This window comes from Pseudomonas sp. GW821-FHT07G10 (assembly GCF_059418545.1).
The window spans coordinates 56510-114180 of sequence record NZ_JBWKQB010000013.1; the positions used below are offsets into that span (position 1 = coordinate 56510).

A 57671-nucleotide genomic window follows, 5' to 3' on the forward strand; every position below is an offset into this window, starting at 1 on the left:
GCCGGAAATCGAGCGATCAACGTGGGATTCGGCCGCCAGGTGCATGATCGTATCGGGCTGGTGCTCGCGCAGGACGCGATCCACCTGATCCCGGTCGCAGATATCCACGCGCTCGAACACATAGCGCTCACTCTGAGCCGCTTGCGCCACAGACTCAAGGTTGCCAGCGTAAGTCAGCTTATCGAGGTTTACTACGGAGTCAGTAGTATTGGAAATGATATGACGAATGACTGCAGAGCCGATAAACCCGGCGCCGCCGGTTACTAGAATTTTCACGCGGAAACCATACCCTTGAGTTGCTGACAAAGCTGCACACTGAGCGCTGTCTAATCCATGAATGCAAAAGCTATCGTATTAGCCGTAGCCTCTGACGAGTGATCCATCCGTGCCAATGCCGAGATCCCTATGGAATCTCCAACTATTCAGACAGACGTAGCATTTTACAGTTTAAAGGAGGATTTACTAACGGATATAGACAGACAACGCGTGAAAAGTTCGATGCCCCTCCCCCCGACCCGCGCCTTAATCAGACCAAGCGCTTGCGCCGCGCTCTTGCGGTGCGACCGACAAACCAGCCGATAAGAGGCCCAATCAGCATCCCTATCAACAACGCCAACACCGTTATGACTGAGATTGGCAGTTGCGGCCCGGCCCAGCCAAGGAACAGCAAGGAAACTGATTGCTGGTTCTCTAGCACAAAAGCCAGAATCGCCAGCACAAGCAAGAGAACAGCTACCACGAGGAGTACGCGTTTCAAATTACGCATGAGTTACTCCTTGAGCCAACACTATCAAACCCCCTCCTCCTCGTCCTCATTCACCCGATCCCGGAGCTCTTTGCCCGGCTTGAAGTGGGGAACGAATTTACCGTCAAGGCTGACGGATTGACCGGTTTTCGGGTTGCGACCTACACGCGGTGCGCGGTAGTGCAAGGAGAAGCTGCCAAAGCCACGGATCTCGATGCGATCACCGGTAGCGAGGCACTGGGACATTTGCTCAAGCATGGTCTTGATGGCCAGCTCGACATCCTTGGATGAGAGCAGCCCTTGATGGGTGACAATTCGTTCGATCAACTCCGACTTCGTCATATTTTTCCCTTCTTTTTCAAGCAGCTAGATCAGCGCTTCAAAGGTTTTAGCACGCCCGGAGGATTTTGAACAGCCCGCGTATTGACTTATCTGCACGACGCCAGAGATGCCGTACACGGACCAAGAACCACGGCATTTACCGAAGCCAAAAGCCCGGACCTTATACCCGGGCAGTACGTAACTTGCGCTGCTCATCGACAGATAGCCGGCAGCGTACAACGCAAGTTGCGGGTCAAATCGCAGACACAAAAAAGGGCGACCGAAGTCGCCCTTTTTAATGGTCTGACAGAACTTAGTTCTGTTTTTCCATTTGTGCACGCAACAGGTCGCCCAGAGTGGTAGGACCAGCAGCGATGCTATCCGAAGGCTTGTCTTTCAAGCTCTGGATGGCTTCTTTCTCGTCTTCAACGTCTTTCGACTTGATCGAGAGCTGGATTACGCGGCTCTTGCGGTCAACGCTGATGATCTTGGCTTCTACTTCTTCGCCTTCTTTCAGAACGTTGCGCGCGTCTTCAACGCGGTCACGGCTGATTTCGGAGGCTTTCAGAGTAGCTTCGATATCGGTAGCGAGAGTGATGATGGCGCCTTTGGCGTCAACTTCTTTCACGATACCCTTAACGATTGCGCCTTTGTCGTTCTCTTGAACGTACTCGGAGAACGGATCGCTTTCCAGCTGCTTGATACCCAGGGAGATGCGCTCACGCTCTGGATCAACAGACAGGATGACGGTGTCGAGCTCGTCGCCCTTCTTGAAGCGACGTACGGCTTCTTCGCCCACTTCGTTCCAGGAGATGTCGGACAGGTGAACCAGGCCGTCAATGCCGCCGTCCAGACCAATGAAGATACCGAAATCGGTGATCGACTTGATGGTGCCGGAGATTTTATCGCCCTTGTTGAACTGGCCAGAGAAATCTTCCCATGGGTTAGATTTGCACTGCTTGATGCCGAGGGAGATACGACGACGCTCTTCGTCGATGTCCAGAACCATAACTTCCACTTCGTCGCCGACTTGTACGACTTTCGAAGGGTGGATGTTCTTGTTGGTCCAGTCCATTTCGGAAACGTGTACCAGGCCTTCCACGCCTTCTTCCAGCTCAGCGAAGCAGCCGTAGTCGGTCAGGTTGGTTACACGCGCGGTAACGCGAGTGCTTTCCGGGTAACGTGCCTTGATAGCAACCCATGGGTCTTCGCCCAGTTGCTTGAGGCCCAGGGAAACACGATTGCGCTCGCGATCGTACTTCAGAACCTTGACATCGATCTCGTCGCCAACGTTGACGATTTCGGAAGGATGCTTGATACGCTTCCAGGCCATGTCGGTAATGTGCAGAAGGCCATCGACGCCACCCAGATCGACGAATGCGCCGTAATCGGTGAGGTTTTTGACGATACCTTTGACTTGCTGACCTTCTTGCAAGGATTCCAGCAGAGCTTCGCGCTCAGCGGAGTTCTCGGCTTCGAGGACGCTACGACGGGAAACGACAACGTTGTTGCGTTTCTGGTCGAGTTTGATGACCTTGAATTCGAGCTCTTTGCCTTCCAGGTGCGTGGTGTCGCGCACTGGACGGACGTCAACCAGAGAACCTGGCAGGAACGCACGGATGCCGTTAACGTCGACAGTGAAGCCGCCTTTAACCTTACCGTTGATAACGCCCTTGACCACTTCTTCAGCTGCGAAGGCTGCTTCCAGAACAATCCAGCATTCAGCGCGCTTGGCTTTTTCACGGGACAGTTTGGTTTCGCCAAAGCCGTCTTCGACCGCGTCCAGCGCAACGTGAACTTCATCACCAATGTTGATGTTCAGTTCACCAGCATCGTTGTGGAACTGTTCCAGCGGAATGAGGCCTTCGGACTTCAGACCAGCGTGAACGGTTACCCAACCAGCTTGGTAATCGATATCGACGATGATAGCGGTGATGATCGAGCCAGCCTGAAGGTTCAGGGTTTTTAGGCTTTCTTCAAAGAGTTCTGCAAAGCTTTCGCTCATTTTAATTCCTGTTGATAAGGGCGAAGAATACGCCCATCTGCCACATCCCAGACGATGTGGGTTACGTTCATATAAAAGAAAAACCGCAGGACTATGCCTGGTGTCCCCTGCGGAGTTTCCTGGTCACCCGGCGATATCGCGAATGGCGATCTCGCTCATGATGCGTTCCAGCACCTGCTCGATGGACAATTCCGTGGAATCCAGCTGTATGGCGTCAGCCGCCGGTTTGAGCGGGGCTACCGCTCGCTGGGTGTCACGCTCATCACGTACACGTATCTCATCTAGCAGACTCGACAGACTAACATCATCACCTTTGGCCTTCAACTGCAAGTAACGGCGACGTGCACGCTCCTCGGCGCTGGCGGTCAGAAAAATCTTCAGCGGCGCATCGGGGAAAACCACCGTCCCCATGTCCCGACCATCAGCCACCAGTCCCGGAGGTTCCTGGAACGCCCGCTGGCGTTGCAGCAAAGCGTCCCGCACCGCCGGCAGCGCGGCTACCTGGGAAGCCCAGGCGCCGACCTGTTCGTTGCGCAAGTCATCAGTGACATCATCACCCTCGAGAATGATCCGCTGCGGCTGACCTTCGGTCGCCCCGACGAACTGCACGTCAAGATGCGCCGCCAGCAACTTCAGCGATTCTTCGTTGGTCAGGTCGACCCCGTGATTGCGCGCAGCAAATGCCAGCAAGCGGTACAACGCCCCCGAATCCAGCAGGCACCACTCCAGACGTTTGGCCAGAATACCGGCGATGGTGCCTTTGCCCGAACCGCTCGGCCCATCAATGGTAATTACAGGCGCCTTGATCATCACGATTGAGCCTCTTGCGCAACGCGGATACCGACCTGCGCGCACAACGCGAGGAAGTTGGGGAACGACGTAGCAACGTTGGCGCAGTCATGGATACGGATTGGAGCGCTTGCCCGCAGCGACGCCACACTGAACGCCATGGCAATGCGGTGATCGCCATGACCATGCACCTCACCGCCCCCGATCTGGCCGCCGTCGATGATGATGCCGTCCGGGGTTGGCTCGCATTTGACGCCCAGCGCCAACAAACCATCCGCCATCACCTGAATGCGATCCGACTCCTTGACTCGCAGCTCTTCTGCGCCACGCAGCACCGTGCGCCCGTGGGCACAGGCGGCAGCCACGAACAGTACCGGGAACTCATCAATGGCCAACGGAACCAGCTCTTCCGGGATATCGATACCCTTCAGTTTAGCCGCACGTACACGCAGATCAGCCACTGGCTCGCCGCCGACTTCACGCTGGTTTTCCAGAGTGATATCAGCCCCCATCAGACGCAGGATATCGATAACACCGGTACGGGTCGGGTTGATACCGACATGCTCAAGCACCAGCTCAGAGCCTTCGGCTATCGATGCTGCGACCAGGAAGAACGCCGAGGAAGAAATATCCCCCGGAACCTCGATGTGCGTCGCTGTCAGTTTGTGCCCGGACTCGACCGAAGCCGTAGCGCCATTCACGGTCACCGGATAGCCGAAACCACGCAACATACGCTCGGTATGGTCGCGAGTCGGAGCGGGCTCGGTTACGGTAGTTTTGCCATCAGCGTACAAACCAGCCAGCAGCAGGCAGGATTTAACCTGGGCACTGGCCATCGGCATGGTGTAGGTCAGGCCTTTGAGCTTGTTACCACCACGAATGGTCATCGGCGGACGACCATCTTCAGCGGTCTCGATGACCGCCCCCATTTCACGCAGCGGATTGGCCACACGGTTCATCGGCCGCTTGGACAACGACGCATCACCGGTCAAGGTGCTGTCGAAGCTCTGCGCCGCCAGCAACCCCGACAACAGTCGCATCGACGTACCGGAATTACCCAGATATATCGGCCCGGGGGCCGGCTTCAAGCCGTGCAGGCCGACGCCGTGAATGGTCACACGGCCATGGTGCGGACCTTCGATCACTACCCCCATGTCACGGAAAGCCTGCAGCGTCGCCAGGGCGTCTTCGCCCTCGAGGAAACCTTCGACTTCGGTAGTGCCTTCGGCAAGAGAGCCGAGCATGATCGAACGGTGGGAAATCGATTTATCGCCTGGTACACGAATCCGCCCAGTCAGGCGGCCACCAGGATTAGCCAGGAAAATCAGGTCGTTGGAGTTCATAGCGTCCACATAGGCCCGGCGGGCCAGGATTTTACTGAAATGCTCGCGGGCAACCCGGGCGCGCGTGAAAACGCCCAACAGCTGGTGCCCGTCCCCTGCATCGACCGCGTCGCGCAAGGCGTCGAGATCACTGCGAAATGTATCGAGTGTGCGCAGGACAGCTTCTCGATTGGCGAGAAAGATGTCGTGCCACATGACCGGGTCGCTACCGGCGATTCTCGTGAAATCGCGGAAACCGCCCGCAGCGTAACGAAAGATCTCAAGATTTTCACTGCGCTTGGCCAATGAATCGACCAAACCGAATGCCAGCAAGTGCGGCAAGTGGCTCGTAGCCGCCAGCACTTCATCATGACGCTCGACCTGCATGTGCTCAACATCCGCACCCAACTCGCGCCAAAGCCTGTCAACCATTGCCAGCGCTGCGGGATCGGTCTGTTCCAGCGGTGTCAGAATCACTTTGTGTCGACGGAACAACTGCGCATTGGAGGCTTCTACCCCGCTTTGCTCGGAGCCGGCAATCGGATGCCCCGGCACAAAACGCGCGGGCATGCCGCCGAACGCTTCGCTCGCAGCACGCACCACATTGCCCTTGGCGCTGCCGACGTCCGTCAGGATTGCTTGCCCCAGGTCCATGCGCGCCAAAACGGCCAGCAATTTCTCCATAGCCAGAATCGGCACCGCCAACTGAATGACATCGGCACCGCTACAAGCCAGAGCAAGGTCTTCTTCGCAGCGATCCACCACACCAAGCTCAACCGCCAGCTTGCGCGACTGCGGATCAAGATCGACACCCACGACCTCGCGACACAGGCCGCTTTCGCGCAGGCCCTTGGCGAAGGAACCACCGATCAGCCCGAGACCGACCACCACCAGGCGATCGATCATAGGCACAGCAGGTTGCACTGCAATGACATCAACCACGAGCCATAACCTTGGCCAGCGCCTCGAGGAAGCGGCTGTTTTCAGCCGGCAAACCAATGGTGATGCGCAGATGGTTCGGCATGCCATAGTTGGCCACCGGACGCACGATCACACCTTCACGCAGCAAACCCTGGAACACCGGTGCCGCGACGCGCCCCAGATCGACCGCAATGAAGTTGCCTTTGGACGCAATCCAGCTCAGGCCCAGCTCGCGAAAGCCCGCTTCCAGCTGCTGCATACCGGACTCGTTCAAGCGACGGCTTTCAGCCAGATATTCTTCGTCCTGCAGCGCCGCACAAGCCGCGGCCAGGGCCAGGCTGTTGACGTTGAATGGCTGGCGCACGCGGTTCAGGACATCAGCGACGATCGCCGTAGACAGGCCATAACCGACACGCAACGCGGCCAGACCATAAGCCTTGGAGAAGGTCCGCGAGACCAGCAGATTCGGGTAAGCCGCGAGGAAGTCCAGACCATCCGGAAGATCGCTACCTTCGGCATATTCGATATAGGCCTCGTCGAGCACCACCAGCACGTGCTCAGGCACGTCCTGAAGGAACTCATCCAGCGCCTCCGCACCGAACCAGGTGCCGGTCGGATTGTTTGGATTGGCAATGAAGACCACGCGAGTATTGCTGTCGATGGCTTTGAGCATCGCCGGCAAATCGTGCCCCCAGTCTTTGGCTGGAATCACGCGCGCCTGCGCACCTACGGCCTGAGTGACGATCGGATAGACCGCGAACGCATGCTCGCTGAACACCGCATTCAGACCGGGCGCCAGATAGGCACGAGCCACCAGCTCCAGAATGTCATTGGAACCGTTACCCAGGGTCACCTGATCGAGCTGCACACGGCACTGCCCGGCCAGCAAACTCTTGAGAGCGAAGCCGTTGCCATCCGGATAACGAGTCAGCTCGGCCAGCTCTTCGCGAATCGCCGCCAAGGCTTTAGGGCTGGCGCCCAGCGGGTTTTCATTACTCGCCAGTTTGACGATTTTTGCCGGATCGATATCCAGCTCGCGAGCCAGTTCATCCACAGGTTTACCCGGGACGTAAGGCGAAAGTTGTTGCACACCCGGCTGCGCCAGAGCGAGGAAGTCACCACTCATTGTTAAAGCCTCAGAGAACCGCTTTCGGGTAGGAACCCAGCACTTTGAGTGCTACTGCTTCCTGACTGATCTTCTCCAGCACAGCCTTGATCAGCGGATCACGGTGATGGCCAACGAAGTCAATGAAGAACACATAGGTCCATTTGCCACTACGCGAAGGCCGGGTTTCGATCCGCGTCAGGTCGATACCATTGTCGTGGAATGGCACCAGCAACTCGTGTAGCGCGCCAGGCTTGTTGCTCATGGAGACGATGATCGAGGTCTTGTCGTCGCCGGTCGGCGGCACTTCCTGACTGCCAATCATCAAGAAGCGCGTGGAGTTGTCCGGACGGTCCTCGATTTTTTCGGCCAGACGAGTCAGGCCGTACAAGCCTGCCGCCATGTCGCCGGCAATGGCTGCCGAGTTCCATTCACCCTTGACCCGCTTGGCCGCTTCGGCGTTGCTGGAAACCGCCACGCGCTCGACATTCGGGTAATGGGCGTCCAGCCACTTGCGGCACTGAGCCAGAGACTGGGCATGGGAGTAGATACGGCTAATGCTGTCGGTTTTGGTGTTTTCACCGACCAACAGGTGATGGTGGATACGCAGCTCGACTTCGCCACAGATCACCATATCGTGCTCGAGGAAGCTGTCGAGGGTGTGGTTGACCGCGCCCTCGGTGGAGTTTTCCACAGGCACCACGCCAAAATTCACCGCTCCGGCTGCCACTTCACGGAACACTTCATCAATTGCAGCCATAGGCTTGCTGATCACCGCATGACCGAAGTGTTTCAGGGCCGCCGCTTGAGTGAAGGTACCTTCGGGGCCTAGATAAGCCACTTTCAGTGGCTGCTCCAGCGCCAGGCACGAAGACATGATTTCACGAAACAGACGCGCCATTTCTTCGTTGCCCAACGGACCTTTATTGCGCTCCATGACCTTCTTGAGCACCTGAGCTTCGCGCTCAGGACGATAGAACACCGGCACTTCGCCTTCGGCCAATGAAGCCATCTTGACTCGCGCGACTTCCTGGGCGCAGCGCGCACGCTCACTGATCAGCTCCAGGATTTTATCGTCCAGGCTGTCAATGCGCAGGCGCAGTGCCTTGAGTTCTTGCTCAGACATTAGCCGTGTTCCTTCTCGAACTCTGCCATGTACGCCACCAGCGCGTTGACCGCATTGATGTCGACGGCGTTGTAGATAGAGGCGCGCATGCCACCCACGGAACGGTGACCCTTGAGGTTCAACAGACCGCGCTCCTCGGCACCCGCCAGGAACGGCTTGTCGAGGCGATCATCCGCCAGACGGAATGGCACGTTCATCCATGAGCGGTCGGACTTGTTGATCGGGTTGCTGTACAGCCCACTGGCGTCGATGAAGCCATACAGCGTGCGCTGCTTGACGTCATTGAGCTTGCCGATGGCTTCTACGCCGCCCTGCTCCTTCAGCCATTCAAAGACCAGACCGGAAAGGTACCAGGCCAGGGTTGGCGGGGTGTTGTACATGGAGCCGTTGTCGGCCGCGACCTTGTAGTCGAGCATGGTCGGGCAGATTGAACGGGCGCGACCCAGCAGGTCTTCGCGAACGATGTTGACGACGATACCGCTCGGGCCGATGTTCTTCTGTGCGCCGGCGTAGATCATGCCGAAACGGGAGATATCCACAGGACGGGACAGGATGTCCGAAGACATGTCCGCAACCAGTGGCACATCACCGGTTTCCGGGATCCAGCTGAACTCCAGGCCGCCGATGGTTTCGTTCGGCGCGTAGTGCACGTAGGCCGCGTCTTGCGACAGCTTCCATTCGTTCTGGCCGGGAATTGCGAAATAGTCATAAGGCTTGGCCGTCGCCGCCACATTGACGGTGCCGAAGCGCGAGGCTTCTTCAATGGCTTTCTGCGACCAGATACCGGTGTCGATATAGTCAGCCTTGCCGGTTTCCGGCAACAGGTTCAGAGGAATCTGAGCAAATTGCTGGCTGGCGCCGCCTTGCAGAAACAGCACTTTATAGTTCGAGGGGATATCCAGCAGATCACGCAGATCCTGCTCGGCCTTGGTCGCGATGGAGACGAACTCATCACTGCGATGGCTCATTTCCATGACCGACAGGCCCTTGCCATGCCAGTCCAGTAACTCGGACTGGGCACGCAACAGGACAGCTTCAGGTAGCGCAGCAGGACCCGCGCAGAAGTTATAGGCTCGTTTGCTCACATCCACTCTCGCTATGCATTCACGGTAGCGGACAGAGCAAACACCCTGCCCTGCTACGATTTATTTAGTCTTGCGACTCTTCTTCGTCTGCGGCACCGGCCTGCTGGTTTTCGACTGCATCGTCCGGATCGACAACCGCATCCAGCACAACACCTTCGAACTCAGCGCTCTCCTCGCCTTCCAGCTCTTCGCCTTCGACTTCGGATGGCTCTTGAACACGCTCCAGACCGACCAGTGTTTCGTCGCTGGCCAGCTTGATCAGGGTCACGCCCTGAGTGTTACGGCCGAGACTGGAAACTTCGTCGACGCGGGTACGAACCAGTGTGCCCTGATCGGAAATCAGCATGATTTCCTCGCCGTCGAGCACCTGGACTGCACCGACCAGACGGCCGTTACGATCGTTGCTGACCATGGCGATAACGCCCTGACCGCCACGCTTGTACTCAGGGAACTCGCTGATAGCCGTACGCTTTCCGTAACCACGCGCCGAAGCGGTGAGGATCTGGCTGCCTTCTTCCGGGATCAGCATGGAAATCAGCTTCTGACCTTCCGGCAGACGCATGCCACGCACACCGCGAGCGGTACGCCCCATGGCGCGAACGTCGGACTCTTTGAAGCGGGTAACCTTGCCGCCGTCGGAGAACAGCATGACTTCGCGCTCGCCATCAGTGATGGCAGCGGAAATCAATACGTCGCCTTCGTCCAGCTCCAGCGCAATCAAACCAACGCTGCGTTGACGGCTGAATTGCTCCAGCGGCGTCTTCTTCACCGTACCGTCAGCGGTAGCCATGAAGATGTAGTGACCTTCGGTGTATTCCTCGACCGGCAGCATGGTGGTGATGTATTCACCCTCACCCAGCGGTAGCAGATTGACCAATGGACGACCACGGGCAGCGCGTGATGCTTCCGGAATTTCATAGGTTTTCAGCCAGTAAACCTTGCCCTTGCTGGAGAACAGCAACAGCGTGGTGTGACTGTTGGCGACCAGCAGGTGGGCGATGTAGTCCTCATCCTTGACGCCGGTAGCCGACTTGCCTTTACCGCCACGACGCTGAGCCTGATACGCAGCCAATGGCTGGGTCTTGGCATAGCCACCGTGCGAGATGGTCACGACGCGCTCTTCTTCCGGGATCATGTCACCCAGGGTCAAATCGAGACGAGCATCGAGAATCTCGGTGCGACGTACATCGCCGTACTCGGCACGAATGACTTCCAGCTCCTCGCGGATCACTTCCATCAGGCGCACAGCGCTGTTGAGGATGCGGATCAGCTCACCGATCTGGTTGAGGATTTCCTGGTATTCGGCCAGCAGCTTTTCGTGCTCCAGGCCGGTCAGACGGTGCAGACGCAGCTCAAGAATGGCTTGCGCCTGTTCTGGCGAGAGGAAGTATTTGCCTTCGCGCAGACCGTATTGCGGGTCGAGATTTTCCGGACGACAGGAATCAGCACCGGCACGCTCGACCATCGCGACCACTGCGCTGGACTCCCAAGGCGTGCTTATGAGCGCTTCCTTGGCTTCCGACGGAGTTGGCGAAGCCTTGATCAGGGCGATGACCGGGTCGATGTTCGACAGTGCGACAGCCTGACCTTCCAGGATATGGCCACGTTCACGGGCTTTACGCAGTTCGAACACGGTACGACGGGTTACGACTTCGCGACGGTGACGTACGAAGGCTTCCAGCAGATCCTTCAGGTTGAGGATCCGTGGGCGACCGTCAATCAGCGCAACGATGTTGATGCCGAAAACGCTTTGAAGCTGAGTCTGGGCATAGAGGTTGTTGAGGACCACCTCAGGCACTTCACCACGACGCAGTTCGATCACGACGCGCATACCGTCCTTGTCGGACTCGTCGCGCAGCTCGGTGATGCCTTCGAGCTTTTTCTCTTTGACCAGCTCGGCGATCTTCTCGATCAGACGCGCCTTGTTCAACTGGTAAGGCAGTTCGGTAATGACGATCTGCTGACGACCACCGACCTTGTCGATGTCTTCGATGATCGAACGGGCACGCATGTAGATGCGTCCGCGACCGGTACGGTAGGCTTCGATGATGCCGGCGCGACCGTTGATGATCGCGGCAGTCGGAAAGTCCGGGCCGGGGATGAATTGCATCAACTCATCGACGGTCAACTCAGGGTTGTCGATGAGCGCCAGGCAACCGTCGATGACTTCACCAAGGTTGTGCGGCGGGATGTTGGTCGCCATGCCCACGGCGATACCGCTGGAGCCGTTGACCAACAGGTTGGGGATCTTGGTCGGCATGACCGCGGGGATCATTTCGGTGCCGTCGTAGTTCGGCACCCAGTCCACGGTTTCTTTATGCAGGTCGGCCAGCAGCTCGTGCGCCAGCTTGGTCATGCGCACTTCGGTGTATCGCATGGCCGCGGCGTTGTCGCCGTCGACCGAACCGAAGTTACCCTGGCCGTCTACCAGCAGGTAGCGCAGGGAAAAAGGCTGGGCCATACGAACGATGGTGTCATACACCGCAGTATCACCATGGGGGTGATACTTACCGATCACGTCACCGACAACACGGGCAGATTTCTTGTACGGCTTGTTCCAGTCGTTACCCAGCTCGCTCATCGCGAACAGTACGCGCCGGTGCACGGGCTTCAAGCCATCGCGCGCATCAGGCAGTGCCCGCCCGACAATTACGCTCATTGCGTAATCGAGGTAGGACTGCCTCATCTCGTCTTCGATATTGACCGGGATGATTTCTTTGGCCAGTTCGCCCATGAGAAGCCTGATTCCTTTTTCTGGTGAAACTTCGTCGCATCCATATGGGACGAACGAAGCTCGTCGATGCAGGCTTGGTGCCATGCCTCGACTTACGACAAATCAACGAGTTATGCCATGGATCTGCGCAGTAAAGGCAGCCACATCGGGCTACCTTGGAAACCGCCGGATGTTATCACAATCGCCGCCACGCACCTATCCCCCAGACGCGCATGGAGCATAGTTAGTGGACCGGTGACAGCCTGATAGGGGACCAGAGAAGCTTAGAGGTGTTATTGCGCCCGATTCGCAAGCGAAATGCTGCTTCAGGTGCAGCAGACCGCGTCATCGTTCATCGCGGGCAAGCCTCGCTCCTACAGAACATCGGGGACTTGTAGGAGCGAGCTTGCTCGCGATAGCTATCTAACTGGCGCCAAATACCTTCAATGCAGCCGCTTGCGACACATCAACTGAGCCAGTTTCGCGGTATCGGGCCGCTCGACAATGCCTTTTTCGGTGACGATGGCGTCGATCAGGTCCGCCGGGGTGACGTCGAAAACCGGATTGAAAGCGCCCACATCAGCCCCGACGCGCTTGCCGCCGACTTCCAGCAGCTCACTGCCATCACGCTCTTCGATAGGAATATCGTCACCGCTGGCCAAGGTCATGTCGATGGTCGAACTCGGCGCCACCACCATGAAGCGCACCCCGTGGTGCATGGCGCACACCGCCAACTGATAGGTGCCAATCTTGTTCGCCACATCGCCATTGGCGGTAATCCGGTCAGCACCGACGATCACCCAGGTCACGCCCTTGGTTTTCATGATGTGTGCCGCGGCCGAGTCGGCATTCAGCGTGACCGGAATACCTTCGTTGGCCAACTCCCAGGCAGTGAGCCGCGAGCCCTGCAACCAAGGCCGGGTTTCATCGGCGTAGACCCGCTCCACCATACCTTCCAGCCAGGCACCACGAATCACTCCCAGCGCCGTGCCAAAGCCGCCCGTGGCCAAGGCGCCAGTATTGCAATGCGTCAAAATGGCTTGAGCATTGCCCTGATGCTTGCGGATCAGATCGACACCCAATTGCGCCATGGTCAGATTGGCTTCGCGATCGCTTTCATGAATGGCCAAGGCCTCCGCCTCAAGGACCGACAACGGATCGGCATGCCCTTTTAGCCGTTCAAGACGCTCGCGCATGCGGTTCAGCGCCCAGAACAGATTGACCGCCGTCGGCCGCGAATCCGCAAGCAAGGCAAAATCCTCCTCAAGAGCTGCCTGCCAGTCACCACCGGCGGCAAACCGCGTGCGCGCCGCCAGCACTACACCATAGGCCGCACTGATGCCAATGGCCGGGGCACCACGCACAACCATCGAGCGAATGGCTTCGGCCACACCGGCTGCACCGGTGTAGGCAATCCAGCGTTCTTCGAACGGCAAAATGCGCTGATCGAGCAGATAAAGGGCATCATCCCGCCAATCGATGGCCTTTACCTTCTCCGCAGCCAACAGTCGATCGCGCATGCCTCACCCCGTACTCATGTACAAAAGCCGCCGATTATAGCGATCCGCCCGCGAAGACGCTCGGGTATACTTCGCCATCCTTTATAAAGCACTGGAACCCACCCTCGATGCCGAACCCTGCCGCTGCGCTCGACTTATTATTGCTGCCGACCTGGTTGGTACCTGTCGAACCCGCCGGTGTGGTCCTCAAAGAGCATGGCCTGGGCATCCGTGACGGCCGCATTGCGTTCATCGGCCCGCGCGCCGACGCCTTGAAACTCAACGCCACTGAAGTCCGCGAATTGCCGGGCATGCTGCTCAGCCCTGGCCTGATCAATGCTCACGGGCACGCGGCAATGACCCTGTTTCGCGGCCTGGCCGATGACTTGCCGCTGATGACCTGGCTGGAGCAGCACATCTGGCCCGCCGAAGCCAAGTGGGTCAATGAGGACTTTGTTCGCGATGGCACCGATCTGGCCATCGCCGAACAGCTTAAAGGCGGCATCACCTGTTTCTCGGACATGTATTTCTTCCCGAAAGTTGCCAGTGAACGCGTGCATAACAGCGGTATTCGCGCACAAATTGCCATCCCGATCCTCGACTTTCCGATTCCCGGTGCAAGCGATGCCGATGAGGCCATCCGTCAGGGCATCGAGCTGTTCGGCGATCTCAAGCACCATCCGCGCATCAAGATCGCCTTCGGCCCTCATGCACCCTACACCGTCGGCGACGAGAACCTCGAGAAAATCCGGGTCATTGCCGAGGAGCTGGATGCCTCGATTCATATGCACGTCCATGAGACCGCGTTTGAAGTACAGCAATCCGTCGAGCAGCGCGGCGAGCGACCAATGGCCCGCCTGGGGCGCCTGGGCTTGCTTGGTCCGCGCTTCCAGGCCGTTCACATGACACAAATCAGCGATGAAGACCTGGCTTTGCTGGTAGAAAGTAACAGCAGCGTGATTCATTGCCCGGAATCGAACCTGAAACTGGCCAGTGGCTTCTGCCCGGTCGAGCGTTTGTGGCAGGCCGGGGTCAACGTTGCGGTCGGCACTGATGGCGCAGCCAGCAACAATGACCTGGATCTGCTCGGCGAAATCCGCACCGCAGCACTTTTGGCCAAGGCCGTCGCTGGCTCGGCGACCGCCCTGGATGCCCATCGCGCATTGCGCATGGCCACGCTCAACGGCGCACGAGCGCTGGGACTGGACGCCGAAGTCGGCTCACTGGAAGTCGGCAAAGCTGCCGACCTGGTGGCCTTTGATCTCTCCGGCCTGGCGCAGCAACCCATTTACGACCCGGTCTCGCAGCTTGTATATGCCACCGGCCGAGACTGTGTGAAACACCTTTGGGTCGCCGGCAAGCAATTGCTCGACGACCGGCGCCTGACCCGCCTGGATGAACAACAGCTTTGCGCCACAGCCGTAGCCTGGGGCAAACGCATCAGCGGTCATCGCCAATAGATAGAAACCTTGAACTGACATTCAAGGCTTACCACAGAATTTATTAGATTTAGAGGATGCCCCATGAGCAACGTCGACCACGCTGAAATTGCCAAATTCGAAGCCCTGGCCCATCGCTGGTGGGACCGTGAAAGCGAGTTCAAACCGCTACACGACATCAACCCGTTGCGGGTCAACTGGATTGACGAGCGGGTAAAACTGGCCGGCAAAAAAGTCCTCGACGTCGGCTGCGGCGGCGGCATCCTTAGCGAAGCCATGGCCCTGCGCGGCGCAACGGTGATGGGTATCGACATGGGCGAAGCGCCGCTGGCCGTGGCCCAGCTGCATCAACTGGAATCCGGCGTCAGCGTCGAGTACCGGCAGATCACCGCCGAAGGCCTGGCCGAAGAAATGCCGGAGCAATTCGACGTGGTCACCTGCCTGGAAATGCTCGAACACGTGCCAGACCCCTCTTCGGTGATCCGCGCCTGCTTCCGCATGGTCAAGCCAGGCGGCCAAGTGTTCTTCTCCACCATCAATCGCAATCCGAAGGCATTCCTGTTAGCCATTGTCGGCGCCGAATACATCATGAAACTGCTGCCGCGCGGCACCCACGACTTCAAGAAGTTCATCCGCCCTTCCGAACTCGGCGCCTGGAGCCGCTCGGCCGGCCTGACGGTCAAGGACATCATCGGTCTGACCTACAACCCGCTCACCAAGCACTACAAGCTGGCGACGGACGTTGACGTCAACTACATGATCCAGACCCTGCGGGAGGAATAAGCCCATGCGTATCAGAGCGGTTCTTTTCGACATGGACGGCACTCTGCTCGACACCGCACCGGACTTTATCGCCATTTGCCAGAGCATGCGCGCCGATCGCGGCCTGGCACCGGTTTGCGACAAGCACATCCGCGACGAAATCTCCGGCGGTGCGCGGGCCATGGTTGCCGTGACCTTTTCGATGGACCCGGAATCACCGGGTTTCGAGGAACTGCGCCTGGAGTTCCTGGAGCGCTACCTGAAAGACTGCGCAGTCCATAGCAAACTTTTCGATGGCATGGCCGAGCTGTTGGCGGACATCGAAAAAGCCAATCTGATCTGGGGCGTCGTCACCAATAAGCCGGTACGTTTTGCCGAACCGATCATGCAGCAACTAGGGTTGGCGGAGCGTTCGGCGGTGCTGATCTGCCCGGATCATGTAAAAAACAGCAAACCTGATCCCGAACCACTGATCCTCGCTTGCAAGATGCTCGACCTGGATCCGGCCAACGTGCTGTTTGTTGGCGATGACCTACGCGATATCGAGTCAGGCCGCGACGCAGGCACCAAAACTGCCGCGGTGACCTGGGGCTATATTCATCCAGACGACAACCCCAGTCATTGGGGGGCGGATGTGGTGGTCGATCATCCACTGGAGTTGCGTAAGGTTCTGGATAGCGCCCTGTGTGGTTGCTGAGCGACTTTCCTGTGTAGGTTGCGCGGCTGCTGACCGCCTTCCTGTAGGAGCGAGCTTGCTCGCGATGGACTTGAAACTGACGCGTTTTGTCAGGAAGCACGCGTTATCGTTAACGACCATCGCGAGCAAGCTCGCTCCTACATAATTTTGTTGAGGTTTTTTATGTTTGATTACTCCGCCCGCCCTGAACTGCTCAAAGACCGGGTCATCCTGGTCACCGGCGCTGGCCGTGGCATTGGAGCTGCTGCCGCGAAGACCTTTGCAGCTCATGGCGCCACCGTGCTGCTGCTGGGCAAGACCGAAGCCAATCTGACCCGGGTCTATGACGAAATCGAAGCGGCCGGTCATCCACAACCGGCAGTCATTCCGTTCAACCTGGAAACCGCACTGCCGCATCAATACGATGAGCTGGCGGCCATGGTCGAAACCGAGTTCGGACACCTCGATGGCCTGCTGCACAACGCGTCGATCATTGGTCCGCGCACCCCGCTGGAGCAGCTGTCCGGCGAAAACTTCATGCGTGTGATGCAAGTCAACGTCAACGCGATGTTCATGCTGACCAGCACCATGCTGCCGCTGCTCAAGCTATCCCAGGACGCATCAGTGGTGTTCACCTCAAGCAGTGTCGGACGCAAAGGCCGCGCCTATTGGGGCGCCTACGGGGTCTCGAAGTTTGCGACCGAAGGCTTGATGCAAACCCTGGCCGATGAACTGGACACCGTCGCACCAGTGCGCGCCAACAGCATCAACCCCGGCGCTACCCGCACCAGCATGCGGGCTCAGGCATATCCAGGCGAAAACCCGAGCAACAATCCGACACCTGAAGAAATCATGCCGGTCTATCTGTACCTGATGGGGCCGGACAGCACCGGCATCAACGGCCAGGCCTTCGACGCTCAGTAATCCCCTTCAACCACCGCGACGGAATACCGTCGCGGCGCACGCAACAAGGTCATCAGGCCTGTTATTGAAGCCAAACAAATGCCACGGCGTCCATACACATTGACGCCATTACCGACCAACCGATTGAATTATAACGATTTTTAATTTACCGAACCTAATGGCACGACTTTCGCTCTAACACTGCTCAGACACGCAGCGTGTTAGCGAAGCGGGCATCGCCTGAGCCGGGGCTTATAACGTTCGGCAAAGCAGACTAGACTGCAGTTACTTGTCCTACGGGACTGATGGACCAGTATGACGCGCAGCCCGAAGCCGCTCTCACCCAGCCTGTAAGACAGCATTACGTGCTTAGGGGCTCACACCATATGAAATCACCTACCCAGACCAACGCAATTGACTTTGATAGCGCCAAATTGCAACGCCTGGGCTTTGGTCAGCAGTCACCCCTTCTACAACGCCCCGTCAGCCTTGCGCAATTGCGCCAGCAACTAGGCCTACAGCTGCAAACCAGTCTTGAGTCACAGCATATTCTGGGATTGTTCTTCCGCGAAATTCAGCGACTCGTTCCACTGGATGCCTTGAGCTACCAGCACCAGGCCAGCGATTTGCGCCTGGCGTTCGGCCAGCGCGGACACCATTGCGTGAGCTACAGCCTCAGCCATGAGGGCGAACACTTGGGTGAGCTGGTGTTTCGACGCAATCAGCGCTTTAGCGAACAGGATCTGGGCAACCTGGAGTCTCTACTGTCTTCCCTGCTCTACCCGATCCGTAATGCCTTGCTATACCGGGCAGCCACTCGTAGCGCGCTGCGCGACCCGCTGACGGACACCGGCAACCGGATCGCCATGGATCAGACGTTTCAACGGGAAATCGAAATGTCCCGTCGGCATCTGCAACCGCTATCGCTGTTGATGCTGGATATCGACCACTTCAAGAGAATCAACGACAGCCACGGTCACGGCGCAGGCGACAAGGTGCTCAAGGCCGTAGCCGCCTCGATCAAGGACCAGTTGCGCAATGTCGATATGGTGTTTCGATATGGTGGCGAGGAGTTTCTGATCCTGCTCTCCAACACTGGCCGAGAGGCCGCCGCCATGGTTGGCGAGCGGCTACGTCATGCAGTACAGGCTCAGGATTATTTAGCGGATGACACGCTTATCGAACTGACAGTAAGCCTTGGCTGCGCCACCCTGTTACCCGGTGAGTCAGCCGAAAGCCTGTTGCGCCGGGCAGACAGCGCTTTGTATGTGGCAAAACGTGAAGGCCGCAACCGGCTGGCGATGGCGGGCTGAGAACGCAGGACTAATGTGGGAGCGGGCTTGCTCGCGAATGCGGTCTAGCATTCACTACTTATGCTGACTGATACACCGCTTTCGCGAGCAAGCCCGCTCCCACATTTGATTTGTGTTGCCTCAGGATCTCAGGATCAGCTCTCGACCAGCTCCATGCGCTGACGAACCACCGGAGCTTTCTCTAGCTGCATGCAACGTTCCAGGAACAGGTACATGTAGTCGTAGCTCTTGCAAATGGCCTGGCGTAACTCGACTTGCAGTGATTTGTCTGGGTTCAGACCCGCCAGCGTGCAGATGATTTCCAACGCCTCCCATGGATGAGCATCATCGTACTGGGCATGCATTTTCAACCACTTCATCGCTCGCTTGCGGTCTTCCTCCGGGAACGCCGCCGCATAGATGCCATTGGAGCAAACCAGCGCCGACCACTCGCCTGTAGCCCCCTCAATGGCATAGTTGGTCGCGGCAATCGCCACGATCAGCGAATCGGCCGAACTGGTGTGCCAGCACCAATGACTCAGGGCATGAAGCTCTGGCGCTACCTGTTGCGCCTGTAAATCTTCCAGACTGACGCCGTGCGCACGACTCCAGTGCACCCAATAATCAGCATGATTGAGTTCTACGCGAATGTTACGCATCAGCCAGCGTCGCGCCATGTCCTCGCCGGGATGACGTGCAAAGCGGGTCTTGGTCAGATTTTGTGCCATATACAAAGCGAACTGCTCAACGACAGGCCAGCCACCGATCAGGTACTGACGCATGGTTTTGGCACTGAGTTTGTTGTCGCGCATGCGTTGATACAGTTCGTGCTCGACCACCCGGCGTTTGCTCTCGCTGCAATCCTGGATCAGCTTCTGAGCCCAGGCGGGATAACTTGCGGCTTCCATAAGCGGGCCGGTTCTGTTGAATGTGTCGATCACTGTCGAGCTCCTTTTGATTGTGATTGTACGGATCAGCAAGAGATTTCAACGGAACGTGCCAGGCGCCTTGAATAACAAAGGCTGTGGTCGCGCGGGCCGACACTGCAGGCTGTCACAGGTAAACAATTGCGGGCGTTGGATAATGTACCCTTGAGCGTAATCCACTCCGATTTCCAGCAAGGCCTGCTCAATCTGAGGTGTTTCAACAAACTCTGCAATCGTGCGCTTACCCATGACATGACCGATGTGATTGATCACTTCGACCATAGCGCGGTTAATCGGGTCGTCCAGCATATCCTTTACGAAACTTCCATCGATCTTCAAGAAGTCTACAGGTAAATGTTTAAGATAGGCGAACGAGGACATACCGGCACAAAAGTCATCTAGTGAGAAATGGCATCCCAAGCCTTTGAGCTCATTAATAAATCTAATTGCACTTCCCAGATTGGAAATTGCACTGGTTTCTGTGATTTCAAAACAAATCATTTCAGGAGGGACAGCGTAGGCAATGAACTGCTCACGCAGGAAGTCCAGGAAGTCGTCATCTCCGATAGTAATGCCCGAGAGGTTTATCGCACACATGGCCATCGGCCCTTCACGCTCTTCAGCAATACATTGGGCGATGATCTTGAATACATTCTGTACCACCCAACGATCCAGCGATGTCATCAACCCGTAACGTTCGGCGGCGGGAATAAAGCTGTTGGGCAGAATCATTCGCCCTGCTTCGTCATGCAACCGCAGCAATATTTCGATATGCCCGCCCCCGCGCTCCGTCTGACCCAACGCAGCGATTTCCTGGGCATATAAACAAAAGCGGTTTTCCTCCAGCGCCATGTGCAGTCGTTGCACCCACGCCATCTCGCCAAAGCGCAACGACAACTCCGAATCGTCGGCATGGTAGACCTGCACCCGATTACGCCCTTTCTCTTTGGCCATGTAGCAGGCCATATCGGCGGCACGCAATGACGCCTCAAGGGTTGTGGGCGTTTGCGCGACGTGAACCAGGCCGATGCTGACCGTGGTCAGAAAAGGCCGGCCCTTCCATACGAAATGGAGGTTCTGCACGGTCTGGCGCAACCCCTCGGCGATCTTCTCTCCGGCGTCCGGCGGGCAGTTTTCAAGCAAAATGCCGAACTCATCTCCACCCAGGCGCGCCAGGGTATCGCCTTCGCGCAGGCCCGATTGCAACAAGGCACAGATATGCCGAAGCAGTTCATCGCCCGCTGCATGCCCGCACGTGTCATTGACCAACTTGAACTGATCCAGGTCGAGAAACATCAAGGCATGGCGGCCCGGCTGGCGTGCCAGATTGTGCAGGGCTTGTTCGAGCCGATATTCGAATTCGCGACGATTGGCCAGGCCCGTCAGAGCATCGTGAGTCGCCTGCCATGACAGATTGGCGATGTATTGACGCTCTTGTGTCATGTCGTGCAGCACCAGTACCGTGCCGCTGACTTTACCGGCGTTCTGGATCGGCGCGCCGACCAGGGTGACTGACACGGTACTGCCGTCCAGGCGCTGAATGAGTTTGGAGTGCTCACTGCCACCACTGAGTTGACCACTCAAAATGTGCTCGATCAGGGTAAAACCATCAGTCTGGGCGTTTTCATCCAAAAGATTGAATAACGCAGCCAATGGCAGACCGTTGGCCTGCTCGGCTTTCCAGTGAGTCAGCTCTTCAGCCGCCGGGTTCATGTAAGCGATCGCTCCCCCGACATCCGTAGTGATAACGCCATCACCAATGGATTGCAGCGTGATTTGCGCCCGTTCTTTTTCCAGCTGCAAGGCATCGGCAAATGCGTGGCGCTGCTTCAGAAGCTTGTGGGTACGCAAGAGTGCCAGGGCGATCAACACCAGCGCTGTGGCCAGATTGGTGTACAGCAACAATCTCAGAATGACCCGAGACCCTTCGCCCAATGCATCGCTGAAGGCCTTGGCAGCGGGCGTCACACTATCGTTAATGGCAAGTATCAAGGCCTTCCAGCGCTGAAAATCGGCAGGTTTGGCTTGATCACTGATGATGCCCCGGTGCATCTCCCAAGCGACAGTATCCAGTTGTAGCAGGTAGCTATCGCCCACAGTCCATCGACTGATGGCTTCTTCCAGGTAGCTGAAGTGGCGAAAGTTCAGGTACAACCAGATCAGGCTTGATATGTCATCCGGATGGTTACCACCATTGAGGATCCCCAGACGGGCAGCGTCAAGGTCCGGGGGCTGACGATCCAGGGCGATACGCAGCTCATGCCCACCCTGCGGCACGGCGATGGCGTGCTGGTACTTGAGAAAAATCGCTTCGTCGCGGCTGTCGGCATACAGATTGAGGTAATAGATAGCGTCTTTCTGGCCCTTGGACCACAGACTTTCACCTGCAACATAGCCGCGCACCGCTGACAGAACGTACAGGCTGACGCCGCCCAGCAATGCCTGAAATAACACAACGGCAATAAATGGCCAGACGATACCCAATAATCGTGGTGTTCCGAGAGTCCGCGTTTGCTTCATGAGGTCCCTTGCATAAGCACTGCCAGATGAACACCCGAGTGAGCTCTGCTCCTAACAGCACAGACTAGGCTAATTTCCAATAATTCGAACTGATCGATGCGTCGTTCGAAATCTATTTAGTTGCAAGGCAAAAGTTGAACGCCGCAAGAGCAACATTTTCCCTAATGAATTCAAGCACTAAGCACAGAAAAGCGGTCAAAATTCAAGGTTGTTGAACTTGCTGCAGATGGCCATAAAGCTTGGCGTACAGGCCGCCGTCGGCAATCAGCTGCTGATGGTCGCCATCTTCGGCAATATGCCCGCCATCAAACACAAGTACTCGATCAGCCTGTTTTACCGCAGACAGACGGTGAGCAATGATTAATGTTGTCCTGCCGTTTAAATAGCGCGCCAGCGCCTGGTGCAGGTTGTACTCGGTAGCAGCGTCCAGCGCCGAGGTGGCCTCATCGAGTATCACCACCTTGGGTTCAGCCAGGACCATCCGCGCAATAGCCAGACGCTGTCGCTGACCGCCAGACAAGCGCACCCCGGAGCGCCCGACGATACTATCCAGCCCCTGCGGCAAGGCTTTGACGGTGGTATCCAGTTGGGCAATTTCCAGCGCCTGCCAGCAGGCCTCATCACTGCGTAAACGCCCCATGGTCAGGTTGGCCCGTACCGTATCGTTGAACAGCGCCGGGTGCTGCAGCACAACTGCGACATGCTCGCGCACGGTTTCCAGACCGATTTCCTGTTGGGTCGAACCGCCGAAGCGGATGCTGCCCGACAGCGGCGTATAGAGCCCTAGAAGCAATTGCACCAGGGTACTTTTGCCACCACCGCTGGCACCAACGATCGCGACTTTTTCGCCGGGAGCAATGGACAGGTTCATCTGATCCAGCACCAATTCGTCGCCGTAACCGAAGCTCAAACCGCGGACCTCGATCCCCACCGTCTCGCGCCCCTGAAAAGGGTTATTACCACCGGGATACTGCGGCTCATCGGCACGCGACAGCAACTCATTGATCCGCGTCAACGCCCCACCCGCCGAGTAGTAGGCGTACTGCAAATTGAGCAATTGCTCGACCGGACCGATCATGAACCAGAGATAACTGAACACCGCCAGCATCTGGCCAATGGACAGGTCTGAGAACAGCACGGTGAGCATGGCCGCCGCACGAAAGATGTCGATGCCAAACTGGAACAGTAAACCGCTGGCCCGGCTGGAGGCGTCGGTCTTCCATTGTGAGTTCACCGCATAGTCGCGAACTTCCTGCGCCCGCAGGCCCAGACGCCCGAGGAAAAAGCCCTGGCGATTGCCGGCGCGGACTTCCTGGATCGCATCAAGGGTTTCGGTGAGCGCCTGGGTAAATCGCGAAGTGCTGTCGTTCTCCAGTTTTTTCAGGTGTTTGACCCGTTTGCCCAGTTGCACCGTGGCGTAAATCACCAGCGGATTGAACAGCAGTATCAACAACGCCAGCTGCCAGTGCATCCAGACCAGAATGCCCGCGGTCCCGACCAGTGTCAGCATGGCCACCAGAAAGCGACTGAGGGTTTCACCCACAAATTTATCAACGGTATCCAGATCGGTGACCAAATGGGTGGTCACCGTACCGCTGCCCAGACTTTCGTACTCGCCGAGGGAGATGCGCTTGAGTCGCTCGATCAGCCTGACACGAATGCGGTAGACGATATCTTTGGCCAGGCTTGCGAACAATCGCGCCTGCAGCACGTTGAACAGCAACGCGCCGCAACGCAGTGTCAGGGTGATCAGCAACATCAGGCCGATGTAACCGGCGGCTCTTTGCCAGTCTGTCGGTAGAGCGTGATTCATGACCTTGAGCGCGGCATCACCACGCCCCAGCAGCACTTCATCCACCAACAATGGCAACAGCAAGGGGATCGGCACGCTGCACAGCGTCGCCAACACCGCTACGCCGTTGGCAATCCACAGGGATTTCTTGTGATGTAGCGCCAAACGGCGGATTTCCGCCCAACTCAGTCGATCGATACGCTTGGGTTGCTCCACACTATCGGGTTGATCATGCACAGGCGGCACGCTCCAGCCAACGACCAAGCAATGGAGAGAGTTCGTTCAGCGGCTGATAGCCATTGGTCAACAGCGCCAGTTGACCATCGCGCTCAGCGAGTAAGGTCGGGAAACCGGCGATACCCAGGTCCTGCACCCAGGTGAAATCCGCCGCCGTCGCCGCGTGCTGCTCGGCGCGATCGAAAGCTGCTGCAAACTCGATACGCGGCACACCAGCTTTTTCAGCCAGATCCACCAGCACACTGGCGAGGGTGACGTCGCGACCTTCAGCATAAAAGGCGTGCTGAATCAGTTTGAGCAGTTTCCAGGCGCAATCCGGTGCCAGACTGCGCGCGGTGACCACCGCCCGGCAGGCCGGCTCGGTGTCATAGACAAAACCGTCGGGCAAAGCGCCCTCGAACTTGAACGGTTGGCCAGTGGCCTCGGTGACCGCCTGCCAATGCTCAAGGATGTAACGCCGCGTGGTCGGCTCCAGCGCTGCACCACTGCCGGTCCTTAAGCCGCCAACCACCAGGTGCAATTCAACGCCCGCGGCTTGAGCCTGCTCTACCAGGGCCTCGGCCACCGGAGCAAAGCCCCAGCACCAGGAACACATCGGGTCCATTACATAGAGCAGGCGTGCGGACATGGCTCAGGCCTCGGATGGCTGACGGTAGTTGAAACCAATCGGGTGCGGCTGGTTACGGGCTTTCGCCAGCTCGATCTGCTTCTGCCGGTCGATGGCACTGCGTCGGGTTTTCTCGCTCAGCTTATCCCAGCAATGCGGGCAACTGATGCCGGCCACATAGTGCTCGCTGGCGCGGTCTTCGACACTGATGGGTGTACGACAGGCATGACACTGATCGTAGTCGCCTTCACTCAAGTCGTGACGCACGGTAACCCGGTTATCGAAGACAAAGCAGTCGCCGCGCCACTGACTTTCTTCCTGCGGGACCTCTTCGAGGTACTTCAGAATGCCGCCTTTGAGGTGATACACCTCGTCGAAGCCCTGGCTGAGCATGTAGCTCGAAGCCTTCTCGCAACGAATGCCGCCAGTGCAGAACATGGCGACTTTCTTGTGTTTGGCCGGATCGAAGTTGGCTTTGATGTAGTCAGGGAACTCGCGAAAACTGGTGGTTTTCGGGTCGATCGCGCCTTCGAAGGTGCCGATCGAGACTTCATAGTCGTTGCGGGTATCAATCAGCAGCACTTCCGGGTCACTGATCAGTGCGTTCCAGTTCTGCGGATCGACATAAGTGCCGACCTGTTTGTTCGGGTCGACACCGTCAACGCCGAGGGTGACGATCTCTTTCTTGAGCTTGACCTTGGTCCGATAGAACGGCTGATCTTCGCAGTACGACTCTTTGTGATCGATGTCGTCCATGCGTGGATCGCTCTTCAACCAGGCCATGAGCCCGTCGATGCCTTCACGGCTACCGGAAACGGTGCCGTTGATGCCTTCTTCAGCGATCAACAACGTGCCTTTGATGCCGTTATCGACCATCGCCTGCAGCAATGGCTCGCGCAGGGCGACGTAATCCTCAAGGGTGACGAACTTATACAGTGCCGCCACGACAATGTTTTGTGTCATGGGTAATCTCCAGGTGGCTACCCTCGTAAAGGGTGAACCGGACGCAAAAAAAACGCGCCGACTGATTAGCGGCGCGTTGCGGATTCTAGCAAAAACAGCTGCGATTGGCTCTAGATCGTCAAGATCGTCCGAACGCGGCCCGAACCTTCAGCAGTTCCTGCAAAAGCCCGCCCTGCGCGCCCCCCGCAGGAGCTGCTGCAGGCAGCGATCTTTTAATGCTTGCTGCCGCCGGCGCAAGTCGGCGATGCCGGAGCCGCGCCGATCTTCGCCCATTCTTCAGGCGTGTAGGTATGCAGCGCCAACGCATGAAACTCCCCCATCAGCTCGCCGAGAGTGGCGTAAACCTTCTGGTGGCGCTTGACGCTGTTAAGCCCGGCAAACTGTTCACTGACCAGCACCGCCTTGAAGTGGGTTTGCAACCCACGACTGTGCATATGGCTTTCATCCAGTACCTGCAGATGCTCGGGCTGCAATGCGCTCAGCGCCGATTCAATACGTTGTTGCATGGTCATTCCCGACTCCGCTCAAGGCTTTTTCTTGGCCGGCGCTTCTGCAGCTTTTGGCTCAAGTTCGGCGGTCATGTCAGCGAGCAGCTTGTTGACCACAGGTACCGCACTTTCCAGTTTGGCCTGAGTCATCTGGGCCGATTGCTGAGTCAGCTGCGGCATTTTTTCCAGGACTTTCTTGCCCAGCGGCGACTGGTAGAACGCTACCAGGTCCTTGAGTTCGGACTCGCTGAAGTTGGTGGTGTAGAGCTTGACCATGTCCGGCTTGAGTTTATTCCAGCCAATGGCCTGGTCCAGAGCGGCGTTGGCCTTGGCCTGGTAGGTTTCCAGCAGGGCTCTTTTGGACTCCGGGGCCTTGGTTTGTTCAAAGCGCTGGGCGAACATTTGCTGCACTTGCATGTACACCGGGGTACCGAGCTTGTCGGCGTGTGCCAGAGTCAGGAAGGCTTCGGCACTGGCGTTGTGGCTGGCGGTATCGGCAAGAACCTGGCCGCTGGCGCAAACCAGAACAACCGCGGTACAGATGGCACGAAAACGAGTCATCAAGTTTCCTTTTCTAGCTGGCGAGGTAAAACCCCAAGGGGGACCATTCTGCGCCTAAAAAACTCTGTCGCTCAACCCCAAGCCTTGCCACACCTGATTTGCAAGGGTTGAACGGTAGAAAAGTCGACTAATGGAACCCTAATGGCAGATCACGGCCTAAACTGGCGAATCAGACCAACAGGAGTGCGACCGATGAGCCGTATCGAAACCGACAGCCTTGGCCAGATTGAAGTCCCTGATGACGCCTACTGGGGCGCTCAAACGCAACGCTCGCTGATCAACTTCGCCATCGGCAACGAACGCATGCCGATTACGGTGCTGCACGCACTGGCACTGATCAAGAAGGCCGCTGCACGGGTCAACAACCGCAATGGCGACCTGCCCGCCGACATCGCCCGCCTGATCGAACAGGCCGCCGACGAGGTGCTCAATAGCGAGCATGATGCCCAGTTCCCGCTGGTGGTCTGGCAGACCGGCAGCGGCACCCAAAGCAATATGAACGTCAACGAGGTAATCGCCGGGCGTGCCAATGAACTGGCCGGCAATCCGCGCGGCGGCAAAAGCCCGGTGCATCCCAACGATCACGTCAACCGCTCGCAGAGCTCCAACGACTGCTTCCCCACCGCCATGCACATCGCTGCCGCCCAAGCGGTGCAGCAACATCTGCTGCCGGCAATCAACGAACTGTCCGGTGGTTTGGCACAGCTGTCTGCGGGGCACATGAAGCTGGTCAAGACCGGCCGTACGCACATGATGGACGCGACGCCGATCACCTTTGGCCAGGAACTCTCGGCGTTCATAGCGCAGCTCGACTATGCCGAACAGGCGATTCGAAGCGCGTTGCCTGCGGTGTGCGAACTGGCTCAGGGCGGCACCGCCGTTGGCACGGGGCTCAACTCGCCTCACGGTTTTGGCGAAGCGATAGCTGCCGAACTGGCCGCCCTCTCCGGTCTGCCGTTCGTCACTGCACCAAACAAGTTTGCCGCACTGGCCGGCCATGAGCCACTGACCACGTTATCCGGCGCACTGAAAACCCTCGCCGTGACCCTGATGAAAATCGCCAATGATCTGCGCTTGCTGGGCTCAGGCCCAAGAGCCGGTTTTGCAGAAGTAAAACTGCCAGCCAATGAACCCGGCAGTTCGATCATGCCCGGCAAGGTCAATCCGACCCAATGCGAAGCGCTGTCGATGCTCGCCTGCCAGGTACTGGGCAACGATGTGGCCATCGGTTTCGCCGCCAGCCAGGGCCACCTGCAACTGAACGTGTTCAAACCGGTGATCATCCATAACCTGCTGCAATCGATCCGTCTGCTGGGCGATGGGTGCAGCAACTTCCAGCAGCATTGCATTGCCGGACTGGAACCTGACCCTGTGCAAATGGCGGCGCACCTGGAGCGCGGCTTGATGCTGGTGACGGCGCTGAACCCGCATATCGGCTATGACAAGTCAGCAGAAATCGCCAAGAAAGCCTATGGCGAAGGCCTGACCCTGCGCGAGGCTGCGCTGCAATTGGGTTATCTGACAGATGCAGAGTTCGATGCCTGGGTCAGACCGGAGAATATGCTGGAGGCTGGTAAACAGGGGTAGAAGCTGGCGCAGCCTGCGATGATCGTTCCCACGCGGAAGCATGGGAACGATCAAAGATCGCAGCCTGCGCGATTGCGTTTTCCCGCCATCAAACCCTTGAAGCAAACAATGCCTGATGCTGACGGCACTGCTCGGCAGTGAGCATGAACACGCCGTGGCCGCCGCGTTCAAATTCCAGCCAGGCGAAATCCACTTCCGGGTACAGCGCTTCGACGTGCACCTGGCTGTTGCCGACTTCGACGATCAGTAAACCTTTTTCGGTCAGGTGATCCGCCGCTTCGCTGAGCATGCGTCGCACCAGATTCAAGCCGTCCTCACCACAGGCCAGCCCCAGTTCTGGCTCATGCTGGTATTCATCCGGCATGTCGGCGAAATCTTCAGCATCGACGTACGGCGGATTGGAAACGATCAAGTCGAAGCGCTGGCCCGGCAGCCCATCGAAACCATCACCTTGAACAGTGTATACGCGCTCGTCGACACCGTGACGCTCGATGTTCTGATTGGCAACTTCCAGGGCTTCGAACGACAGGTCGGCCAGCACCACTTCAGCGTTCTGGAATTCATAAGCGCAGGCAATGCCGATGCAGCCGGAACCCGTGCACAGGTCAAGAATGCGTGCAGGCTCGGTGCCCAACCACGGTTCGAAACGTTTTTCGATCAGCTCGCCGATCGGTGAACGCGGGATCAGCACTCGCTCGTCAACGATGAACGACATACCGCAAAACCACGCCTCACCCAGCAAATAAGCCGTCGGGATTCGTTCCTCGATACGACGCTTGAGCAGCCGTTGCAGGTTGACCAACTCGTCATCCTCCAGGCGGCAGTCCAGATAGCTGTCGGCAATTTCCCAAGGCAGGTGCAACGCGCCAAGCACCAATTGACGGGCTTCGTCCCAGGCGTTGTCTGTCCCATGGCCGAAAAACAAATCCTCCCCATGAAAACGGCTGACGGCCCAACGGATGTGGTCGCGCAAAGTGCGCAGGCGGGAAGTGATCACGGGGGCAAACTCCTGAAAAAACGACGGATGATTCTAACAGCCAAAACCTTCCCCGACGACGCATGAAAAACGCTGGCCCAATGTAGGAGTTATCAATTTTTGAGCCTTTTGGTTAAACGCAGCAACCCTCTTGACACGGCTGTAGGCCAGCAACCACGCAGCTTACGTTGGTAGCGATTCACAGAAGCGCTCTGCCAGAGGACAATGTCGCAAAAGCCCCACTCAAAGGAGCCCCAGAATGTCCGTTCCAAAGACGATGTTTCAACTCAGCGGCCGTGGTTATGCACCGGCCAATTTGGGCCATGCCAGCCTGGTCATCATCGACGCCCAGAAAGAGTACCTCAACGGTCCCCTGGCCCTGACCGGCATGGATGCTGCCGTCGCAAACATCAAGAAACTGGTTGCCGCAGCTCGTACTGCCGGTCGGCCGATCATACATGTACGCCACCTCGGCACCGTGGGTGGTCTGTTCGACCCTCAAGGCGAGCGCGGCAAGTTCATCCCGGGGCTGGAACCACAAGGTGACGAGACCATCATCGGCAAGTTGCTGCCGAGCGCCTTCCATGGCACTGAACTGGAAAAGCGTCTGCAGGACTTCGGCTCGCTGGACCTGATCGTCTGCGGTTTCATGAGCCATTCCAGTGTCAGCACCACGGTGCGCGCGGCCAAGAACCTCGGCTTTCGCTGCACGCTGGTGGAGGATGCGTGTGCGACCCGCGATCTACCGTACAAGGGCGGAATCCTCAGCGCAGAACATGTGCAGCAGACCGAGATGGCCATCATGGCGGACAACTTTGCCACCCTTGCGCTGACCAAAGACCTGATCTGATCGACCGCTCAATGAGCGGCCCATCCAGCCGCTCATCCGCAAAAACCTCCCGGTCTCTGCAATTGTCTTAGCCTCAGGAACCACCCGGTCATCTCCCGGTCGAAGGGCCGATACCCATTGAGGAAGGTCGGAATGAAGATATCCGATGGATTTGACGCACGTCGCTTGCGCCCCAAAGGCCCAAGTAACTGGCGTTTTCGCCTGGGCGTAGCCTTTTCGGCAGTGCTGGCGATGTTTGGCCTGTTATTGGCCATGGCCGGTGCCGCCAGCCTTTTGGGACACCCTCCCGCGCTCGGCGAACTGAATGCCAGCCGAACCGGTTCGGCGGTCATTTTGGTGATGGGTCTATTGCTGCTGTACATCGGTATCAAGTTATGGCGTCGCTTCCGTCGCCGCCGTCGCCAGTCCAACGGGCTGAACATCGCGCCGCACCTGATGAAAAAAAATGACTGAGTGCAGCGCGGCAGCTTTTTGTCATGCCCGATCCGCCTGGACTTGGGTAAACTAGCCGCCCTTCGCGGAGGCTGACATGCAAGACGACGATTTTTCCCTGTTCAAAAGCGAGATCCGCGGCGTCAAGCCGATCAAACATGATCGTGCCGAGACGGGCAAACCCAAGGCCGACCGTGCGCAAATCGCCAAACTGCGTCAGGCGGCTACCGTGCGCGCCGATGTGACCACCGTCGATGGCCTGTCCGATCAGTTTGTCATCGATGTCGGACCGGAAGACGAGCTGATGTGGGCCCGTGACGGCGTTCAGGAAAGCCAGATGCGCAAGCTGAAGGTGGGCCAGATTCCTTTTGAAGGTAGCCTCGACCTGCACGGCATGAGCGTGGAAAAAGCCCGCGAGACTCTTTGGGCGTTTCTCGCTGAAGCGACCAGATTCGAAATCCGTTGCGTACGTGTCACCCACGGCAAGGCTGTGCGACTGGACGGCAAGCGGCCGATGATCAAGAGTCACGTCAACACCTGGTTGCGCCAGCACCCTCAGGTGCTCGGCTTCACTTCGTGCCAGGCTAAACATGGCGGTGCCGGTGCAGTTTATGTGATGCTCAAACGCACCATGATGGAAGGTCGTGACGAGTAAAGCGGTGTTGTCACGCTTGCAGCGCCGTGTCCGTCACCGTACCCTTGCCCTTTGCGTAAAATCCCACAGGTAGTTTCATGTCCCTGGAACAGAATTACACGGCGATTCTCGGCCAGCTTGGCGAGGACGTCTCCCGCGAAGGTTTGCTCGACACGCCAAAACGTGCCGCCAAAGCCATGCAGTACCTTTGCCGCGGTTATGAGCAAACGCTGGAACAGGTCACCAACGGTGCCTTGTTCAGCTCCGATAACAGCGAAATGGTGCTGGTCAAGGACATCGAGCTCTACTCGCTGTGCGAACACCACCTGCTGCCTTTCATCGGAAAAGCGCATGTCGCGTATATCCCTAGCGGCAAGGTGCTTGGCCTGTCGAAAGTCGCGCGGATCGTCGACATGTACGCCCGCCGCCTGCAGATCCAGGAAAACCTCAGCCGGCAAATCGCCGAAGCGGTCCAGGAAGTGACCGGCGCTCTGGGCGTTGCGGTAGTCATCGAAGCCAAACACATGTGCATGATGATGCGCGGTGTGGAGAAACAGAATTCGTCGATGATCACCTCGGTGATGCTCGGTGAGTTCCGCGAAAATGCGGCGACCCGCAGCGAGTTTCTCAGCCTGATCAAGTAAACCCGGCGAACAAAAGGACCGGCGTTCATCGCCGGTTTTTTTTCGTCGGTAAAAAATCAGGTAAGCTGCCGCCTCTTCATATATGGGCAAGAGGCTTTAACCGTGTTCGTCAAAGCGCTTCGAGTCGGCCTGGGCCAACTCATCATCTTCATCGACTTCATCACCCGTCCGCGCAAGCAACAGCGCACCGGCGCCGCTCAGGCTAAGGTCGAGCAAGCCGCCAGGGACTTGACCCTGTATCAATTCCACGCCTGCCCGTTCTGCGTGAAGACTCGCCGCACCCTACACCGTCTGAATGTACCGGTGGCCCTGCGCGATGCGAAAAACAACGAACAGGATCGCCAGACCCTGCTGGAGCAAGGCGGCAAGATCAAAGTGCCGTGCCTGCGTATCGAAGAGAACGGCCAGACCACCTGGATGTATGAGTCCAAGGTGATCATTGATTATCTGGATAAGCGGTTTGCGGCAGCCTGAGCAACTTGTGTAGCGCTTACTGACGCCATCGCGAGCAAGGACAACGCGGAACCTGCAGGAGCGGGGCTTGCCCGCGAAGAGGCGGGCACAGGCAACACAGGCTTCAGACAAAATTAAACCGGCTCATTGGCCGGTTTAATTGTTTTTGCGGTCAGCTCAATCAAGCATTCCAATGTGCTTTGGATGGCTGGCCACACGCTGCATCCAGGCCTGAATCCCCGGATAGCGACTCAGGTCAAAGCCGCCTTCATGGGCGACATGGGTATAGGCATACAGCGCGATATCCGCGATCGAATACTGCTCGCCCACCAGATACGGCGTGCGGGTAAGCTGATGCTCCATCACGTCCAACGCCTTGTAACCGCGTTTTTGCAGCTTTTCATATTCGTGGCGACGATCTTCCGGCAGGCCCAGATAGAGCTGGATAAACCGCGCTACTGCAATATACGGCTCGTGACTGTACTGCTCGAAGAACTGCCATTGCAGAACCTGGGTACGCAAGCGTGGTTCGCCCGGCAGGAACTCACTGCCGTCGGCGAGGAAGTTGAGGATCGCGTTCGACTCCCACAAGTAAGTGCCGTCCTCAAGTTCCAGCACCGGGATCTTGCCATTGGGATTCTTGGCCAGAAACTCGGCAGTCTGGGTGTCGCCCTTCAAAATATCCACGCTCTGCCACTGGAACTCGAGGCCCAGCAGATTGAGCATCAGCTTGATCTTGTAGCAGTTGCCCGAACGGTAATCGCCATAAACCTTGTACATAGCCCCTCCCCTTAAGCTTCCTGCGCAGCTTGTGCTTGACGTACGACGGCGGCCAGCCGCTTGAGACCTTCGTCCAGACGCGCTGAATCGATGTGGCTGAAATTCAGCCGCAAGTGACCTGGATTGCGATCCGGGTCGGAAAAAAACGGTTCGCCCGGCATGAACGCCACGTCCTGCGCCAGCGCCGGCTTGAGCAAAGTGCGGGTGTCCAGCGGTTTTTTCAAGGTCAACCAGAAAAACAGCCCGCCTTGAGGCACCTGCCAATCAGCCAGATCGGCGAAGTGTTTTTCAAGCGCCGCCTGAAAGGCATCGCGGCGCACGCGGTAAAAGCCACGCAGTTCGACCAGATGGTTGCGAAATTTTTCGGTGCCGATCCACTGCATCGCCTGCCACTGACCGACACGATTGGTGTGCAGGTCGGCTGACTGCTTGAGCCGCAACAGGTGCGGGAACAGATCCGGACTGGCAATCAAATAACCGACCCGCAGACCGGGTAGCAAGGTCTTGGACACCGTACCGGTGTAAATCCAGCTGGCCTTTTTCAAGCGACTGACGATCGGTGTGGCGCTGCCGTCATCGAAAGTCAGCTCGCGATAAGGTTCATCTTCGATCAGGGTCACGCCAAACTCGTCCAGCAACGCCGCCACCGCATCGCGCTTGGTCTCGCTGTAGCGCACCGCTGATGGGTTCTGGAAGGTTGGGATCAGGTAAATGAATGCTGGCTGGTGTTTTTCCAGGCGGGCGCGCAATTCCGGCAGATCCGGGCCGTCAGCTTGCAGCGGCACAGTCAGGCAGTGCGCACCGAACAGCTGGAAAATTTGCAGTGCCGCCAGGTAAGTCGGCGCTTCGAGAATGATCTCGGTGCCTTTGTCGATGTACAGCTTGGCGGCCAGATCGAGGGTCTGCTGGGATCCGCTGACCACCAATACCTGGCTGGCCTGGCACGGCACACCCAAGGCTCGAGCTTCGGCCGCAAGTGCTTCGCGCAATGCCGGCTCGCCTTCGCTCATGCCATATTGGCCCATCGACAGCGGCATGCCGGTCCATTCGATTTTGGGCAGCATCGCTTCGGCGGGCAGACCGCCAGCGAACGACATCACTTCCGGACGCTGGGCTGCGGCGAGGATTTCACGAATCAAAGAACTTTTAAGGCGCGAGACACGTTCGGAAAAAGCCATGGTGGTCACCGTAGCGAGGCTTGAGGAAAATAAGTCAAACTAGTTGACCGAAATTACGATGACACACGCAGATACGTCAATATGCTTGACCTTAAAAATCAAATTACTCAACAAGCCGCCATGGAAGCCTTTTTCTTCGGTTACCAGGCGTTCACCGCCAAAGCCGACGAAATGCTCGCACGCCGGGGCTTGAGCCGGGTGCATCAGCGCATCGTGTTTTTTATCGCCCGCTATCCAGGCCTCAGCGTGAAAGAACTGCTGACGGTGCTCGGGGTGAGCAAGCAAGCCTTGAACACTCCACTGCGTCAGTTGATGGAAATGCACCTGGTAAACAGCGTTGCGCCAGATTCGGACAAGCGTAAGCGTCTGCTGGAGCTGACCATCGAGGGCGCGCGCTTTGAGCAGTCGCTGCGACGTGAGCAGGTGAAACTTTTGCAGCGAGTGTTTGCCGAGGCCGGCGAGACCGCGGTGAATGGCTGGCTAGCGGTGAATAAGGCGCTGGGGGAAAGCCGCTCGAGTTGAAGCCCCCCGCTTTTCCTGATCGTTCCCGCGCTCCGCGTGGGAACGATCAATCAACGGGATCTGCCCCCTCCCTCTCCATATATCCTTCCTTTCATCCTTTTCGCACACAATAACAAAAACATTATTTGCTTTATTTGTATACAAAAGCATAATTCGCTTCGTGCGAGTTCCTGACCTTACAGTCAACAAAAGCCCGCAAGCCTTACATGCCTCAAAGAGCCGCTGCCCACCATCGCGTGTCCGGTTCTGGAAAAAACAATAAAACTCTTGAGGAGTACTCGCTGTGGAAAGCCGCAAATCCGAAGCCCCTACGCTGGACCTTTCACCGTCGTTGAACAACAGCTGGCTGGAACGCCTCTTCAAGCTCAGTTTGCACGGCACCACGGTGAAGACCGAGCTGATTGCCGGTCTGACAACCTTCATCACCATGGCCTACATCATCTTCGTCAACCCGAACATCATGGCTGACGCCGGGATCGACCACGGCGCTGCCTTCGTCGCTACCTGCATCGCCGCCGCGCTGGGTTGCCTGTTGATGGGCTTGTACGCCAACTGGCCGGTCGGCCTGGCGCCGGGCATGGGCTTGAATGCCTTCTTCACCTACACCGTCGTCGGGACCATGGGCTACAACTGGGAAACCGCGCTGGGTGCGGTGTTCATTTCCGGTGTGCTGTTCATGATTCTGACCCTGTCACGGGTGCGTGAGTGGCTGCTCAACAGCATTCCGGTGAGCTTGCGCTATGCGATGGGCGCAGGAGTCGGATTGTTTCTTGGCATCATCGGCCTGAAAACCTCCGGGATTATCGTCGACAGCCCGGCCACCCTGATCAAACTCGGCTCCCTGCGTGAGCCTGGTCCGCTGCTGGCAGCGGTCTGTTTCCTGATGATTGCGGTGCTCAGCTATCACCGGGTATTCGGCGCGATCCTGATCAGCATCATCAGCGTAACCGCTGCCGGCTGGGGACTGGGTTTGGTGCAGTACAACGGAATCTTCTCCACCCCACCCAGCCTTGCCCCGACCTGGATGGCCATGGACATCGCCGGCGTGTTCAACGTCAGCATGATCAGTGTGGTGCTGGCGTTCCTCTTCGTGCACATGTTCGACACCGCCGGCACCCTGATGGGCGTCGCGCAACGGGCCGGTCTGGTGAACGCTGACGGCAAGATCGAAAACCTCTCCCGCGCATTGAAAGCCGACAGTGCTTCCAGCGTGTTTGGCGCAATGGTCGGTGTGCCGCCGGTCACCAGCTATGTGGAGAGTGCCGCCGGTGTAGCCGCGGGTGGCCGTACCGGTCTGACGGCAGTCACGGTTGGCGTACTGTTCATTGCCGCGATGTTTTTCGCGCCGCTGGCTGGCATGATCCCCGCTTATGCAACCGCTGGCGCACTGATATACGTGGCGATGCTCATGATGGGCGGCATGGAGCACATCAAGTGGAGCGAAGCCACTGACAGCATTCCGGCGATTGTCACCATGATCATGATGCCGCTGACCTTCTCGGTCGCCGACGGTATCGCACTGGGCTTCATCAGTTATGTTGTGTTGAAGGCCGGTACCGGCAAACACAAGGAAATATCCATCAGTTTGTGGGTGCTGTGCGCGATCTTTATCGCCAAGTTCATTTTCTTGTAAGCAACAGACGCTTCAACCAGCCTCACCCCGCCGGGTGGGGCTTTTGCACATTAGGAGAAAAGTGATGAATCTGGAAACCTGGCTGTTGTTCAGCGGCGCCGCGCTGGTGGTAATTCTGATCCCGGGACCACTGTCTTTATTGATGATCAGCAACAGTTTGAACTACGGTTTGCGCCGCTCTTACCCGGCGTTTCTGGGCGGAGTGATTGCCTCTATCTGCCTGCTCAGCGCCTCGGCTTTGGGTCTTGGCGCCTTGCTGCTGGCCTCTGAGCAGCTGTTCAGCGCACTGAAAATCGTCGGCGCACTGTACCTGTTCTACCTTGCCTGGCAGAGCTGGCAGCAATCGCGGCAACCGGCCCGAACCACAGAAGTGCCACACGCGGCACCTGTTCCGCGCTTTCGCGCACTGTTTGGGCGCGCGTTTGTATTGGGTGCGAGCAATCCCAAAGACATCCTGTTCTTCGCCGCCTTTCTGCCGCAGTTTCTCAGCGCCGAGCAGCCGTTTCTACCGCAGCTGTTGATCATGATCGCCACCTGGACCGCGCTTGATCTACTCTGCAAGCTGGCCTACGGCCTCGGTGCCCATGGTGCAGCGCGGTATCTGCGCAGCGGCAAGGGTCAGAGCTGGTTCAACCGGATCAGTGCCGGGTTGTTCAGTGGCGCGGGCGCGGCTTCGTTGTTGAGCCGCTAAAAGCTTCGCGGTGTAGGAGCAGCCGGTCGACGCTCGATTGCTCACGATGGACGTTAACGATAACGCGTGTTTTCTGAATAAACGCGCCGCCCTTGAGTCCATCGTCGGAACGCCGCCCGGACCAATCGAGCGTCGACCGGCTGCTCCTACACACAGACGAAAAAAAGCCCGCAGTGTGAGCGGGCGAAAGACCAAAGAAGCTTTTGCGCAGATTCGTGGGGGAGTCTAGCTTCCTCGGTAAGTCGAATAGCTGTAGGGCGAAATCAGCAGGGGCACGTGATAGTGATCCTGCTCGGCCGAGATACCAAAGCGCAGCACCACTACATCGAGAAATGCCGGCTCCGGCAGCTGTACCCCGCGGGCACGGTAGTAGTCGCCTGCATGGAACTGCAGTTGATAGACCCCGGAACGGTAATCATCGCCCTGCAACAACGGCGCATCGCAACGGCCATCGCTGTTGGTCAGCGCGCTGGCGACCAGCTCCAGCTGCGTGCCTTCAACCCGGTACAACTCAACCTTGATCGAGCTGCCAGGGCAACCGTGTGCGGCATCCAAAACGTGTGTAGTCAAACGTCCCATTGATTCTGCGCGCCTGCCTGCGGTTCAAGCAGCCAGGCCTCGCGCCTCCCGAAGTCAGTTAAAAAGGAGACCGCACCGTTTCGGAGCACGAAAAAGGGCGGCGAGCGACTGATTAAGACACTTTTCAAAAAAATTGTACACAATAAAAATCACCTATCTGCCTTCAGCCCTGTCAGCCTTGGGTTGTAAGTGAATTTACAGCCACGCCTTGAGATTAGGCGATATCCCATTCATTAGCTGACCAATCAGGCAGGTTTCTTGCAATGCCCTTTTTTGATGACAATCAGTGAAATTTGCAAAAATTCAGGCTTACAAAGTGCCAATAAAGTTGTATACAATCACTCCATCGCTGTGACACCAGCCTGTCATCTCACCGCCAGGCCGTCACACCCCCCTTGTCACGAACAAGACACCACGAACAAGAAGGAAGACTGCAGTGAGCGCTGACTACCCACGCGACCTGATCGGTTACGGCAGTAACCCTCCTCACCCACACTGGCCGGGCAATGCCCGCATCGCCTTGTCATTCGTACTCAATTATGAGGAAGGCGGCGAACGCAACATCCTGCACGGCGACAAAGAGTCGGAAGCCTTCCTCTCGGAAATGGTCTCGGCGCAGCCACTGCAAGGCGAGCGCAACATGAGCATGGAATCCCTTTACGAGTACGGCAGCCGTGCCGGCGTCTGGCGGATCCTCAAGCTGTTCAAGGAATTCGACATTCCGCTGACCATCTTCGCCGTGGCCATGGCCGCCCAGCGCCATCCAGACGTTATCCGCGCCATGGTTCAAGCCGGTCACGAGATCTGCAGTCATGGTTACCGCTGGATCGACTACCAGTACATGGACGAGGCGCAGGAACGCGAGCACATGCTCGAAGCGATCCGCATCCTCACCGAAATCAGCGGCGAGCGCCCGCTGGGCTGGTACACCGGCCGCACCGGGCCAAACACCCGTCGCCTGGTGATGGAAGAAGGCGGTTTTCTCTATGACTGCGATACCTACGACGACGACCTGCCCTACTGGGAACCGAACAACCCGACCGGCAAGCCACACCTGGTGATCCCGTACACCCTTGACACCAACGACATGCGCTTCACCCAGGTTCAGGGGTTCAACAAGGGCGATGATTTCTACCAGTACCTCAAAGACGCGTTCGACGTGCTCTACGCTGAAGGCGCCGAATCGCCGAAGATGCTGTCCATCGGTTTGCACTGCCGCCTGATCGGCCGCCCTGCCCGTTTGGCCGCACTGAAGCGTTTTATCGAGTACGCCAAGAGCCACGAGCAGGTCTGGTTCAGCCGCCGGGTCGACATCGCCCGCCACTGGCACCAAACCCATCCTTACCCAGGAGGGGACTCGAAATGAGCGCCTTTCAGACCCTCAAACCATCGACCTTGAGCCGTGAAGCCTTCGTCGACGCCTTCGCCGATATCTACGAACACTCGCCATGGGTTGCCGAAAAGGCCTACGACCTGGGCCAGGACGCCGGGATCGACCAGATTGAAACCCTGCACCAGCGCATGAGCGATATCCTGTTGAGCGCCGATCACGCCAGTCAGCTGGCACTGATCAACGCTCACCCGGACCTGGCCGGCAAAGCCGCCGTCCAGGGCCAACTGACCGAAGCCAGCACTAACGAACAGGCTGGCGCCGGTATTCACCAATGCTCGAGCGATGAGTTCCAGCGCTTCACCGAGCTGAACGAGGCCTACAAAGCCAAGTTCGCGTTCCCCTTCATCATGGCGGTAAAAGGCAGCGATCGGCATCAGATCCTCGCGGCGTTCGAAACACGCATCCACAACTCGGTCGACACCGAATTCAAATGCGCGCTGGCAGAGATCAACAAGATCGCCCTGTTCCGATTACTGACTCTATAGCAACCTTGGCCCTGACGATTTCATGAACGCCGAAACCGCCCCGGGCCCTGCGAGCATCCCCAGCCACTTATTTCAAGGCAGACAAGAAGAATGAAAGCTTACGCCGTACCTTTCGAGAAGTTCGTCAACCTGGCCGACGCCCGCCTGGGCACCAAAATCATCTCGGTCACCGATGACTGGTTCGCTGACGCCAACCGCCTGTTCCAGCCGACCCCGGCCGTGTGGAAGGAGGGCGTTTTCGATGACAACGGCAAGTGGATGGACGGCTGGGAGTCGCGCCGCAAGCGCTTCGAAGGCTACGACAGCGCGGTAATCCGCCTGGGCGTGCCTGGCTCGATCAAAGGCGTGGACATCGACACCTCATTCTTCACCGGCAACTTCCCGCCGTCTGCCTCCCTGGAAGCCTGCTTCGTGGCTTGCGGCGAACCGACTGAGAACACCCAGTGGGTCGAAGTGCTGTCGGCTGTCGAGTTGCAAGGCAACAGCCATCACTTCCACGAGATCAATAACGATCAGGCCTTCAGCCACCTGCGTTTCAACATCTACCCGGATGGCGGCGTAGCGCGTCTGCGCGTATATGGCATTCCGTTCCGCGACTGGTCTGCGGTCGGCGACAACGAACAGATCGATCTGGCAGCTGCCCTGAACGGCGGTCGCGCCCTAGCTTGCTCCGACGAACACTTCGGTCGCATGAGCAACATCCTCAATCCGGGTCGCGGCATCAACATGGGCGACGGCTGGGAAACTGCCCGCCGTCGCACACCCGGCAACGACTGGGTAATCGTCGCCCTCGGCCACCCGGGCGAGATCGAAAAAATCATCGTCGACACCCTGCACTTCAAGGGCAACTACCCCGACACCTGCTCGATCCAGGGCGCGTTCGTCAAGGGTGGCACCGACAGCCAGATCGAGACCCAAAGCCTGTTCTGGCGTGAACTGCTGCCCGCCCAGAAGCTGGAAATGCACGCCGAGCACACCTTCGCCGAGCAGATCAAAGCCTTGGGCCCTATCACTCACATCCGCCTGAACGTGTTCCCGGACGGTGGTGTGAGTCGCCTGCGTGTACTGGGCAAGGTTGCAAAATAACAGATGATCGTACCCACGCTCTGCGTGGGAATGCATACCGTGACGCTCCGCGTCACAGCGGACGCGGAGCGTCCATGGCGGCATTCCCACGCGGAGCGTGGGAACGATCGATACTGAACTCAAAGAAAAGAAGAACAGCATGCGCACATTGATGATTGAACCATTGACCAAAGAAGCCTTCGCCCCTTTCGGTGACGTGATCGAAACCGACGGCAGCGATCACTTCATGATCAACAACGGTTCGACCATGCGCTTCCATCGTCTGGCCGAGGTTGAAACGGCCACGCCAGACGACAAGGCGATCATCAGCATCTTCCGCGCTGATGCGCAGGACATGCCGCTGACCGTTTGCATGCTGGAGCGCCATCCGCTGGGCAGCCAGGCTTTCATACCGCTGCTCGGCAACCCCTTTCTGATCGTGGTCGCGCCACTTGGCGATGAACCTGTATCAGGCTTGGTCCGCGCCTTCGTCACCAACGGCAGGCAGGGCATTAATTACCATCGCGGCGTTTGGCACCATCCGGTGCTGACGATCGAAAAGCGGGATGACTTCCTGGTGGTTGATCGCAGTGGCACAGGCAATAACTGCGATGAGCATTTTTTCAAAGAGGATGAGCGTTTGATCCTCGCCCCCCACCAATAAGAGAAGGTCTGATCACTCGACAACAGAGTGACAGGCAAGAGGTAAAGACTGTGGAAGCACATCTGATGGAATGGCTGAACCTGAGCATACGCTGGGTTCACATGATCACTGGCGTCGCCTGGATCGGCGCTTCGTTCTACTTTGTCTGGCTGGAAAACAACCTCAATCGGGTCAACCCGAAAGAAGGTCTGGCAGGCGACCTGTGGGCGATCCACGGTGGCGGTATCTACCACCTGGAAAAATACAAACTGGCCCCGCCGACCATGCCGGACAACCTGCATTGGTTCAAATGGGAAGCCTACTTCACCTGGATGTCGGGGATCGCGCTGTTGTGCGTGGTGTTCTACTCCAACCCGGTTCTGTATCTCGTGGCACCCGGCAGCGGCCTGAGCGGCCCTGAAGGCGTAGCCATCGGCATCGGCTCGTTGTTCATCGGCTGGTTCGTCTATTCCTTCCTGTGCGATTCGGCGCTGGGTAAACGCCCTGCCCTGCTCGGCCTGATCCTGTTCGTGCTGTTGATCGCTGCGGCGTACGGCTTCAGCAAAGTGTTCAGCGGTCGCGGTGCGTACCTGCATGTCGGCGCCATTATCGGCACCATCATGGTCGGTAACGTATTCCGTATCATCATGCCGGCACAGCGCGCGCTCGTCGCAGCCATCGCCGAAAACCGAACGCCCGATCCGGCGTTGCCGGCCAAAGGCCTGTTGCGTTCGCGGCACAACAACTACTTCACCTTGCCGGTGCTGTTCATCATGATCAGCAACCACTTCCCGAGCACCTACGGCAGCCAATACAACTGGCTGATCCTGGCCGGGATCGCGGTGCTGGCGGTGTTGGTGCGTCACTACTTCAACACCCGTCACGACAGCCACAAGTTCGCCTGGACCTTGCCTGTCGCGGCACTGGGCATGATCTGCCTGGCTTACGTGACCGGCCCGACACAGATGTCGAGCGCCCCTGAAGTGGCCAAGGCACCGGCGAAGATCGAGTACCAGCCGATTCCGGAAACCGCCATCAGCGGCGCCAAGCCTGAAGCCGCCCCACCCGCTGCGGCACCGACCCAGGCTTCCACTGCCAACGCTAGCGCCCCGGACTTCAACAAGGTTCACAGCGTGATTCAGGAACGCTGCGCGGTGTGCCATTCGGCCAACCCAACCAGCCCGTTGTTCAGTGCAGCTCCCGCCGGGGTGATGTTCGATACACCGCAACAGATCCAGCAACTGGCACCGCGGATTCAGGCCCAGGCTGTCACCACTCAGATCATGCCCTTGGGCAACATCACACAGATGACCCAGCAAGAACGTGACCTGATCGGCGCCTGGATCGCTCAGGGAGCCCGGACCAACTAAGCCATTTTTGACGCCTTCGCAGGCAAGCCTCGCACCTACCAGGTTCATGCACCACCTGTAGGAGCGAGGCTTGCCCGCGATCAACCGCGAAGCGGTTGCTAAAGATTCAAAAAAGCTGTTCGCAACCACGCAGCTGTTAAACCACAAGAATAAAAAAGATCCGAGGTGTTGCATGTCCGAGCTATCCGAAGCGCGCATCCCCGACGCACCCGCCATTCAGCGCTTGCCCCTTTTGCAACTGATTCTGGTCGGCCTGCAACACGTTCTGCTGATGTACGGCGGCGCCATTGCGGTGCCGCTGATCATCGGACAGGCCGCGGGCCTGAGTCGTGAAGAAATCGCCTTCCTGATCAATGCCGACCTGCTGGTTGCCGGGATTGCCACCGTGGTGCAATCACTGGGCATCGGTCCCATGGGAATTCGTATGCCGGTGATGATGGGCGCCAGTTTCGCTGCGGTGGGCAGCATGGTGGCCATGGCTGGCATGCCAGGCATCGGCATGACCGGGATCTTCGGGGCGACCATCGCTGCCGGTTTCTTCGGCATGCTCATCGCGCCGTTTATGTCCAGGGTGGTGCGCTTCTTCCCGCCCTTGGTGACCGGCACCGTCATCACCTCGATCGGCTTGTCGTTGTTCCCCGTGGCCGTGAACTGGGCCGGCGGTGGCAACGGTGCCGCACAGTTCGGTTCGCCTATTTACCTGACCATTGCAGCCCTGGTACTGGCAACCATCCTGTTAATCAACCGGTTCATGCGCGGTTTCTGGGTGAACATCTCAGTACTGATCGGCATGGGTCTGGGCTACATCCTTTCCGGTTTCATCGGCATGGTCGACCTCAGCGGCATCGCTCAGGCGCCCTGGCTGAAGGTCGTCACCCCGCTGCACTTTGGCATGCCTGAATTTCATCTGGCGCCGATTCTTTCGATGTGCCTGGTGGTGGTGATCATCTTCGTCGAATCCACCGGCATGTTCCTCGCACTGGGCAAGATCACCGGTCAGGAAGTCACTCCACGGATGCTCCGTCGTGGTTTGCTGTGTGACGCCGGCGCCTCGTTCTTCGCCGGTTTCTTCAACACCTTCACCCACTCCTCCTTTGCTCAAAACATTGGGCTGGTACAGATGACCGGCGTGCGTTGCCGCTCGGTGACCATCGTCGCCGGTGGGTTGCTGGTCATCCTCAGCCTGCTGCCCAAAGCCGCATTTCTGGTTGCCTCGATTCCGCCTGCGGTACTCGGCGGCGCAGCGATTGCGATGTTCGGCATGGTCGCCGCCACCGGAATCAAAATCCTCCAGGAAGCCGATATCGCTGACCGCCGCAATCAGTTGCTGGTAGCGGTGAGCATCGGCATGGGCCTGATTCCGGTGGTCCGCCCGGAGTTCTTCGGCCACTTGCCATTGTGGATGGGTCCCATCACCCACAGCGGCATCGCCATGGCGACCATCAGTGCCCTCTCGTTGAACCTGTTGTTCAACATATTGGGCGGTGCTGAACGAGCCGCCAGTAACGCTCGGCAAGCCCACCAGCACTGACCTGAGGGGCGGTACGCCTGCCGCCCTCGCGGTGTCAGCCGTTTTAGTCAACACCCACTACACACACATGACTGCGACCGGACTTGAAGCCTGGTCGCAGTCAGCGGCTGCCTGCGCCTTAACAATAAAAACAATCAGCGAGCAATACCATGAAACGCAAACACTCCAGCCTGCTGGTCAAGGGGCACCTCTAAGATGGCCCGCAACCGTGCCCTAATCTTGTTACAAGCGCTCTGTTACGGGGCACTTAAGCCATGCTGCGCGAGCCAGTATTCTCCGCGGCCGCCCGAATCCGCTCAAAAAAAAACTCCAGATTTAAAACCTGACCATATAGCCAACTTATCCCGGCACCGGTTAGTCCCGAGGCGCACCGAATCAACTCTCAATCGACTGTTTCAAGGCAGCCGAGCGGGAGTTTTTTTGTTTTTTTTGCCTTGGCTCAGCTCTTGCTACCAGCAATAAAGCTGACCGATCGGATGACTTTTACAGCAACGAAAAAAGGCGCCACACCAGAGCGCCAACTTAAAAAATACGTGGAACAACCTACTTTGGGAGCAACCGAATGAAACGTACATGCACCAGCCTGATGCTTGCCGGATCCTTGTTGGCGGGGGGGCAGGCGATGGCCGGCGATCTGCTGCAATGGCAGAACAACAGCCTGACTTACTTATGGGGCAAAGGCTTCAAGGTCAACCCTGCGATCCAGCAAACCGTCACTTTCGAACACGCCGATGCCTGGAAATATGGAGATAACTTCTTCTTTCTGGACCGGATCTTCTACAACGGTAAAAAAGACCACGATGTTGGCTCGGATACCTATTACGGCGAGTTCAGCCCACGCCTGTCATTCGGTAAAATCTTCGACCAGAAGCTGGAGTTCGGCCCGATCAAGGATGTCTTGCTGGCCATGACTTACGAGTTTGGCGAAAACGATACCGAGTCCTACCTGATTGGTCCGGGCTTCGACCTGGCGATTCCCGGCTTCGACTACTTCCAGCTGAACTTCTACCAGCGCCATCCCGAAGGCAACCGCCCGGGTAATAACGTCTGGCAGATCACTCCGGTGTGGTCCTATACCATCCCGATGGGCAAGTCGAACGTCTTGATCGACGGCTACATGGACTGGGTGGTCGACAACGACCAGACCGCCAAAGGCACCTACCACGCCAACCTGCACTTCAATCCGCAAATCAAATATGACTTGGGCAAGGCGCTGAACTGGGGCGAGAAGCAGCTGTACGTCGGTATCGAATACGACTACTGGAAGAACAAATACGGGATCGAGGACACCCCCTCCTTCACAACCAATCAGGACACCGCGAGCTTGTTGGTGAAATTTCACTTCTGATCGATAGTGCCGATCTTCCCGATGTGCCGTGACGGAAGATCAAAAGATCGCAGGCTTCGCCAGCTCCCACGGAATGTAGGCAGGTTTTGTGCGTAGGAGCTGCCGCAGGCTGCGATCTTTTCGAGGCCATCACCCGTTCCCCTATAGAACAATCGAAAAACCAGATAACTACCCCGCAAAATTCGCAACCAATGATCAATTGGCCTGACGTAGCATGGGTCCATTCCACACTGATCAGGAGTTGCACCAATGACTCAATTTCGCAAAGTACTCAGCATTCATACCGGACAACCGGCATCCGACGGTGCCGGGGTGAAACTGACCCGGGTCTTCGGTGGCCAGGGCGTTGAACGTTTCGATCCATTCCTGATGCTCGATGAATTTGGATCGCAAAATCCTGACGACTACATTGCCGGCTTCCCACCGCATCCCCATCGCGGTTTTGAAACCGTGACCTACATGCTGGAAGGCCGCATGCGCCACGAAGACCATCTGGGCAATGTCGGCTTGCTCGAGGGCGGTGGCGTGCAATGGATGACCGCGGCCAAGGGCATCATTCACAGTGAAATGCCGGAACAGGAAGAAGGCGTGATGCGCGGTTTCCAGCTGTGGCTGAACCTGCCGGGCAAGCACAAACTCGACACCGCCAGTTACCGGGATATTCAGCCGGCAGATATTCCACGGACAAAGACCAAAAACGGCGTCGAGGTGGTGGTGATCGCCGGTCGGTTCGATGACGGCCAGGTACAGCAAGCCGGAGCGGTTGAGCGCCCGGATACCGAGCCGCATTACTTCGACATTCATCTACCGGCGGGCAGCAGCATCAGCCCTCGCCTGCCCGAGGGGCATCGTGCGCTGCTGTATGTCTACGAAGGCCAGGTGGAGCTGCCGGGGCAAGTCCAGAGCATCGGCGCCAGTAAGCTGATTCGCTTGTCCAATGAGGGCGAGTTACAGCTGAGCAGCCAGTCGGGCGCAAGGGTTCTGCTAATCGCCGGCAAGCCGCTGGACGAGCCGATCGTGCAGTACGGGCCGTTTGTGATGAACACCCGGGAAGAGATCGAGCAGGCACTGCGCGATTTTCGGGATGACCGGTTGACCGTCTGACTCAAGCTTTGCATAGCCAGTCAGGGCCCCATCGCGAGCAACCTAGATCAAGGCAACGTCGCAAACATCGGCAACCCCAGAAACCGGCACAACTGCTCACGCTTGGCCAAGGCATCGCTGCGGCCAAGCTCGATCAGTTCGCTGCAATACCCCGCCTCGAACAGCAAATAACTGAGGACCCCGGCTCCACTGGTTTTGGTCGCACCCGGCCCGCGTAGAAACAGCCGCAAGGCCGCTGGCAGCTCTTGGCGATGGCGTGCAGCAATTTCATCAATCGGCTGGCTCGGGGCAATCACCAGCACCTCCACCGGCGTCAGCCCGAGGCTGCGGGTCGGCGTACCCGCAGGCAGCAGATGGCTGAGCTGGTTCAGACGTTGCAGCAACTCAATGTCACTCTCCAGGCTGTCAATGAAGGTACTGTTGAGCATGTGCCCGCCGATCTGCGCCAGGCTTGGCTGCTGGCCGGTGTAGGTGCGTTGCAGTGGTTGCTGTGGGTCAAAACCGCGCGGGTTGCCACTGACGCCGACCACCAGCACCCGGCTCGCCCCCAGGTGCAAAGCCGGGCTGATCGGCGCCGGCTGACGAACGGCACCGTCACCGAAATACTCCTGGCCGAGTTTGACCGGAGCAAACAACAACGGGATCGCTGAGCTGGCCAGCAAGTGTTCGACCGTCAGCTGAGTCGGCACGCCAATACGTCGATGACGTAACCAGGCATCAATGGTGCCGCCGCCCTGATAGAAGGTCACCGCCTGACCAGACTCATAGCCGAAAGCCGTGATGGCCACCGCGTGCAATTGCTTTTGCCGGATGGCTTGCTCGATACCGGACAAATGAAGTTTGCGGTTCAACAAACGCCGTAACGGTGAACTGTTGATCAGCGCCACCGGCACTTGAGCGCCTAACCCCAGCAGGCTATGCCCGACAAACCGTGTGGCTTGGCTGATCACCCCTGGCCAATCGCTGCGCATCACCTGATGGCTGCGAATACCCTGCCAGAACGCCGTCAGACGCTGGATCGCGCCGCCAAAATCCATTGCCCCGCTGGCCAGGCTGACCGCGTTGATCGCTCCTGCGGACGTACCAACGATCACCGGAAACGGATTCGGCGTCCCCGCCGGCAATAACTCGGCAATCGCCGCCAACACCCCAACCTGATACGCCGCCCGAGCCCCACCGCCAGAAAGAATCAAACCTGTGACCGGTTCAGCTGAACTCATCGCAACACTCCATGGTGCTTGCAATCTAACGGCATTGCGTCAGCCACGCTTGGCATACAACTTCGGCTCACCCGGTGGCCGGCTCTTGAAGCGGCGATGGGCCCAGAGATATTGCTGCGGACATTCGCGCAGCGCACCCTCGACCCATTGATTGATCCGCAGACAATCAGCTTCTTCACTCTCTCCCGGGAATTGCGTCATCGGTGGATGGATGACCAAGCGGTAACCGCTGCCGTCGGCCAGGCGTTCCTGGGTAAAGGGCACCACCAGCGCTTTGCCCAATCGAGCGAACTTGCTGGTGGCGGTGACCGTCGCCGCCTGAATGCCAAACAGCGGTACGAACAGGCTCTGCTTGGCGCCGTAGTCCTGATCCGGCGCATACCAGATCGCGCGGCCGGCACGCAGCAGTTTGAGCATACCGCGCACGTCGTCGCGCTCCACCGCCAGGGAGTCGAGGTTGTGCCGTTCACGGCCACGGCGCTGAATAAAGTCGAACAACGAGTTCTTGTGCTCGCGGTACATGCCGTCGATGGTGTGCTGTTGACCGAGCAAGGCCGCGCCGATTTCCAGCGTGGTGAAATGCAGCGCCATCAGGATCACGCCCTTGCCCTCGCGCTGGGCCTGCTTGAGGTGCTCCAGCCCTTCGACATGAGCCAGACTCGCCAGCCGCGACCTGGACCACCACCAGCTCATGGCCATTTCGAAAAAAGCGATGCCGGTAGAGGCGAAGTTTTCCTTGAGCAGGCGCTTGCGCTCGGCGGCGGACTTTTCCGGAAAACACAGTTCCAGGTTGCGCTTGGCAATGCGCCGCCGGTCAGTTGCCACCCGATACATCAACGCCCCCAAGGCGCGGCCGATCAGCAGCAGCACGGAATATGGCAACTGAACGATCAACCATAGCAGGCCGAGGCCAAACCACAGCGGCCAAAAACGCGGAAGAAAAAATGTAGTTCGAAAACGCGGGCGATCCATTACAGATTCCGGACAGACAACAAGGCCGCGCATTCTACAACGGTTCGACCCGGGTTGCGGCTAGCGGGCGTTCTCGTTATAAGTCTCGGCACTTTTAGTGACAAGCCGTTTAATGCCGACCATGACCCAAACCGAACCGCTAGACCAAGAACCTGTGTTCCAGTTGAAGGGCAGCATGCTCGCAATTACGGTGCTGGAACTGGCCCGCAATGACCTCGAAGGCCTTGACCGCCAGTTAGCGGCGAAAGTCGCCCAGGCGCCAAACTTCTTCAGCAATGCCCCGCTGGTGCTGGCCCTGGACAAACTGCCGGCCACCGAAGGCGCCGTCGACCTGCCAGGCCTGATGCGCATCTGTCGCCAACATGGCCTGCGCACGCTGGCCATCCGCGCCAGCCGGATCGAAGACATCGCCGCTGCCATTGCCGTGGATCTTCCGGTATTGCCGCCCTCCGGCGCACGGGAGCGTCCGCTCGATCCGTACGAAGGCGAGAAGAAAAAACCGGAAAAGCCGCCGGAACCGACTATCAAACCGACCAAAATCATCACCTCGCCGGTACGCGGCGGGCAGCAGATTTACGCCCAGGGTGGCGATCTGGTAGTGGTCTCCTCGGTCAGCCCCGGCGCGGAACTTCTCGCCGATGGCAATATCCATGTATACGGCCCGATGCGTGGTCGCGCCCTGGCTGGAGTCAGGGGCGATACCAGGGCCAGAATTTTTTGTCAGCAATTGAGTGCCGAACTGGTGTCGATTGCCGGCCAATACAAGGTTTCCGAAGACTTGCGCCGCGATCCACTGTGGGGCTCTGGGGTTCAGATCAGCCTGTCGGGTGACGTGTTGAACATCACTCGTCTTTAACGGATACTGCCGCATTTTCCAAGCATCTCTAAAACGTAGCGAAAACAGCTCAAACGAAGTAGGAATCGGCGAAAAGCAGTGTTTACCGCAAGTAAACCCCCGCTTAATAACCGAATCCCAGCCAAGGCTGTCCGACTGCAGTAGTTTTCAAGAGATGTTTTTCAGGGGCTAAAAGTCCTTTTTCCTTAGGGGTGAAACACCTTGGCCAAGATTCTCGTGGTTACATCCGGCAAGGGTGGTGTGGGTAAGACCACCACCAGCGCCGCTATCGGTACCGGCCTCGCTCTGCGCGGTCACAAAACAGTCATCGTCGACTTCGACGTCGGTTTGCGTAACCTTGACCTGATCATGGGTTGCGAGCGCCGTGTGGTGTACGACTTCGTCAACGTGGTCAACGGTGAAGCGAACCTGCAGCAAGCGCTGATCAAGGACAAACGCCTGGAAAACCTCTACGTGCTGGCCGCAAGCCAGACGCGTGACAAAGACGCGCTGACCCAGGAAGGCGTGGAAAAAGTGCTCATGGCACTCAAGGAAGACTTCGAATTCGTAGTTTGCGATTCTCCGGCGGGCATCGAGAAAGGCGCCCACCTGGCCATGTACTTCGCCGACGAAGCGATTATCGTGACCAACCCGGAAGTGTCCTCGGTGCGTGACTCCGACCGCATGCTGGGCTTGCTGGCCAGCAAATCGCGTCGCGCCGAAAAAGGCGAAGAGCCGATCAAGGAACACCTGCTGCTGACCCGCTACAACCCCGAGCGCGTCAGCAATGGCGAAATGCTCGGCGTCGAAGACGTCAAAGACATTCTCGCGGTGACCCTGCTGGGTGTCATCCCGGAATCCCAAGCGGTACTCAAGGCTTCGAACCAGGGCGTGCCTGTGATTCTCGACGACCAAAGCGACGCCGGCAAGGCGTACAGCGATGCCGTCGACCGTCTGCTGGGCAAGACCGTGGAGCATCGTTTTCTCGATGTCACGAAGAAGGGATTCTTCGAGCGCCTGTTTGGAGGTAGATAATGAATCTTTTTGACTTCTTTCGTGCCAGCAAAAAGGTAAGTACCGCGTCGGTTGCGAAAGAGCGTCTACAGATCATCGTGGCGCACGAACGCGGCCAACGCACCACCCCGGACTACCTGCCAGCCTTGCAGAAGGAACTGGTCGAGGTGATTCGCAAGTACGTCAATATCGGGTCCGATGACGTGCATGTCGCGCTGGAAAACCAGGGCAGCTGCTCGATTCTGGAACTCAATATCACCCTGCCTGATCGTTGATCGATCCGGCTGGAGCCACGGCGACTCAGGTTCCTTCGGCCCTTTGTAGGAGCGTAGCTTGCTCGCGATGCAGGCAACTCGGTGAGTCTGGTACACCGGGTTGATGCTATCGCGAGCAAGCTACGCTCCTACAGAGGGCCATGAGGGGCCCGAGTCGCCGTTGGCGTTTGTTACGAGGCTGTTTTAATGCCGTTGTCGAATATCCGCATCATCCATCAGGACGCCGCCGTTCTGGTGGTGGACAAGCCTACCCTGTTACTTTCCGTGCCCGGTCGCGCCGAAGACAACAAGGACTGCCTGATCACCCGCCTGCAAGAAAACGGCTACCCGGAAGCGCGAATCGTCCATCGACTGGACTGGGAAACCTCCGGCATCATCCTGTTGGCCCGCGACGCTGACACTCACCGCGAGCTGTCTCGACAGTTTCACGACCGCGAAACCGAAAAAGCCTACACCGCGCTCTGCTGGGGCCAACCGGAACTGGACAGCGGTAGCATCGACTTGCCGCTGCGCTACGACCCACCGACCAAACCGCGACATGTGGTGGACCATGAGTTCGGCAAAAACGCCCTGACCTTCTGGCGTGTGCTGGAACGCTGTGGCGACTGGTGCCGGGTTGAACTGACCCCCATCACCGGCCGTTCACACCAATTGCGTGTGCACATGCTCTCCATCGGCCACCCGCTACTGGGCGACGGCCTCTATGCCCATCCACAAGCATTGGCCGCCTGGCCGCGGTTGTGCCTGCACGCAAGCATGCTTAGCTTCACTCATCCGCAAAGCGGCGAGCGCTTGCGCTTCGAGTGCCCGGCACCGTTCTGAGCCTGACGCCCCCCCCTGTAGCAGCTGCCGAAGGCTGCGTCCGATCGCGGAGCGGTCGTAATCCAGCGCTCGCGGTTATCCAGACACATCGCAATCGCGCCTGTTACGACTGCTTCGCAGCCGGACGTAGCCCTCGGCAACTGCTACAGGAGCGTGCCGCGCCAAATCTGCAGTCAATACGGTAAACTTGCGCCACTGCTGTCTGGAGTTACTTATGCGCGAAGAGTTGAACCAAGGCCTGATCGACTTTCTCAAGGCCTCCCCTACCCCGTTTCATGCCACCGCCAGTCTCGTTCAGCGTCTGGAAGCGGCAGGTTATCAGCGCCTTGATGAGCGCGAGCCCTGGACCACTGAAACCAATGGTCGCTACTACGTCACCCGCAACGACTCCTCTATCGTCGCCTTCAAGCTCGGCCGACACTCACCGCTGCACGGCGGTATCCGTCTGGTGGGCGCACACACCGACAGCCCGTGCCTGCGGGTCAAACCGCAACCCGAGCTGCAACGCCAGGGCTTCTGGCAACTGGGCGTAGAAGTTTATGGTGGCGCACTACTCGCACCCTGGTTCGACCGCGACCTGTCCCTGGCCGGGCGCGTGACCTTCCGTCGTGACGGCAAGGTCGAGAGTCAGCTGATCGACTTCAAACTACCGATTGCCACCATTCCCAACCTGGCCATCCACCTCAATCGCGAAGCCAACATGGGCTGGGCAATCAATGCCCAAACCGAACTGCCGCCGATCCTCGCGCAGTTTGCCGGCGATGAGCGGGTGGACTTCCGCGCGGTATTGACCGACCAGCTTGCTCGAGAACATGGCCTGAACGCCGACGTGGTGCTCGATTACGAGCTGAGCTTCTACGACACTCAAAGCGCCGCGATCATCGGCCTGCATGGCGATTTCATCGCCGGCGCGCGCCTGGACAACCTGCTGTCGTGCTACGCCGGTCTACAAGCGTTACTCACTGCCGAGACAGACGAAACCTGCGTGCTGGTGTGCAACGATCACGAAGAAGTCGGTTCCTGCTCCGCCTGTGGCGCCGATGGCCCGATGCTTGAGCAAACCTTGCGCCGTCTGTTGCCCGAGGGTGACGAGTTCGTACGGACCATTCAGAAGTCACTGCTGGTCTCGGCCGACAACGCCCACGGCGTGCATCCCAACTACGCCGACAAACACGACGCCAACCACGGCCCGAAACTCAATGCCGGTCCGGTGATCAAGGTCAACAGCAACCAGCGCTACGCCACCAACAGCGAAACCGCAGGCTTCTTCCGCCACCTATGCATGGCCGAAGAAGTGCCGGTACAAAGCTTCGTGGTGCGCAGCGACATGGGCTGCGGCTCGACCATCGGCCCGATCACCGCCAGCCACCTCGGGGTACGCACCGTGGACATCGGCCTGCCGACCTTCGCCATGCACTCGATCCGCGAACTGTGCGGCAGCCACGACCTCGCACACCTGGTGAAAGTACTCAGCGCGTTCTACGCCAGCCGCGATTTGCCATAAGCCTGCATTTTGGGGGGCAATCGGGATCCCTTCCGGGCACCACGATCCCCCTGATTTCGTTTCTGATAGACATCAATCCGGATTGTGCAAAAGCCACCTAGACTTATGCCAATCCCCTCTGACAAGGCTGTCGCCATGTTTTCGATGTCTGCGTTCCACGCCATGCTTATTCCGATCCTGGCAGGCATGATCCTGTTGGCCATCGGTTTCAACTTCCGCGATAAAAACGCCGGCGTCTTCATAATGTGGATCGGCATGTTGCTGATTCTCGCCACCGTGCTTTACAAGATCCTCGCCAAACTCGCCGAATAAATGCGCTCGCTGCGCTCGCATTGATTTTAAGTGACTCGTACACTCGGTCGACCCGCACTTCTCGAGGTTGACTGCCTAGTGTTCGCTCGTCTTTTTGCCCTGCCCTCCTGCTTCCTCATCTGTCTGTTGATGCTGCTTCCCATCGTTCCGGTTCAGGCTGTCGGTCTGCCGAGCCTGCTCCACAGCACGGCGAATCCCCAGCAGCAAGCGCAGGAACCCCTTGGGCAATCGCTGGACGAAGTGATCAAGTCGCTGGAAAACGATCAGCAACGCGCAAAACTGTTGACCGACCTGAAGAAACTCCGCGACACCACCAAAAAGGCCCAGCCCGTTACCGAAGAAGGCGTACTCGGGTTGATCGGCGGCACGCTGGCCAGTTTCGAAAAGCAGTTCTCAGGCGCTGACAGCCCCCTGTCCCGATGGTCAGAAGAGTTCGATCTGGCCAAGGATGAACTGTCCGAACTAATGCTGCCGGCCAGTGAGTGGCTGCCAATCATCTTCGCCTTCGCCTTGATTCTGATGCTCTGGAGCCTCCTGGCGGCCGCGCTGATCTGGCTCAGTCATCGGGTGCGCCTGCGCTTCGGTCTCACTGAAGAGTTGCCGCAACACCCCAAGACCTGGGACATGCTGCGCTTTGCCCTGCGCAAACTCGGCCCGTGGATGATCGCGCTGTTGATCACAGTCTATATGAGCTATTCCCTGCCCTCATCATTAGGCAAAGACCTGGCGATGGTGCTGGCCTACGCACTGGTGGTCGGCACCTGCTTCTCGGCGGTCTGCGTGGTGGCATTTTCCGTGCTCGACGGCCCGCACCGTCATCGCGCCCTGTACATCCTTCGGCATCAGGCCTTTCGCCCGTTGTGGCTGATCGGCAGCTTTGCTGCCTTCGGTGAAGCCCTGAACGACCCGCGCCTGGTGGCCAGCCTCGGCAGCCATCTGGCGCACACCGCCGCGACCTTTGCCAATGTGCTGGCAGCGCTGTCCACCGGGATGTTCATCCTGCGTTTCCGTCGGCCGATCGCACATTTGATCCGCAACCAGCCGTTGTCACGGCGCCTGACCCGTCGCGCCCTGAGCGACACCATCGAAATTCTCGGGACCTTCTGGTACTTGCCCTCGCTGGTGTTGGTGGCAATCTCGCTGTTCGCCACGTTCGTGTCGGCCGGCGATACCAGCACCGCATTGCGTCAATCGCTGATCTGCACGGTGTTGCTGGTGCTGTGCATGGTGATCAACGGGCTGGTACGCCGCCATGCGCTCAAACCCCAGCGCGGGCTCAAACGCCATGCCCTGTATTCGGACCGTCTGAAAAACTTTTTCTATACCCTCGCGCACCTGGTGGTGTGGCTGGCGTTCATTGAACTCGGGCTGCGGGTCTGGGGGATGTCACTGATCCGCTTTACCGAAGGCGAAGGCCACGAAATCAGCGTCAAACTGTTCAGCCTCGGCGGCACGCTGATCTTCGCCTGGCTGATCTGGATTCTCAGCGACACCGCCGTGCATCACGCGCTGACCCGCTCGCGCAAAGGCCAGGCCAATGCCCGCGCGCAAACCATGATGCCGCTGATCCGTAACGTGCTGTTCGTGGCTATTTTCATCATTGCGCTGATCGTCGCCCTGGCGAACATGGGCATGAACGTCACGCCACTGCTGGCCGGTGCCGGTGTGATCGGTCTGGCCATCGGTTTCGGTGCCCAGTCGCTGGTCGCCGACCTGATCACCGGGCTGTTCATCATCATCGAAGACTCGCTGGCCATCGACGACTATGTGGATGTTGGCGGCCACCTGGGTACGGTCGAGGGCCTGACCATCCGCACCGTGCGCCTGCGGGACATCGACGGTATCGTCCACACGATTCCGTTCAGCGAAATCAAAAGCATCAAGAACTACTCGCGGGAGTTCGGCTACGCGATCTTCAGGGTAGCCGTTCCCTACAACATGGAAATCGACGACGCGATCAAACTGATGCGCGAAGTGGGTCAGAAAATGCGCACTGACCCGTTGCAACGCAGGAACATCTGGTCACCGCTGGAAATTCAGGGCGTCGAAAGCTTCGAGTCAGGCAGCGCGATTTTGCGGGCGCGTTTCAAGACCGCACCGATCAAGCAATGGGAAGTATCCCGAGCGTTCAACCTGTCGCTCAAGCGACATCTGGATGAAGCGGGGCTGGATCTGGCGACACCGCGCATGAGTGTGCAGGTGGTGACGCCGGGGGGTGGGATGGAGAAGGAGTGAGGCTCCGTAGCTTTTGCTTTTGCTTTTGATCTACCCGCCCCTTCGGCAGGCCGAGCGAAGGTGTTCATCAGGGGACTGGCGCGCAGCGCCCCTCGGCGAAGCCGAGGACATCGCATGGAGGTCGTAGCGAAGCAGACCGGAGGGCGATGCCCACTGATGGGCACCGTAGCGAGGGAACACCGAGCCTTGGCGAGGTGCCGTACGCTCGGGGCAAGCGTTTTTGGTTCCTTTTTAGGCGCTTGTAAAAAGGGACTCGCTGTAAGAGCGAAACCATAAGTCGCCGTTACCGCAGGAACGGATATGTACACCAGCAAGAGCCAGGCCGGCTGTCAGGCCGCCATCGCGAGCAAGCTCGGCTCCTACAAGGGAAGGGATCTGTAGCCGGCGGGGCGCTTTACACCACATCCACCCCGACATGAATCGCATCATGTCGCCAAAACTCCAGATCGCAATCGATCAGCCTTCCGTGCTGATCATAATTGACCCGGGCAATCCGCAGCCCGGGACTGCCCACCGAAACCTTCAACGCCGCCGCCGCATCCACCTGCAACGAAGTCGGAACAATCTCAAAACGCACCCGCCCGTAATGCAAATCGTAATGCCGCGCATAGAGCTCAGTGATCGACTGATTCAGGTCGAAATCAAGAATCTTCGGAAAATACTGCGGATTGAGGTAGTGCTCGACATATAGCACCAGGCGCTCATCGATACGTCGCGCGCGGCAGATCTGAATCACACTCGATAACGCCGGTAACTGCAGCCAGGCACAGACCGCCGCCGACGCCGGTTGCAAACGCGCCGAAATCACTTCGGTGGACGGTACCCGGCCCTGGGCGCTGACCATGGCGTGGAAGTGACTGCGCTGCATCAGGTTGTAGGCCAGGCGTGGCGGTGAGACAAACCAGCCGCGGCGTTCCTCACGGTAAATCTGCCCTTGCGCCTCCAATTGTAACAACGCCTCACGCACGGTGATTCGCGTGGTACCAAACAACTCGCTGAGTTTGCGCTCGGCCGGCAGTTTGACGCCGGGCGGCAACAGACCGTGTTCGATCTGTTCCTGTAAAACCTGCCCAATGGCTGTCACCGCTTTGGTTGCCTCTTCACGCATCAACGTTACCTATCTGGACTAGGCCAGCACTGTTTATGGGCAGAACCGCGCTTCAAATCGGCTCCTTCAACTCTATGCAAGCCTAGGCAATGCACATGACTGCCAGATGACAAAGCCGCCCAACGGTTGATCCAGACACCTGCAATTTAATAGCCAAGTCCTTTCAGATCAGCCTTTTAGCCATGGTCTACGCTTATCTCGCAGCGTCCGTACAAGAGCTTCATAAATGCTTGCAGGCGAGATACCGACATCAAAGTGTCATCCCGCCCGCTTAAATTGGCTCAGGTATTGCTGACCTAGACCAACCAACCCCAAGACTGTAGCTAAAACGCAGCGTTGAAAACGCCCAAAGGAGCTTCGGATGAAACAGCTTTTCCTGGCATCACTGTTAGGCTCGACCATTGCCATGTGCACCTGTGCCATGGCAGCTAATACCGATTTAAAAGCCCTGGAAGCCGCTGCGAAAGCAGAAGGCGCGGTCAATAGCGTTGGCATGCCCGATGACTGGGCCAACTGGAAAGGTACCTGGGAAGACCTGGCCAAAAACTACGGCCTCAAGCACATCGACACCGACATGAGCTCGGCCCAGGAAGTGGCCAAGTTCGCCGCCGAAAAAGACAATGCCAGTGCTGACATCGGCGACGTCGGTGCCGCCTTCGGCCCGATCGCGGTCAAGCAA

Annotated in this window: 55 protein-coding genes (2 of these 55 running past the window's edge); 30 read left to right on the plus strand and 25 right to left on the minus strand. The window is 58.1% G+C overall.

Features of this window, described 5'->3' with window-relative positions:
• From rfbB to mtnA, 11 genes are all read right to left on the minus strand, one after another.
• Positions 1 to 276, minus strand: partial view of a dTDP-glucose 4,6-dehydratase gene (gene rfbB / locus AC07O1_RS16035; RefSeq protein WP_494993805.1) — the start only. 801 nt of this gene lie to the left of the window's left edge; only the first 276 of its 1077 coding nucleotides appear in the window; it begins with the start codon at positions 274 to 276; its stop codon lies beyond the left edge, outside the window.
• A 250-nt stretch (positions 277 to 526) separates the two neighbouring features.
• A complete protein-coding gene (locus AC07O1_RS16040; protein ID WP_494993804.1) occupies positions 527 to 766 on the minus strand; it encodes a LapA family protein in 240 nt (79 codons plus the stop codon).
• Between the two features lie 24 nt (positions 767 to 790).
• Positions 791 to 1087, minus strand: a complete 297-nt coding sequence (ihfB, locus tag AC07O1_RS16045) for an integration host factor subunit beta (RefSeq protein WP_003218804.1) — start codon at positions 1085 to 1087, stop codon at positions 791 to 793.
• 292 nt (positions 1088 to 1379) lie between these two features.
• Positions 1380 to 3071 (minus strand): 30S ribosomal protein S1, encoded by a 1692-nt coding sequence (rpsA, locus tag AC07O1_RS16050; RefSeq protein ID WP_495089326.1) that lies wholly within the window; start codon positions 3069 to 3071, stop codon positions 1380 to 1382.
• Positions 3072 to 3194: 123 nt separating this feature from the next.
• Positions 3195 to 3881 (minus strand): (d)CMP kinase, encoded by a 687-nt coding sequence (cmk, locus tag AC07O1_RS16055; RefSeq protein ID WP_494993864.1) that lies wholly within the window; start codon positions 3879 to 3881, stop codon positions 3195 to 3197.
• The gene (locus AC07O1_RS16060; RefSeq protein WP_495089377.1) at positions 3881 to 6088 is read right to left on the minus strand and encodes a bifunctional prephenate dehydrogenase/3-phosphoshikimate 1-carboxyvinyltransferase; all 2208 of its coding nucleotides are present in this window, start codon (positions 6086 to 6088) and stop codon (positions 3881 to 3883) included. The genes cmk and AC07O1_RS16060 overlap by 1 nt, the downstream gene beginning before the upstream one ends.
• Before the next feature lie 28 nt (positions 6089 to 6116).
• Positions 6117 to 7229 carry a histidinol-phosphate transaminase gene (gene hisC / locus AC07O1_RS16065; protein WP_494993802.1) on the minus strand — a complete coding sequence of 371 codons (1113 nt, stop codon included), beginning with the start codon at positions 7227 to 7229 and terminating at the stop codon, positions 6117 to 6119.
• Positions 7230 to 7239: 10 nt separating this feature from the next.
• Complete coding sequence (gene pheA / locus AC07O1_RS16070; protein ID WP_494993801.1) at positions 7240 to 8334, minus strand: prephenate dehydratase; 1095 nt, start codon at positions 8332 to 8334, stop codon at positions 7240 to 7242.
• Positions 8334 to 9419 (minus strand): 3-phosphoserine/phosphohydroxythreonine transaminase, encoded by a 1086-nt coding sequence (gene serC, locus AC07O1_RS16075; RefSeq protein WP_495089327.1) that lies wholly within the window; start codon positions 9417 to 9419, stop codon positions 8334 to 8336. Before serC ends, pheA begins: the two co-directional genes overlap by 1 nt.
• Positions 9420 to 9483: 64 nt before the next feature.
• Positions 9484 to 12153 carry a DNA gyrase subunit A gene (gene gyrA, locus AC07O1_RS16080; protein ID WP_495089328.1) on the minus strand — a complete coding sequence of 890 codons (2670 nt, stop codon included), beginning with the start codon at positions 12151 to 12153 and terminating at the stop codon, positions 9484 to 9486.
• Between the two features lie 422 nt (positions 12154 to 12575).
• The gene (mtnA, locus tag AC07O1_RS16085; RefSeq protein WP_494993798.1) at positions 12576 to 13652 is read right to left on the minus strand and encodes an S-methyl-5-thioribose-1-phosphate isomerase; all 1077 of its coding nucleotides are present in this window, start codon (positions 13650 to 13652) and stop codon (positions 12576 to 12578) included.
• A gap of 107 nt (positions 13653 to 13759) precedes the next feature.
• Here mtnA and AC07O1_RS16090 point away from each other — a divergent pair, with 107 nt between their 5' ends.
• From AC07O1_RS16090 to AC07O1_RS16110, 5 genes are all read left to right on the plus strand, one after another.
• Positions 13760 to 15091 carry a TRZ/ATZ family hydrolase gene (locus tag AC07O1_RS16090; protein WP_495089329.1) on the plus strand — a complete coding sequence of 444 codons (1332 nt, stop codon included), beginning with the start codon at positions 13760 to 13762 and terminating at the stop codon, positions 15089 to 15091.
• A gap of 63 nt (positions 15092 to 15154) precedes the next feature.
• Positions 15155 to 15853, plus strand: coding sequence for a bifunctional 2-polyprenyl-6-hydroxyphenol methylase/3-demethylubiquinol 3-O-methyltransferase UbiG (gene ubiG / locus AC07O1_RS16095; protein ID WP_495089330.1), 699 nt, complete (start codon positions 15155 to 15157; stop codon positions 15851 to 15853).
• A gap of 4 nt (positions 15854 to 15857) precedes the next feature.
• Positions 15858 to 16529, plus strand: a complete 672-nt coding sequence (gene mupP, locus AC07O1_RS16100; protein WP_494993795.1) for an N-acetylmuramic acid 6-phosphate phosphatase MupP — start codon at positions 15858 to 15860, stop codon at positions 16527 to 16529.
• Positions 16530 to 16691: 162 nt separating this feature from the next.
• Entirely contained in the window at positions 16692 to 17432 is a 741-nt protein-coding gene (locus tag AC07O1_RS16105) for a YciK family oxidoreductase (RefSeq protein ID WP_494993794.1), read from the plus strand.
• A gap of 365 nt (positions 17433 to 17797) precedes the next feature.
• The gene (locus AC07O1_RS16110; RefSeq protein WP_495089331.1) at positions 17798 to 18724 is read left to right on the plus strand and encodes a GGDEF domain-containing protein; all 927 of its coding nucleotides are present in this window, start codon (positions 17798 to 17800) and stop codon (positions 18722 to 18724) included.
• Between the two features lie 134 nt (positions 18725 to 18858).
• Here the strand turns inward: AC07O1_RS16110 and AC07O1_RS16115 are convergent, their stop codons facing one another.
• The 7 genes from AC07O1_RS16115 to AC07O1_RS16145 form a co-directional block, all read right to left on the minus strand.
• Positions 18859 to 19611, minus strand: a complete 753-nt coding sequence (locus AC07O1_RS16115; protein WP_495089378.1) for an iron-containing redox enzyme family protein — start codon at positions 19609 to 19611, stop codon at positions 18859 to 18861.
• Positions 19612 to 19689: 78 nt separating this feature from the next.
• On the minus strand, positions 19690 to 22149 hold the full coding sequence (locus AC07O1_RS16120; RefSeq protein WP_495089332.1) for an EAL domain-containing protein: 2460 nt from the start codon (positions 22147 to 22149) through the stop codon (positions 19690 to 19692).
• Positions 22150 to 22351: 202 nt separating this feature from the next.
• The gene (locus AC07O1_RS16125) at positions 22352 to 24178 is read right to left on the minus strand and encodes an ABC transporter ATP-binding protein (protein ID WP_494993791.1); all 1827 of its coding nucleotides are present in this window, start codon (positions 24176 to 24178) and stop codon (positions 22352 to 22354) included.
• Positions 24171 to 24773, minus strand: a complete 603-nt coding sequence (locus AC07O1_RS16130) for a DsbA family protein (RefSeq protein ID WP_494993861.1) — start codon at positions 24771 to 24773, stop codon at positions 24171 to 24173. Before AC07O1_RS16130 ends, AC07O1_RS16125 begins: the two co-directional genes overlap by 8 nt.
• Positions 24774 to 24809: 36 nt before the next feature.
• Complete coding sequence (gene trhO, locus AC07O1_RS16135) at positions 24810 to 25748, minus strand: oxygen-dependent tRNA uridine(34) hydroxylase TrhO (protein WP_494993790.1); 939 nt, start codon at positions 25746 to 25748, stop codon at positions 24810 to 24812.
• A gap of 212 nt (positions 25749 to 25960) precedes the next feature.
• Positions 25961 to 26260 (minus strand): BolA family protein, encoded by a 300-nt coding sequence (locus tag AC07O1_RS16140; RefSeq protein ID WP_494993789.1) that lies wholly within the window; start codon positions 26258 to 26260, stop codon positions 25961 to 25963.
• Between the two features lie 12 nt (positions 26261 to 26272).
• Positions 26273 to 26797 (minus strand): DUF2059 domain-containing protein, encoded by a 525-nt coding sequence (locus AC07O1_RS16145; RefSeq protein WP_494993788.1) that lies wholly within the window; start codon positions 26795 to 26797, stop codon positions 26273 to 26275.
• A 192-nt stretch (positions 26798 to 26989) separates the two neighbouring features.
• On the opposite strand from AC07O1_RS16145, the gene AC07O1_RS16150 reads away from it, so the two are divergent.
• On the plus strand, positions 26990 to 28384 hold the full coding sequence (locus AC07O1_RS16150; protein ID WP_494993787.1) for a class II fumarate hydratase: 1395 nt from the start codon (positions 26990 to 26992) through the stop codon (positions 28382 to 28384).
• Positions 28385 to 28472: 88 nt separating this feature from the next.
• Here AC07O1_RS16150 and prmB read toward each other — a convergent pair whose 3' ends face one another.
• Positions 28473 to 29381 (minus strand): 50S ribosomal protein L3 N(5)-glutamine methyltransferase, encoded by a 909-nt coding sequence (gene prmB / locus AC07O1_RS16155; RefSeq protein ID WP_495089333.1) that lies wholly within the window; start codon positions 29379 to 29381, stop codon positions 28473 to 28475.
• 238 nt (positions 29382 to 29619) lie between these two features.
• On the opposite strand from prmB, the gene AC07O1_RS16160 reads away from it, so the two are divergent.
• From AC07O1_RS16160 to AC07O1_RS16180, 5 genes are all read left to right on the plus strand, one after another.
• The gene (locus tag AC07O1_RS16160) at positions 29620 to 30210 is read left to right on the plus strand and encodes a cysteine hydrolase family protein (RefSeq protein ID WP_495089334.1); all 591 of its coding nucleotides are present in this window, start codon (positions 29620 to 29622) and stop codon (positions 30208 to 30210) included.
• Between the two features lie 132 nt (positions 30211 to 30342).
• Complete coding sequence (locus tag AC07O1_RS16165; protein WP_494993784.1) at positions 30343 to 30663, plus strand: hypothetical protein; 321 nt, start codon at positions 30343 to 30345, stop codon at positions 30661 to 30663.
• Between the two features lie 76 nt (positions 30664 to 30739).
• Positions 30740 to 31297: a Smr/MutS family protein gene (locus AC07O1_RS16170; protein ID WP_494993783.1), complete on the plus strand. Its 558-nt coding sequence runs from the start codon at positions 30740 to 30742 to the stop codon at positions 31295 to 31297.
• 77 nt (positions 31298 to 31374) lie between these two features.
• Positions 31375 to 31920 (plus strand): GTP cyclohydrolase I FolE, encoded by a 546-nt coding sequence (gene folE, locus AC07O1_RS16175; RefSeq protein ID WP_494993782.1) that lies wholly within the window; start codon positions 31375 to 31377, stop codon positions 31918 to 31920.
• Between the two features lie 102 nt (positions 31921 to 32022).
• Positions 32023 to 32394 carry a glutathione S-transferase N-terminal domain-containing protein gene (locus tag AC07O1_RS16180; RefSeq protein ID WP_495089335.1) on the plus strand — a complete coding sequence of 124 codons (372 nt, stop codon included), beginning with the start codon at positions 32023 to 32025 and terminating at the stop codon, positions 32392 to 32394.
• A gap of 156 nt (positions 32395 to 32550) precedes the next feature.
• Here the strand turns inward: AC07O1_RS16180 and AC07O1_RS16185 are convergent, their stop codons facing one another.
• Entirely contained in the window at positions 32551 to 33153 is a 603-nt protein-coding gene (locus AC07O1_RS16185) for a glutathione S-transferase family protein (protein WP_494993780.1), read from the minus strand.
• Between the two features lie 11 nt (positions 33154 to 33164).
• The gene (locus AC07O1_RS16190; protein ID WP_495012779.1) at positions 33165 to 34331 is read right to left on the minus strand and encodes an aminotransferase-like domain-containing protein; all 1167 of its coding nucleotides are present in this window, start codon (positions 34329 to 34331) and stop codon (positions 33165 to 33167) included.
• Positions 34332 to 34412: 81 nt separating this feature from the next.
• Here AC07O1_RS16190 and AC07O1_RS16195 point away from each other — a divergent pair, with 81 nt between their 5' ends.
• From AC07O1_RS16195 to AC07O1_RS16205, 3 genes are all read left to right on the plus strand, one after another.
• The gene (locus AC07O1_RS16195) at positions 34413 to 34853 is read left to right on the plus strand and encodes a MarR family transcriptional regulator (protein WP_494993778.1); all 441 of its coding nucleotides are present in this window, start codon (positions 34413 to 34415) and stop codon (positions 34851 to 34853) included.
• A gap of 283 nt (positions 34854 to 35136) precedes the next feature.
• Entirely contained in the window at positions 35137 to 36486 is a 1350-nt protein-coding gene (locus tag AC07O1_RS16200; protein ID WP_494993777.1) for an NCS2 family permease, read from the plus strand.
• Positions 36487 to 36550: 64 nt separating this feature from the next.
• Positions 36551 to 37177 carry a LysE family translocator gene (locus AC07O1_RS16205; RefSeq protein WP_494993776.1) on the plus strand — a complete coding sequence of 209 codons (627 nt, stop codon included), beginning with the start codon at positions 36551 to 36553 and terminating at the stop codon, positions 37175 to 37177.
• 225 nt (positions 37178 to 37402) lie between these two features.
• Here AC07O1_RS16205 and uraH read toward each other — a convergent pair whose 3' ends face one another.
• Entirely contained in the window at positions 37403 to 37756 is a 354-nt protein-coding gene (gene uraH / locus AC07O1_RS16210; RefSeq protein WP_489357023.1) for a hydroxyisourate hydrolase, read from the minus strand.
• Between the two features lie 436 nt (positions 37757 to 38192).
• Here uraH and puuE point away from each other — a divergent pair, with 436 nt between their 5' ends.
• From puuE to AC07O1_RS16250, 8 genes are all read left to right on the plus strand, one after another.
• Positions 38193 to 39122 carry an allantoinase PuuE gene (puuE, locus tag AC07O1_RS16215; RefSeq protein WP_495089336.1) on the plus strand — a complete coding sequence of 310 codons (930 nt, stop codon included), beginning with the start codon at positions 38193 to 38195 and terminating at the stop codon, positions 39120 to 39122.
• Positions 39119 to 39634, plus strand: coding sequence for a 2-oxo-4-hydroxy-4-carboxy-5-ureidoimidazoline decarboxylase (gene uraD / locus AC07O1_RS16220; protein WP_495089337.1), 516 nt, complete (start codon positions 39119 to 39121; stop codon positions 39632 to 39634). Before puuE ends, uraD begins: the two co-directional genes overlap by 4 nt.
• 90 nt (positions 39635 to 39724) lie before the next feature.
• A complete protein-coding gene (gene alc / locus AC07O1_RS16225; protein ID WP_494993773.1) occupies positions 39725 to 40720 on the plus strand; it encodes an allantoicase in 996 nt (331 codons plus the stop codon).
• A 139-nt stretch (positions 40721 to 40859) separates the two neighbouring features.
• On the plus strand, positions 40860 to 41363 hold the full coding sequence (locus AC07O1_RS16230; protein WP_489072066.1) for an ureidoglycolate lyase: 504 nt from the start codon (positions 40860 to 40862) through the stop codon (positions 41361 to 41363).
• 50 nt (positions 41364 to 41413) lie between these two features.
• Entirely contained in the window at positions 41414 to 42712 is a 1299-nt protein-coding gene (locus tag AC07O1_RS16235) for a urate hydroxylase PuuD (protein ID WP_495089338.1), read from the plus strand.
• A gap of 172 nt (positions 42713 to 42884) precedes the next feature.
• Entirely contained in the window at positions 42885 to 44243 is a 1359-nt protein-coding gene (locus tag AC07O1_RS16240) for a nucleobase:cation symporter-2 family protein (RefSeq protein ID WP_495089339.1), read from the plus strand.
• 562 nt (positions 44244 to 44805) lie between these two features.
• Entirely contained in the window at positions 44806 to 45591 is a 786-nt protein-coding gene (locus AC07O1_RS16245) for an outer membrane protein OmpK (RefSeq protein ID WP_494993769.1), read from the plus strand.
• 249 nt (positions 45592 to 45840) lie between these two features.
• Entirely contained in the window at positions 45841 to 46695 is an 855-nt protein-coding gene (locus AC07O1_RS16250; protein WP_495089340.1) for a pirin family protein, read from the plus strand.
• 47 nt (positions 46696 to 46742) lie between these two features.
• Here AC07O1_RS16250 and AC07O1_RS16255 read toward each other — a convergent pair whose 3' ends face one another.
• Together AC07O1_RS16255 and AC07O1_RS16260 are read right to left on the minus strand one after the other, a co-directional pair.
• Positions 46743 to 47915 carry a patatin-like phospholipase family protein gene (locus tag AC07O1_RS16255; protein WP_495089341.1) on the minus strand — a complete coding sequence of 391 codons (1173 nt, stop codon included), beginning with the start codon at positions 47913 to 47915 and terminating at the stop codon, positions 46743 to 46745.
• 39 nt (positions 47916 to 47954) lie between these two features.
• Positions 47955 to 48887 carry a lipid A biosynthesis lauroyl acyltransferase gene (locus AC07O1_RS16260; RefSeq protein WP_495089342.1) on the minus strand — a complete coding sequence of 311 codons (933 nt, stop codon included), beginning with the start codon at positions 48885 to 48887 and terminating at the stop codon, positions 47955 to 47957.
• Positions 48888 to 49008: 121 nt separating this feature from the next.
• Here AC07O1_RS16260 and minC point away from each other — a divergent pair, with 121 nt between their 5' ends.
• The 7 genes from minC to AC07O1_RS16295 all read left to right on the plus strand — a co-directional run bounded on the left by minC (position 49009) and on the right by AC07O1_RS16295 (position 55884).
• Positions 49009 to 49743 (plus strand): septum site-determining protein MinC, encoded by a 735-nt coding sequence (gene minC, locus AC07O1_RS16265; RefSeq protein ID WP_495089379.1) that lies wholly within the window; start codon positions 49009 to 49011, stop codon positions 49741 to 49743.
• 201 nt (positions 49744 to 49944) lie between these two features.
• Positions 49945 to 50757: a septum site-determining protein MinD gene (gene minD / locus AC07O1_RS16270; RefSeq protein ID WP_494993765.1), complete on the plus strand. Its 813-nt coding sequence runs from the start codon at positions 49945 to 49947 to the stop codon at positions 50755 to 50757.
• Positions 50757 to 51011: a cell division topological specificity factor MinE gene (gene minE, locus AC07O1_RS16275; RefSeq protein WP_007928666.1), complete on the plus strand. Its 255-nt coding sequence runs from the start codon at positions 50757 to 50759 to the stop codon at positions 51009 to 51011. Before minD ends, minE begins: the two co-directional genes overlap by 1 nt.
• A gap of 186 nt (positions 51012 to 51197) precedes the next feature.
• Positions 51198 to 51833 carry an RluA family pseudouridine synthase gene (locus AC07O1_RS16280; protein WP_494993764.1) on the plus strand — a complete coding sequence of 212 codons (636 nt, stop codon included), beginning with the start codon at positions 51198 to 51200 and terminating at the stop codon, positions 51831 to 51833.
• 214 nt (positions 51834 to 52047) lie between these two features.
• A complete protein-coding gene (locus tag AC07O1_RS16285; RefSeq protein ID WP_494993763.1) occupies positions 52048 to 53337 on the plus strand; it encodes a M18 family aminopeptidase in 1290 nt (429 codons plus the stop codon).
• 135 nt (positions 53338 to 53472) lie between these two features.
• On the plus strand, positions 53473 to 53649 hold the full coding sequence (locus AC07O1_RS16290; RefSeq protein ID WP_495089343.1) for a hypothetical protein: 177 nt from the start codon (positions 53473 to 53475) through the stop codon (positions 53647 to 53649).
• A gap of 78 nt (positions 53650 to 53727) precedes the next feature.
• Positions 53728 to 55884 carry a mechanosensitive ion channel family protein gene (locus AC07O1_RS16295; protein ID WP_495089344.1) on the plus strand — a complete coding sequence of 719 codons (2157 nt, stop codon included), beginning with the start codon at positions 53728 to 53730 and terminating at the stop codon, positions 55882 to 55884.
• Between the two features lie 394 nt (positions 55885 to 56278).
• Here AC07O1_RS16295 and AC07O1_RS16300 read toward each other — a convergent pair whose 3' ends face one another.
• Positions 56279 to 56992 (minus strand): UTRA domain-containing protein, encoded by a 714-nt coding sequence (locus AC07O1_RS16300; RefSeq protein WP_494993760.1) that lies wholly within the window; start codon positions 56990 to 56992, stop codon positions 56279 to 56281.
• 361 nt (positions 56993 to 57353) lie between these two features.
• Between AC07O1_RS16300 and AC07O1_RS16305 the strand changes: the two genes are divergently transcribed.
• Positions 57354 to 57671, plus strand: the beginning of a protein-coding gene (locus tag AC07O1_RS16305; protein WP_495089345.1) for an ABC transporter substrate-binding protein. The gene runs 762 nt beyond the window's last position; the window shows 318 of its 1080 coding nt (coding positions 1-318); the start codon lies at positions 57354 to 57356; its stop codon lies off the right edge, out of view.

What these genes read in the sequence shown, in the direction of transcription:
- minC (WP_495089379.1), top strand. Translation starts at nt 49,009, where the DNA reads ATGACCCAAACCGAACCGCTAGACCAAGAACCTGTGTTCCAGTTGAAG.
- AC07O1_RS16115 (WP_495089378.1), bottom strand. Translation starts at nt 19,611, where the DNA reads ATGGAAGCCGCAAGTTATCCCGCCTGGGCTCAGAAGCTGATCCAGGAT.
- pheA (WP_494993801.1), bottom strand. Translation starts at nt 8,334, where the DNA reads ATGTCTGAGCAAGAACTCAAGGCACTGCGCCTGCGCATTGACAGCCTG.
- mupP (WP_494993795.1), top strand. Translation starts at nt 15,858, where the DNA reads ATGCGTATCAGAGCGGTTCTTTTCGACATGGACGGCACTCTGCTCGAC.
- AC07O1_RS16230 (WP_489072066.1), top strand. Translation starts at nt 40,860, where the DNA reads ATGCGCACATTGATGATTGAACCATTGACCAAAGAAGCCTTCGCCCCT.
- AC07O1_RS16250 (WP_495089340.1), top strand. Translation starts at nt 45,841, where the DNA reads ATGACTCAATTTCGCAAAGTACTCAGCATTCATACCGGACAACCGGCA.
- AC07O1_RS16165 (WP_494993784.1), top strand. Translation starts at nt 30,343, where the DNA reads ATGAAGATATCCGATGGATTTGACGCACGTCGCTTGCGCCCCAAAGGC.
- AC07O1_RS16060 (WP_495089377.1), bottom strand. Translation starts at nt 6,088, where the DNA reads ATGATCGATCGCCTGGTGGTGGTCGGTCTCGGGCTGATCGGTGGTTCC.
- AC07O1_RS16145 (WP_494993788.1), bottom strand. Translation starts at nt 26,797, where the DNA reads ATGACTCGTTTTCGTGCCATCTGTACCGCGGTTGTTCTGGTTTGCGCC.
- alc (WP_494993773.1), top strand. Translation starts at nt 39,725, where the DNA reads ATGAAAGCTTACGCCGTACCTTTCGAGAAGTTCGTCAACCTGGCCGAC.
- uraH (WP_489357023.1), bottom strand. Translation starts at nt 37,756, where the DNA reads ATGGGACGTTTGACTACACACGTTTTGGATGCCGCACACGGTTGCCCT.
- rpsA (WP_495089326.1), bottom strand. Translation starts at nt 3,071, where the DNA reads ATGAGCGAAAGCTTTGCAGAACTCTTTGAAGAAAGCCTAAAAACCCTG.
- AC07O1_RS16140 (WP_494993789.1), bottom strand. Translation starts at nt 26,260, where the DNA reads ATGACCATGCAACAACGTATTGAATCGGCGCTGAGCGCATTGCAGCCC.
- uraD (WP_495089337.1), top strand. Translation starts at nt 39,119, where the DNA reads ATGAGCGCCTTTCAGACCCTCAAACCATCGACCTTGAGCCGTGAAGCC.
- minE (WP_007928666.1), top strand. Translation starts at nt 50,757, where the DNA reads ATGAATCTTTTTGACTTCTTTCGTGCCAGCAAAAAGGTAAGTACCGCG.
- AC07O1_RS16240 (WP_495089339.1), top strand. Translation starts at nt 42,885, where the DNA reads ATGTCCGAGCTATCCGAAGCGCGCATCCCCGACGCACCCGCCATTCAG.
- AC07O1_RS16195 (WP_494993778.1), top strand. Translation starts at nt 34,413, where the DNA reads ATGCTTGACCTTAAAAATCAAATTACTCAACAAGCCGCCATGGAAGCC.
- AC07O1_RS16260 (WP_495089342.1), bottom strand. Translation starts at nt 48,887, where the DNA reads ATGGATCGCCCGCGTTTTCGAACTACATTTTTTCTTCCGCGTTTTTGG.
- AC07O1_RS16110 (WP_495089331.1), top strand. Translation starts at nt 17,798, where the DNA reads ATGAAATCACCTACCCAGACCAACGCAATTGACTTTGATAGCGCCAAA.
- AC07O1_RS16150 (WP_494993787.1), top strand. Translation starts at nt 26,990, where the DNA reads ATGAGCCGTATCGAAACCGACAGCCTTGGCCAGATTGAAGTCCCTGAT.
- AC07O1_RS16090 (WP_495089329.1), top strand. Translation starts at nt 13,760, where the DNA reads ATGCCGAACCCTGCCGCTGCGCTCGACTTATTATTGCTGCCGACCTGG.
- AC07O1_RS16205 (WP_494993776.1), top strand. Translation starts at nt 36,551, where the DNA reads ATGAATCTGGAAACCTGGCTGTTGTTCAGCGGCGCCGCGCTGGTGGTA.
- AC07O1_RS16130 (WP_494993861.1), bottom strand. Translation starts at nt 24,773, where the DNA reads ATGTGTTCCTGGTGCTGGGGCTTTGCTCCGGTGGCCGAGGCCCTGGTA.
- AC07O1_RS16280 (WP_494993764.1), top strand. Translation starts at nt 51,198, where the DNA reads ATGCCGTTGTCGAATATCCGCATCATCCATCAGGACGCCGCCGTTCTG.
- AC07O1_RS16245 (WP_494993769.1), top strand. Translation starts at nt 44,806, where the DNA reads ATGAAACGTACATGCACCAGCCTGATGCTTGCCGGATCCTTGTTGGCG.
- AC07O1_RS16170 (WP_494993783.1), top strand. Translation starts at nt 30,740, where the DNA reads ATGCAAGACGACGATTTTTCCCTGTTCAAAAGCGAGATCCGCGGCGTC.
- AC07O1_RS16285 (WP_494993763.1), top strand. Translation starts at nt 52,048, where the DNA reads ATGCGCGAAGAGTTGAACCAAGGCCTGATCGACTTTCTCAAGGCCTCC.
- AC07O1_RS16300 (WP_494993760.1), bottom strand. Translation starts at nt 56,992, where the DNA reads ATGCGTGAAGAGGCAACCAAAGCGGTGACAGCCATTGGGCAGGTTTTA.
- gyrA (WP_495089328.1), bottom strand. Translation starts at nt 12,153, where the DNA reads ATGGGCGAACTGGCCAAAGAAATCATCCCGGTCAATATCGAAGACGAG.
- ihfB (WP_003218804.1), bottom strand. Translation starts at nt 1,087, where the DNA reads ATGACGAAGTCGGAGTTGATCGAACGAATTGTCACCCATCAAGGGCTG.
- AC07O1_RS16185 (WP_494993780.1), bottom strand. Translation starts at nt 33,153, where the DNA reads ATGTACAAGGTTTATGGCGATTACCGTTCGGGCAACTGCTACAAGATC.
- folE (WP_494993782.1), top strand. Translation starts at nt 31,375, where the DNA reads ATGTCCCTGGAACAGAATTACACGGCGATTCTCGGCCAGCTTGGCGAG.
- hisC (WP_494993802.1), bottom strand. Translation starts at nt 7,229, where the DNA reads ATGAGTGGTGACTTCCTCGCTCTGGCGCAGCCGGGTGTGCAACAACTT.
- AC07O1_RS16190 (WP_495012779.1), bottom strand. Translation starts at nt 34,331, where the DNA reads ATGGCTTTTTCCGAACGTGTCTCGCGCCTTAAAAGTTCTTTGATTCGT.
- AC07O1_RS16290 (WP_495089343.1), top strand. Translation starts at nt 53,473, where the DNA reads ATGTTTTCGATGTCTGCGTTCCACGCCATGCTTATTCCGATCCTGGCA.
- AC07O1_RS16160 (WP_495089334.1), top strand. Translation starts at nt 29,620, where the DNA reads ATGTCCGTTCCAAAGACGATGTTTCAACTCAGCGGCCGTGGTTATGCA.
- AC07O1_RS16040 (WP_494993804.1), bottom strand. Translation starts at nt 766, where the DNA reads ATGCGTAATTTGAAACGCGTACTCCTCGTGGTAGCTGTTCTCTTGCTT.
- cmk (WP_494993864.1), bottom strand. Translation starts at nt 3,881, where the DNA reads ATGATCAAGGCGCCTGTAATTACCATTGATGGGCCGAGCGGTTCGGGC.
- AC07O1_RS16105 (WP_494993794.1), top strand. Translation starts at nt 16,692, where the DNA reads ATGTTTGATTACTCCGCCCGCCCTGAACTGCTCAAAGACCGGGTCATC.
- trhO (WP_494993790.1), bottom strand. Translation starts at nt 25,748, where the DNA reads ATGACACAAAACATTGTCGTGGCGGCACTGTATAAGTTCGTCACCCTT.
- AC07O1_RS16120 (WP_495089332.1), bottom strand. Translation starts at nt 22,149, where the DNA reads ATGAAGCAAACGCGGACTCTCGGAACACCACGATTATTGGGTATCGTC.
- AC07O1_RS16255 (WP_495089341.1), bottom strand. Translation starts at nt 47,915, where the DNA reads ATGAGTTCAGCTGAACCGGTCACAGGTTTGATTCTTTCTGGCGGTGGG.
- mtnA (WP_494993798.1), bottom strand. Translation starts at nt 13,652, where the DNA reads ATGCGCGATCGACTGTTGGCTGCGGAGAAGGTAAAGGCCATCGATTGG.
- ubiG (WP_495089330.1), top strand. Translation starts at nt 15,155, where the DNA reads ATGAGCAACGTCGACCACGCTGAAATTGCCAAATTCGAAGCCCTGGCC.